The sequence below is a fragment of the Streptomyces sp. NPDC107575 genome (genome assembly GCF_055657265.1).
Map to the genome: position 1 here is coordinate 277689 of NZ_JBVKBG010000003.1, position 54886 is coordinate 332574.

At 72.0% G+C, this 54886-nt stretch carries 54 protein-coding genes (2 of these 54 only partly in view); 18 read left to right on the forward strand and 36 right to left on the reverse strand.

Annotated elements, in window-relative coordinates:
- The 7 genes from ACZ7L4_RS14485 to hsaA all read right to left on the reverse strand — a co-directional run.
- Window positions 1-96: the start of a DEAD/DEAH box helicase gene (locus ACZ7L4_RS14485; protein ID WP_472102438.1), read on the reverse strand. Its footprint begins 1440 nt before the window's first position; the window shows 96 of its 1536 coding nt (coding positions 1-96); the start codon lies at window positions 94-96; its stop codon lies beyond the left edge, outside the window.
- Window positions 97-228: 132 nt separating this feature from the next.
- The gene (locus tag ACZ7L4_RS14490) at window positions 229-432 is read right to left on the reverse strand and encodes a cold-shock protein (RefSeq protein WP_266720703.1); all 204 of its coding nucleotides are present in this window, start codon (window positions 430-432) and stop codon (window positions 229-231) included.
- Between the two features lie 173 nt (window positions 433-605).
- Window positions 606-1217, reverse strand: a complete 612-nt coding sequence (locus tag ACZ7L4_RS14495) for a TetR/AcrR family transcriptional regulator (protein WP_472102440.1) — start codon at window positions 1215-1217, stop codon at window positions 606-608.
- Between the two features lie 19 nt (window positions 1218-1236).
- The gene (locus ACZ7L4_RS14500; RefSeq protein ID WP_472102442.1) at window positions 1237-1785 is read right to left on the reverse strand and encodes a flavin reductase family protein; all 549 of its coding nucleotides are present in this window, start codon (window positions 1783-1785) and stop codon (window positions 1237-1239) included.
- A complete protein-coding gene (locus ACZ7L4_RS14505) occupies window positions 1773-2690 on the reverse strand; it encodes a VOC family protein (protein ID WP_472102444.1) in 918 nt (305 codons plus the stop codon). The genes ACZ7L4_RS14500 and ACZ7L4_RS14505 overlap by 13 nt, the downstream gene beginning before the upstream one ends.
- Window positions 2691-2725: 35 nt before the next feature.
- Window positions 2726-3589 (reverse strand): 4,5:9,10-diseco-3-hydroxy-5,9,17-trioxoandrosta-1(10),2-diene-4-oate hydrolase, encoded by an 864-nt coding sequence (hsaD, locus tag ACZ7L4_RS14510; protein WP_472102446.1) that lies wholly within the window; start codon window positions 3587-3589, stop codon window positions 2726-2728.
- Window positions 3586-4779 carry a 3-hydroxy-9,10-secoandrosta-1,3,5(10)-triene-9,17-dione monooxygenase oxygenase subunit gene (hsaA, locus tag ACZ7L4_RS14515; protein ID WP_472102448.1) on the reverse strand — a complete coding sequence of 398 codons (1194 nt, stop codon included), beginning with the start codon at window positions 4777-4779 and terminating at the stop codon, window positions 3586-3588. Before hsaA ends, hsaD begins: the two co-directional genes overlap by 4 nt.
- A 199-nt stretch (window positions 4780-4978) precedes the next feature.
- Here hsaA and ACZ7L4_RS14520 point away from each other — a divergent pair, with 199 nt between their 5' ends.
- Complete coding sequence (locus ACZ7L4_RS14520) at window positions 4979-5869, forward strand: IclR family transcriptional regulator (protein ID WP_472102449.1); 891 nt, start codon at window positions 4979-4981, stop codon at window positions 5867-5869.
- Window positions 5870-5879: 10 nt separating this feature from the next.
- Here the strand turns inward: ACZ7L4_RS14520 and ACZ7L4_RS14525 are convergent, their stop codons facing one another.
- The 7 genes from ACZ7L4_RS14525 to ACZ7L4_RS14555 form a co-directional block, all read right to left on the reverse strand.
- Window positions 5880-6689 carry an SDR family oxidoreductase gene (locus ACZ7L4_RS14525; RefSeq protein WP_472102451.1) on the reverse strand — a complete coding sequence of 270 codons (810 nt, stop codon included), beginning with the start codon at window positions 6687-6689 and terminating at the stop codon, window positions 5880-5882.
- A gap of 85 nt (window positions 6690-6774) precedes the next feature.
- Window positions 6775-7782, reverse strand: coding sequence for a 2Fe-2S iron-sulfur cluster-binding protein (locus ACZ7L4_RS14530; protein ID WP_472102453.1), 1008 nt, complete (start codon window positions 7780-7782; stop codon window positions 6775-6777).
- On the reverse strand, window positions 7769-7972 hold the full coding sequence (locus tag ACZ7L4_RS14535) for a hypothetical protein (RefSeq protein WP_472102455.1): 204 nt from the start codon (window positions 7970-7972) through the stop codon (window positions 7769-7771). The genes ACZ7L4_RS14530 and ACZ7L4_RS14535 overlap by 14 nt, the downstream gene beginning before the upstream one ends.
- On the reverse strand, window positions 7969-9135 hold the full coding sequence (locus tag ACZ7L4_RS14540) for a Rieske 2Fe-2S domain-containing protein (protein ID WP_472102457.1): 1167 nt from the start codon (window positions 9133-9135) through the stop codon (window positions 7969-7971). Before ACZ7L4_RS14540 ends, ACZ7L4_RS14535 begins: the two co-directional genes overlap by 4 nt.
- Window positions 9136-9142: 7 nt before the next feature.
- Window positions 9143-10180, reverse strand: a complete 1038-nt coding sequence (dmpG, locus tag ACZ7L4_RS14545) for a 4-hydroxy-2-oxovalerate aldolase (RefSeq protein WP_472104009.1) — start codon at window positions 10178-10180, stop codon at window positions 9143-9145.
- A 2-nt stretch (window positions 10181-10182) separates the two neighbouring features.
- Window positions 10183-11091, reverse strand: coding sequence for an acetaldehyde dehydrogenase (acetylating) (locus ACZ7L4_RS14550; protein WP_472102459.1), 909 nt, complete (start codon window positions 11089-11091; stop codon window positions 10183-10185).
- 12 nt (window positions 11092-11103) lie between these two features.
- Window positions 11104-11889: a 2-keto-4-pentenoate hydratase gene (locus ACZ7L4_RS14555; RefSeq protein WP_472102461.1), complete on the reverse strand. Its 786-nt coding sequence runs from the start codon at window positions 11887-11889 to the stop codon at window positions 11104-11106.
- 169 nt (window positions 11890-12058) lie between these two features.
- On the opposite strand from ACZ7L4_RS14555, the gene ACZ7L4_RS14560 reads away from it, so the two are divergent.
- Window positions 12059-13093: an acyl-CoA dehydrogenase family protein gene (locus ACZ7L4_RS14560; protein ID WP_472102463.1), complete on the forward strand. Its 1035-nt coding sequence runs from the start codon at window positions 12059-12061 to the stop codon at window positions 13091-13093.
- Between the two features lie 25 nt (window positions 13094-13118).
- On the forward strand, window positions 13119-14720 hold the full coding sequence (locus ACZ7L4_RS14565) for a flavin-containing monooxygenase (protein WP_472102465.1): 1602 nt from the start codon (window positions 13119-13121) through the stop codon (window positions 14718-14720).
- Here the strand turns inward: ACZ7L4_RS14565 and ACZ7L4_RS14570 are convergent.
- The 8 genes from ACZ7L4_RS14570 to ACZ7L4_RS14605 form a co-directional block, all read right to left on the reverse strand.
- Window positions 14710-15642 (reverse strand): alpha/beta hydrolase, encoded by a 933-nt coding sequence (locus ACZ7L4_RS14570; RefSeq protein WP_472102467.1) that lies wholly within the window; start codon window positions 15640-15642, stop codon window positions 14710-14712. The two genes, ACZ7L4_RS14565 and ACZ7L4_RS14570, sit on opposite strands and share 11 nt — an antisense overlap.
- On the reverse strand, window positions 15639-16424 hold the full coding sequence (locus ACZ7L4_RS14575; protein WP_472102469.1) for an SDR family NAD(P)-dependent oxidoreductase: 786 nt from the start codon (window positions 16422-16424) through the stop codon (window positions 15639-15641). The genes ACZ7L4_RS14570 and ACZ7L4_RS14575 overlap by 4 nt, the downstream gene beginning before the upstream one ends.
- Before the next feature lie 344 nt (window positions 16425-16768).
- Entirely contained in the window at window positions 16769-18340 is a 1572-nt protein-coding gene (locus tag ACZ7L4_RS14580; protein ID WP_472102471.1) for an FAD-dependent oxidoreductase, read from the reverse strand.
- Window positions 18337-18780: a nuclear transport factor 2 family protein gene (locus tag ACZ7L4_RS14585; protein ID WP_472102472.1), complete on the reverse strand. Its 444-nt coding sequence runs from the start codon at window positions 18778-18780 to the stop codon at window positions 18337-18339. Before ACZ7L4_RS14585 ends, ACZ7L4_RS14580 begins: the two co-directional genes overlap by 4 nt.
- Window positions 18781-18858: 78 nt before the next feature.
- A complete protein-coding gene (locus ACZ7L4_RS14590; protein WP_385770550.1) occupies window positions 18859-20016 on the reverse strand; it encodes an acetyl-CoA C-acetyltransferase in 1158 nt (385 codons plus the stop codon).
- A gap of 22 nt (window positions 20017-20038) precedes the next feature.
- Window positions 20039-20632: a TetR/AcrR family transcriptional regulator gene (locus ACZ7L4_RS14595; RefSeq protein WP_472102474.1), complete on the reverse strand. Its 594-nt coding sequence runs from the start codon at window positions 20630-20632 to the stop codon at window positions 20039-20041.
- Window positions 20629-21426 carry an SDR family oxidoreductase gene (locus ACZ7L4_RS14600; RefSeq protein WP_472102476.1) on the reverse strand — a complete coding sequence of 266 codons (798 nt, stop codon included), beginning with the start codon at window positions 21424-21426 and terminating at the stop codon, window positions 20629-20631. Before ACZ7L4_RS14600 ends, ACZ7L4_RS14595 begins: the two co-directional genes overlap by 4 nt.
- On the reverse strand, window positions 21423-22565 hold the full coding sequence (locus tag ACZ7L4_RS14605) for an acyl-CoA dehydrogenase family protein (protein WP_472102478.1): 1143 nt from the start codon (window positions 22563-22565) through the stop codon (window positions 21423-21425). The genes ACZ7L4_RS14600 and ACZ7L4_RS14605 overlap by 4 nt, the downstream gene beginning before the upstream one ends.
- A gap of 47 nt (window positions 22566-22612) precedes the next feature.
- On the opposite strand from ACZ7L4_RS14605, the gene ACZ7L4_RS14610 reads away from it, so the two are divergent.
- From ACZ7L4_RS14610 to ACZ7L4_RS14625, 4 genes are all read left to right on the forward strand, one after another.
- Complete coding sequence (locus tag ACZ7L4_RS14610; RefSeq protein WP_472102480.1) at window positions 22613-23485, forward strand: enoyl-CoA hydratase; 873 nt, start codon at window positions 22613-22615, stop codon at window positions 23483-23485.
- Window positions 23482-24621 (forward strand): acyl-CoA dehydrogenase family protein, encoded by a 1140-nt coding sequence (locus ACZ7L4_RS14615; RefSeq protein ID WP_472102482.1) that lies wholly within the window; start codon window positions 23482-23484, stop codon window positions 24619-24621. Before ACZ7L4_RS14610 ends, ACZ7L4_RS14615 begins: the two co-directional genes overlap by 4 nt.
- Window positions 24621-25559, forward strand: a complete 939-nt coding sequence (locus tag ACZ7L4_RS14620; RefSeq protein WP_472102484.1) for an acyl-CoA dehydrogenase family protein — start codon at window positions 24621-24623, stop codon at window positions 25557-25559. Before ACZ7L4_RS14615 ends, ACZ7L4_RS14620 begins: the two co-directional genes overlap by 1 nt.
- Before the next feature lie 402 nt (window positions 25560-25961).
- Window positions 25962-26864: a chitosanase gene (locus tag ACZ7L4_RS14625; protein ID WP_472102486.1), complete on the forward strand. Its 903-nt coding sequence runs from the start codon at window positions 25962-25964 to the stop codon at window positions 26862-26864.
- A 114-nt stretch (window positions 26865-26978) separates the two neighbouring features.
- On the opposite strand, the gene ACZ7L4_RS14630 is transcribed toward ACZ7L4_RS14625, so the two are convergent.
- The 3 genes from ACZ7L4_RS14630 to ACZ7L4_RS14640 form a co-directional block, all read right to left on the reverse strand.
- Window positions 26979-28442: a glutamate synthase subunit beta gene (locus ACZ7L4_RS14630; protein WP_472102488.1), complete on the reverse strand. Its 1464-nt coding sequence runs from the start codon at window positions 28440-28442 to the stop codon at window positions 26979-26981.
- Window positions 28435-33042: a glutamate synthase large subunit gene (gene gltB, locus ACZ7L4_RS14635; protein ID WP_472102490.1), complete on the reverse strand. Its 4608-nt coding sequence runs from the start codon at window positions 33040-33042 to the stop codon at window positions 28435-28437. The genes ACZ7L4_RS14630 and gltB overlap by 8 nt, the downstream gene beginning before the upstream one ends.
- Before the next feature lie 340 nt (window positions 33043-33382).
- Window positions 33383-34114, reverse strand: coding sequence for a VIT1/CCC1 transporter family protein (locus ACZ7L4_RS14640; protein WP_472102492.1), 732 nt, complete (start codon window positions 34112-34114; stop codon window positions 33383-33385).
- A gap of 256 nt (window positions 34115-34370) precedes the next feature.
- On the opposite strand from ACZ7L4_RS14640, the gene ACZ7L4_RS14645 reads away from it, so the two are divergent.
- The 10 genes from ACZ7L4_RS14645 to ACZ7L4_RS14690 all read left to right on the forward strand — a co-directional run bounded on the left by ACZ7L4_RS14645 (window position 34371) and on the right by ACZ7L4_RS14690 (window position 45738).
- The gene (locus ACZ7L4_RS14645; protein ID WP_472102494.1) at window positions 34371-35402 is read left to right on the forward strand and encodes a LacI family DNA-binding transcriptional regulator; all 1032 of its coding nucleotides are present in this window, start codon (window positions 34371-34373) and stop codon (window positions 35400-35402) included.
- A 16-nt stretch (window positions 35403-35418) separates the two neighbouring features.
- Window positions 35419-36387: a carbohydrate ABC transporter permease gene (locus ACZ7L4_RS14650; RefSeq protein ID WP_472102496.1), complete on the forward strand. Its 969-nt coding sequence runs from the start codon at window positions 35419-35421 to the stop codon at window positions 36385-36387.
- Window positions 36388-36389: 2 nt separating this feature from the next.
- Complete coding sequence (locus ACZ7L4_RS14655; RefSeq protein ID WP_472104011.1) at window positions 36390-37232, forward strand: carbohydrate ABC transporter permease; 843 nt, start codon at window positions 36390-36392, stop codon at window positions 37230-37232.
- Window positions 37232-38551: an ABC transporter substrate-binding protein gene (locus ACZ7L4_RS14660; RefSeq protein ID WP_472102498.1), complete on the forward strand. Its 1320-nt coding sequence runs from the start codon at window positions 37232-37234 to the stop codon at window positions 38549-38551. The genes ACZ7L4_RS14655 and ACZ7L4_RS14660 overlap by 1 nt, the downstream gene beginning before the upstream one ends.
- A gap of 55 nt (window positions 38552-38606) precedes the next feature.
- Window positions 38607-39707, forward strand: a complete 1101-nt coding sequence (locus tag ACZ7L4_RS14665) for an ADP-ribosylglycohydrolase family protein (protein WP_472102500.1) — start codon at window positions 38607-38609, stop codon at window positions 39705-39707.
- Window positions 39708-39811: 104 nt separating this feature from the next.
- Window positions 39812-41029, forward strand: coding sequence for an ADP-ribosylglycohydrolase family protein (locus ACZ7L4_RS14670; RefSeq protein ID WP_472102502.1), 1218 nt, complete (start codon window positions 39812-39814; stop codon window positions 41027-41029).
- Complete coding sequence (locus ACZ7L4_RS14675) at window positions 41026-42171, forward strand: ADP-ribosylglycohydrolase family protein (protein WP_472102504.1); 1146 nt, start codon at window positions 41026-41028, stop codon at window positions 42169-42171. The genes ACZ7L4_RS14670 and ACZ7L4_RS14675 overlap by 4 nt, the downstream gene beginning before the upstream one ends.
- A complete protein-coding gene (locus ACZ7L4_RS14680) occupies window positions 42171-43697 on the forward strand; it encodes an ADP-ribosylglycohydrolase family protein (protein ID WP_472102506.1) in 1527 nt (508 codons plus the stop codon). The genes ACZ7L4_RS14675 and ACZ7L4_RS14680 overlap by 1 nt, the downstream gene beginning before the upstream one ends.
- The gene (locus ACZ7L4_RS14685; protein ID WP_472102507.1) at window positions 43694-44911 is read left to right on the forward strand and encodes a CaiB/BaiF CoA transferase family protein; all 1218 of its coding nucleotides are present in this window, start codon (window positions 43694-43696) and stop codon (window positions 44909-44911) included. The genes ACZ7L4_RS14680 and ACZ7L4_RS14685 overlap by 4 nt, the downstream gene beginning before the upstream one ends.
- Entirely contained in the window at window positions 44908-45738 is an 831-nt protein-coding gene (locus ACZ7L4_RS14690; protein ID WP_472102508.1) for an HpcH/HpaI aldolase/citrate lyase family protein, read from the forward strand. The genes ACZ7L4_RS14685 and ACZ7L4_RS14690 overlap by 4 nt, the downstream gene beginning before the upstream one ends.
- 51 nt (window positions 45739-45789) lie before the next feature.
- Here ACZ7L4_RS14690 and lgt read toward each other — a convergent pair whose 3' ends face one another.
- The 10 genes from lgt to ACZ7L4_RS14740 all read right to left on the reverse strand — a co-directional run bounded on the left by lgt (window position 45790) and on the right by ACZ7L4_RS14740 (window position 54107).
- On the reverse strand, window positions 45790-46668 hold the full coding sequence (gene lgt / locus ACZ7L4_RS14695) for a prolipoprotein diacylglyceryl transferase (protein ID WP_472102509.1): 879 nt from the start codon (window positions 46666-46668) through the stop codon (window positions 45790-45792).
- A 73-nt stretch (window positions 46669-46741) separates the two neighbouring features.
- Window positions 46742-47518, reverse strand: coding sequence for a thioredoxin domain-containing protein (locus tag ACZ7L4_RS14700; RefSeq protein ID WP_450817208.1), 777 nt, complete (start codon window positions 47516-47518; stop codon window positions 46742-46744).
- Window positions 47519-47613: 95 nt separating this feature from the next.
- Window positions 47614-48429, reverse strand: coding sequence for a tryptophan synthase subunit alpha (gene trpA / locus ACZ7L4_RS14705; protein WP_472102511.1), 816 nt, complete (start codon window positions 48427-48429; stop codon window positions 47614-47616).
- Window positions 48426-49712, reverse strand: coding sequence for a tryptophan synthase subunit beta (gene trpB / locus ACZ7L4_RS14710; RefSeq protein WP_472102513.1), 1287 nt, complete (start codon window positions 49710-49712; stop codon window positions 48426-48428). The genes trpA and trpB overlap by 4 nt, the downstream gene beginning before the upstream one ends.
- Before the next feature lie 179 nt (window positions 49713-49891).
- Window positions 49892-50038: a tryptophan biosynthesis modulator TrpM gene (trpM, locus tag ACZ7L4_RS14715; protein WP_422477779.1), complete on the reverse strand. Its 147-nt coding sequence runs from the start codon at window positions 50036-50038 to the stop codon at window positions 49892-49894.
- A 10-nt stretch (window positions 50039-50048) separates the two neighbouring features.
- The gene (gene trpC / locus ACZ7L4_RS14720) at window positions 50049-50855 is read right to left on the reverse strand and encodes an indole-3-glycerol phosphate synthase TrpC (RefSeq protein ID WP_472102515.1); all 807 of its coding nucleotides are present in this window, start codon (window positions 50853-50855) and stop codon (window positions 50049-50051) included.
- Between the two features lie 125 nt (window positions 50856-50980).
- Window positions 50981-51454 (reverse strand): DUF2752 domain-containing protein, encoded by a 474-nt coding sequence (locus ACZ7L4_RS14725; protein ID WP_472102516.1) that lies wholly within the window; start codon window positions 51452-51454, stop codon window positions 50981-50983.
- Window positions 51455-51551: 97 nt separating this feature from the next.
- Window positions 51552-51803: an HGxxPAAW family protein gene (locus ACZ7L4_RS14730; protein WP_472102518.1), complete on the reverse strand. Its 252-nt coding sequence runs from the start codon at window positions 51801-51803 to the stop codon at window positions 51552-51554.
- A 103-nt stretch (window positions 51804-51906) separates the two neighbouring features.
- Window positions 51907-52563 (reverse strand): TIGR02234 family membrane protein, encoded by a 657-nt coding sequence (locus tag ACZ7L4_RS14735; RefSeq protein WP_472102520.1) that lies wholly within the window; start codon window positions 52561-52563, stop codon window positions 51907-51909.
- A gap of 71 nt (window positions 52564-52634) precedes the next feature.
- Window positions 52635-54107 (reverse strand): anthranilate synthase component I, encoded by a 1473-nt coding sequence (locus ACZ7L4_RS14740; RefSeq protein WP_472102521.1) that lies wholly within the window; start codon window positions 54105-54107, stop codon window positions 52635-52637.
- A gap of 78 nt (window positions 54108-54185) precedes the next feature.
- Here ACZ7L4_RS14740 and ACZ7L4_RS14745 point away from each other — a divergent pair, with 78 nt between their 5' ends.
- Entirely contained in the window at window positions 54186-54680 is a 495-nt protein-coding gene (locus tag ACZ7L4_RS14745) for a hypothetical protein (protein WP_472102523.1), read from the forward strand.
- Here the strand turns inward: ACZ7L4_RS14745 and hisI are convergent.
- Window positions 54661-54886, reverse strand: the 3' portion of a protein-coding gene (gene hisI, locus ACZ7L4_RS14750; protein ID WP_472102524.1) for a phosphoribosyl-AMP cyclohydrolase. The gene runs 152 nt beyond the window's last position; the window shows 226 of its 378 coding nt (coding positions 153-378); its start codon lies beyond the right edge, outside the window; its stop codon occupies window positions 54661-54663. The two genes, ACZ7L4_RS14745 and hisI, sit on opposite strands and share 20 nt — an antisense overlap.

The following is a 54886-nucleotide window of genomic DNA, read 5'->3' on the forward strand; positions in this document are numbered from 1 at the left end:
CGGCGGCGCGGACTGCTGCCTGCGGCGCTGCTCGGGTGCGCGGCGCTGCCCGGCTGCGGGACGGGGGCGGCGGGACGGGCGGGCGGAACTGGCCATGCGGCGATGCCTTCCGGGACGGGACAGCAGGAACCGGGGCCCGCACCGTAGCGGTGCGGGCCCCGGCCCGGTGATGCTCGATCCGACACTCGCCGGGTCAGCCCGGCGGCGTCGAGTGATCTACGAGCGAGATCAGGCGGGGAGGATGTTCTCCGCCTGCGGGCCCTTCTGGCCCTGCGTCACGTCGAACGTGACCTTCTGGCCCTCCTGGAGCTCACGGAAGCCCGAGGTGGCGATGTTGGAGTAGTGGGCGAAGACGTCGGCGCCGCCGCCGTCCTGCTCGATGAAGCCGAAGCCCTTTTCCGAGTTGAACCACTTAACGATACCGGTGGCCATGTCGTTCTCCTTAAGAACAGGTAGCAGCCCCCATTCCCAGAACGCCCAGATGAACGCCGGAACCGGGAATAATCCCGGGAAAAACAATAATGCGCCTGAGGAACATTCCCGTCAGGCGCACATAAAGTCTATGGGTACCAAAACTGCAACGTCATGAACCTTAGCATGGGACGTCACCGCACCGCGATCCCGTCCAGGACCATCGACAGATATTGGCGCGCGATCTCCTCGGGGCTGTGCCGCCCTCCCGGGCGGTACCAGGAGGCCGCCACCCAGACCGTGTCGCGCACGAAGCGGTAGGTGAGGCGGATGTCGAGGTCGGCGCGGAACACGTGTTCGTCGACGCCGCGCTCCAGGGTGGTCAGCCAGGTCTTCTCGAACCTGCGCTGCGATTCGGCGAGGAACCCGAAGCGTTCCTGCGCGACGAGCTGCTGGGACTCCCGCTGGTAGATGGCGACGGCGGCGCGGTGCCGGTCGATCTCCCGGAAGGACTCGGTGACCAGCGCCTCCAGGGTCTCCCTGGGTCCGAGCTCGTCGTCGAGCACGGTGTCGTAACCGGACCACAGCTCGTCGAGGAAGGTCCGCAGGATCTCCTCCAGCATCGATTCCTTGGAGTCGAAGTGGTAGTAGAGGCTGCCGGCGAGCATGCCCGCGTGGTCGGCGATCTTGCGGACGGTCGTGGCGTTGTAGCCCTGCTCGGCGAAGACCTCGGCGGCGGTGCGCAGGAGTTCGCCGCGCCGTTCGGGCGCGGCGTTCGTCGACTGGGACTTCTTCTTCGTAGGCACGGGGCCATTGTCCCGGGCGTCACAGCCACTGGGCGAAGAGGTCCACGGTTTCCTGGTCCGTGCCGAAGCGGCCGGTGCCGAAGGCGGAGCGGAAGAAGAGGAGCGGGCGGCCGTCGGCGCGCGGGGTGGTGAGCGCGGCGACGCGGCCGATGACGATCTCGTGGTCGCCGCCGTCGACCGTGCGTTCGAGCTCGCATTCCAGGTGGGCGAGGGCGCCGTCGATCAGGACGCTGCCGCCGTCCCGCCCGGTGTGCCAGTCGAGGCCGGCGAACTTGTCGGGGGCGCGGGAGCCGAGCGTGCGGCACAGGGTGCGCTGGTCCTCGGCGAGCACCGAGATCCCGAAGCGGCCGGTGGGGGCGATCCGGGCCCAGCTCGTCGACGTACGGGCGACGCAGACGAGGACGAGGGGCGGGTCGAGGGAGAGGGAGGTGAAGGACTGGCAGGCGAGGCCCGCCGGGGCGCCGGCCTCGTCGAGGCCGGCGACGACGGTGACGCCGGAGGCGAACCGGGACAGGGTGTCCCGGTACTCCCCCGCGTCCACGGCCTCCAACGTGCTCAGCCGTTCCACTCGTGGCCCCACAGGGAGTCGGCGGTGATCTCCTTGGTCACCCAGGTCCCCGGGTCGACGACGAGGCCGTCCCAGCCGTACTCGACCTGGAAGCCGCCGGGCGCCTGGGCGTAGAAGGACACCATGTGGTCGTTGGAGTGCCGCCCGAGGGACGAGGCGATGGGGTAGCCGGCCTTCTTCATGCGGTCGAGGCCGTAGCCGACGTCGTCCAGTTCCTCCAGCTCGACCATGAAGTGGACGATGCCGGGCGGCAGGGCGCCCGGGTAGAGGCCGAGGCTGTGGTGGCGGCGGTTCGGGGAGAGGAAGTACATCCGGTACATGTCCTGGCCCGGTTTGCCGGTGGGGACGGCGACCGGCGGGAGCTGCATGGAGTCGCGGAGCTGGAAGCCGAGGAGGTTCTCGTAGAAGTCGACGGCCTCCTCGATCTCGACGGCGGGGAGGACGACGTGGCCGAGGCCGAGGTCGCCCGCGCCGGCCTTCTTGTCGGTGCCGGTGACGAAGCGGTTGCCGTAGGGCGTGGCGAGCGGGGTGTGGTCCTGGGCCTGGCCCCAGTAGATCTCCAGGGGGTTGCCCGCCGGGTCGCTGACGTGGATCAGGCCCTGGACGCGGCGGTCGGCGAGGGTGGCGGCGTCGGCCTGCTTCACGGCGTGCCCCGCGGCCTCCAACTCCTGAGCCGCAAGCGCGAGTTCGCGGGCGTTGGCGACCTCGAAGCCGGCCGCCGCAAGCCGGTCCTGGGTGCCGGTGACGAACTGGAAGCGGTGGATGCGGTCGTCGATGCGGACGTTGAGCTGCTCTTCCCTGCTGCCCTGGGCCTCGGTCATGCCGAGGATGTCGAGGACGTAGGTGCGCCAGGCGGCGAGGTCGGCCGTCTCGATGCGCAGATAGCCGAGTGCGCGGATGTCCATCCGTAACTCCCGTATGAGGTCGGCAAGTTGATACGTCAGTGGGTGAAGAAGTCGATCGCGAGACGGTTGAACTCGTCGGCCTTCTCGGTCTGCGCCCAGTGGCCGCACTTCGGGAAGACGTGCAGGCGGGCGTTGGGCATCGTCTTGAGGGCTACGAACGCGCCGTCGATCGGGTTGACGCGGTCCTCGCGGCCCCAGGTCAGGAGCGTCTCGTGGTGGATCCTTCCGGCGTCGCGCCAGATCTGGGTGCGCTCGGCCCACTCCGGGTTGGCGAAGGAGGCGCCCATGCGGGCGGTGCCGAGGCGGACGTCGGGGTCGATGGCACGCTGGTAGCGCTCCTCGACGAAGGCGTCGGTGACGATCGACCTGTCGTACGCGAGCGTGGTCAGGAACGCCCGCATCTGCTCGCGGGTCGGCTCGGCGGCGGCGTTGAACTCGAAGAGCTGCCGGATGCCCTCGGTGGGGTCGGCGTGGAAGAGGTTCAGGAAGATGCCGCCGGGGCCCATGAGGAGGAGCTTGCGGGCGCGGTCGGGGAAGTCGAGGGCGAGGCGGGCCGCGGTGCCGCCGCCGAGCGAGTTGCCCACGAAGTCGGCCCGCTCGATGCCGAGTTCGTCCATGAAGGCGACCGTGAAGCGGGCGGAGGCCGTCCAGTAGTCGGCGTCCAGCTCGGGCTTGTCGCTGGCGCCGAAGCAGACCTGGTCGAGGAGGATCGTGCGGAAGCCCGCCGCGGCGAGGACCGGCAGGTTGGCGCCGAAGTTGGACCAGCCGCTGGCGCCGGGGCCGCCGCCGTGCAGGAAGATCACGGCGGGGCCGTCGGAGGGTCCTGCCTCGTGGTAGGCAAGCTGGATGCCGCCCACCTTCACCGTGCGGCGGGTGTCGTGTTCCGTCGGTGCCGTCACAGCATCACGTCCTGGATCTCCAGGCCGAGGGCGTCCTGGCCGTAGATGAGCAGGGCCCGCTCGGGGTCGTTGGCGGCGTGGCCGCGACCGGTGTGGACGTCGCGCCAGGCGCGCTGGACGCCGGCGGGGCCCGCGCCCGTGCGCATCGCGTTGCCGCCCGCGTTCTCCATCAGCAGGTCGACGGCGGCCGCGGCGCGCTCGGTGGCGAGGACCTGGTCGCGGCGGGCGCGGGCGCGCAGCTCCATCGTCAACGGGGCGCCCGCGCAGGCGAGTTCGTACATCTCGGCGATGTTGCCGCGCAGCTGCCGCCAGGCGGCGTCGATGTCGCTCGCGGCGCGGGCGAGGCGGATCTGCGCGAACGGGTCCTCGGCGACCTTCTGCCCGTACGACACGCGGATGCGCTCGCGGGTCGCGGCGACGAAGCCGTTCCAGGCGCCCTGCGCGATGCCGACGATCGGGGTGGAGATGGTGGTGGTGAAGACGCTGGCGTACGGGAGCCGGTACAGCGGTTCGGGGTTGACCTCGGCGCCGGGCGGGGTGAGGGCGGTGACCGGGCCGAAGGAGAGGGCGCGGTGCTCGGGGACGAAGACGTCCTCGACGACGATGTCGTTGGAGCCGGTGCCGCGCAGGCCGACGGTGTCCCACACGTCCTTGATCTCGTAGTCGGTGCTCGGCAGCAGGAACGAGCGCATGTCGACGAGGTTGCCGTCGGCGTCGGGCACGAGCGCGCCGAGGATGACCCACGTGGCGTGGTCGCAGCCGGACGAGAAGTGCCAGCGGCCCGAGAGCCGGAAGCCGCCGTCGACGGGGGTGACCTTGCCGGTGGGGGCGTACGAGGAGGAGATGCGGGTGTCGGCGCGCTCGCCGTTCTCGCCCCACACCTCGTCCTGCGCGCGCTTCTCGTAGAGGCCCACGTGCCAGGGGTGGACGCCGACGACGGAGGCGACCCAGCCGGTGGAGCCGCAGGCCTGGGCGATCTCCTTGACGGCGTCGTAGAAGACGGTGGGGTCGGCGGCGTACCCGCCGTAGCGCTTGGGCTGGAGGAGGCGGAAGAAGCCGGTCGCCGTGAGTTCCTTGACGGTGGCCTCGGGGACCTTGCGCAGCTCTTCGGCCTCCGCGGCGCGCTCCGCGATGGCGGGCAGGAGGGCGCGGACCGAGGCGAGGACGTTTGTGGTGGTGGGGTCGGTCATGGCGGCGACGTTAAGTGGGGTCGCCCGGGGGTGGACAGGTGAGGTTCCCGGTGAGTGGGAAGGGAGGTTCCTCCTACGTCGCGGGGCGCTGCCCCGGACCCCGCTGCTCAATCGCCGCAGGGGCTGGATTACCCAGCCCCGCCGTGGCAAGGTCCACTCAGCGATGAAGCGGTCCGTGCCCATTTCACGGGGGTGTGCTGTGCTTGAAACGGCCCTGGAGGCAGGTGCTCCGCTGTCTCTTCTGGAGAAGGCGGAGAAGGTCCTCGCGGCCTTCGACGGCGGGCGCGGCCGGCTGTCGCTGACCGAGATCATCCAGCGTTCGGGGCTCTCGCGGTCGTCCGCGCACCGGATCCTCGACCAGTTGGTGAAGCTTCGCTGGCTGGACCGGGAGGGGCGGGACTACCGGCTCGGGCTGCGGATGCTGGAGCACGGTGGGCTCGCCGCGCACCACAACCGGCTGATCCGCGCGGCGATCCCGCATCTGGACGCGCTGCACGAGGCCACGGGAAAGCTCGTGCAGCTGTATGTGCTCGACGGAGTGACCGATGTCGTGTGCCTGGAGCGGGCGGGGTCGTTGCCGCAGTCCGTGGGGGACGCGACGGACCGGGCGTACCCGGTGCGGATCGGGGCGCGGCTGCCCGCGCACGCGACGGCCGCGGGCAAGGCGATCCTGGCGTTCGGCGACAAGGACGACATCGAGCGGGTGGTCGCGGCGGGCCTGCGGCCGCGCACGCATCGCACGGTGACGCGGCCCGACGTGTTCTGCTCGGAGCTGTCGCGGGTGCGCACGGCGCAGATCGCGTACGACCGCGGGGAGACGTTCTCCGGCCTGGTGTGCTCGGCGGTGCCGTTGCGCGGCGCGGGCCGGGCGGTGGCCGCCGTGTCGCTGGGCTCGCTGAGCGGGCTGCGGCCGCTGGAGCTGGCGGCGCCGCTGCTGCAGGGGGCGGCGCGGGCGATCTGGCGGGATCTGAACGGTCCCGGGCGGGCGGCACGGCACGCGCCCGCCCCGGACGTGACGCCGCAGGACGCGGCGGTGAACCGCACCATCCCCAATCTGCTGGGGTGGGTGCGGTCCGACTCCTGGATGTGACGCGGGGGTCCTACGCGCCCGGGTGCCACGCCTTCGGCCAGTCCGTGCCGCGCAGGCGTGCGTCGAGGCCGCCGTCCGCGAAGAAGACGGAGCCGACGCAGTACGAGGACTTCGGGGAGAGCAGGAACTCGACGAGTTCGGCGATCTCCTCGGCCCTGCCCGCCCGGCCCGCCGGGATCGAGGCGAGGAACTGGCGGATGCCCTCGGCGGTCGCCGGGTCCTCCGCGGCGGCGCGGGTCATCGGGGTGTCGATGTAGCCGGGCGCGACCGCGTTCAGGCGAATGCCGTCGGCCTGGAAGTCGGCGGCGCGGGTGCGGGCGTACCAAGCGAGGGCGGCCTTCGTGGCGGGGTAGGCGCCGAGGCCGCCGTCGCCCGCGCCCGCCTCGTCGGCGATGCGGCGGGCCTCGGCCTCGTCGCCCGCGAGACAGGCCTGGGCGACGCGTTCCGGCCAGTCGGGCTGCGTGGTCGTCGAGTTGGAGGAGGCGAGGACGACCGACGACGTGCCGGCGGCGGCGAGCGCCGGGCGCAGGCCCTCCAACAGGCGTATCGCGCCGAAGTAGTTGACGGACACCAGCAGGCTCGACGGGCGGCCCTCGCCGCCCGCGAGCCCGGCGAAGGGCAGCAGTCCTTCGAGTCTGCCGCCGCTGATCCGGGTGATCTCGGCGACGGCGTGCGCGCGGCCCTCGGGCGTGCCGAGGTCGGCGGTGACGTCGGCGTTCTTGAGGTCGACGCCGATGACCGTGTGGCCCTGGGCGCGCAGCCGCCCGGTGAGTGTGGCGCCCATGCCGGAACCGGCTCCGGTGACGGCGATCGTGGACATGTGGCCCTCCAGCTCTTCGTTGAGAAGGATGATCTGTCTGCCTCCAGCATGCGGCCGTTCGGCAGGGCTGCGGCCGGGACCTTCGTCAGTACTCGACCCGCACTCGTCCCGTCGTCGGCAGTGCCTGGCAGGCGAGGGTGTAGCCCTCCGCGAGGTCCTCGGCGTCGAGCACCTCGTTGTGCCGCAGGGTCACCGTGCCCTCCACCACCCGGCACGTACAGGCCGCGCAGGCGCCCTCGCGGCAGGAGTACGGGGCCGGGACGCCCGCCGCGAGAAGGGCGTCGAGGAGCGGGGTCCGCTCGTCGCCGGACGCCTCGTGGGTCCGCCCGTACAGCTCGGCGGTGACCGTCACCGTGGATCCCACGGGGGCGGGCGCCTCGAACACGTCGCCGGACAGGGAGAAGTACCGCTCCCGGTGCACGGCGGTCGCGCCCGCCTCGCGCAGCACGTCCTCGGCCCCGTCCATCAGGGGCTGCGGCCCGCACAGATAGGCGGTGCGGCCGGTCGCGAGCGGGGTGAGGAGCGCGCCGAGCGCGGCCCGGGTGGGCAGACCCTGGAGGGCCTCCAGCCAGTGGACGACCGCGAACCGGCCGGGGTGCTCCTCCGCCAGGCCCCACAGCGCGTCCCGGTAGATCACGGAGTCCTGGTCGCGGTTGGCGTAGACGAGGGTGACCGTGCCGGTGCCCGCGGCGAGCACGGAGCGGGCGATGGACAGGCACGGGGTGATGCCGCTGCCGCCCGCGAGCAGCAGCACGTCCTCGTCGAGGGACGCGGGCGTGAAGGTCCCTGCGGGCGGCAGGCACTCCAGTGCGTCGCCGGGCCGCACCTCGTCGCACACCCACCCGGAGCCCGCCCCGCCGGGCACCTTCTTCACGGTGACGCGGGGCGGCTCCCCGGTGTACGGGGAGGAGGCGAGGGAGTAGCAGCGGGCGCCGCCGCCGGGGATCCGCAGGGTGAGGAACTGGCCGGGCAGGTAGGGGAGTTCGGGGGCGTCGAGGACGAGGGAGACGGCGTCGGCGGTCTCCCGTACGACCTCCGCCACCCGCAGGGTGAGCCTGCCCGTGACCGGTTCGGCCAGGTCAGCGCTGGTCACGCCGGGTCACCTCCAGACGCCCCTCGTCGACGGCCCGGTCGATGGACGCGCGCAGCTGAGGACAGCCCTGCGCGCCGAGGCGCGGGCAGCCGGCCGACGCGGCGCGCGTCCACTGGATCTGCAGGTGGTACGGGCTGTACTTCTCGCAGAGCACCTGGCCGCCGCAGGCGCCGCAGCCGACGGGGGTCATGCCCCGCCTCCGCTGATGTACGAGGTGACGCCGCCGGCCTTGAGGTTCTGCTCGCCCTCGGCGCGCCAGTTGTCGTTGGCGTGCCGGGTGTCGAGCTCGAACTCGAAGCGGTCCGTCATCTCCTCCTTGACGTCGGCGACGTCGACGTAGAACTGCTCGTACCAGCGCCGCAGTTGGTAGACAGGACCGTCCTCCTCGGTGAGGAGCGGGTTGTCGATGCGGGTCTTGTTCCTCCAGATCTCGACGTCCTGCTCGAAGCCGACGGCGAGGCCCTCGCTGGTGACGCGGGCGGCCTCGGTGGCCTCCTCGTCGCTCATGCCGGGCAGCTTCTTGACCATGGCGCCGTACATGAGGACGAACCTGTCGGGGCCGACCGGGTAGTGGCAGTTGATGAGGACGGTCTCCATCTCGGTGCCCGGCGCCACCTCCGCGTACAGCCAGTCGATCATGTACGAGGGACCGAAGTAGGAGGCCTCGGAGCGCAGTCCGCCGGAGGCGGAGAGGGTGCCGAGGTCGACGTCGGGGCGCGGCTCGGACTTCATGTACTGGGTGGCGACGTGGCCCTCGAAGACGTTCTTGAAGAACACCGGGAACGAGTAGTGCACGTAGTAGAAGTGCGCCATGTCGACGACGTTGTCGACGATCTCGCGGCAGTTGGTGTCGATGGTGACGGCGTTCCACTGCCAGTCGGACCAGAGGTCGGTCTCCTCGGACGGGCCGTGGATTCCGGCGAGTTCGGGGATGTCCTGGTCGGCCGGGGGCGGGTTGCCCTCGGGGTCGTGCCAGACGAAGAGCTGCTTGTTGCGCTCCAGGGCGTGCCAGGTGCGGGTCTTGGCGCGCGGCGGGACGCGGCGGGCGTAGGGGATCTCGCGGCAGCGGCCGTTGCCGCCCCAGCGCCAGTCGTGGAAGGGGCAGGCGAGGGTGTCGCCCTTGACGGTGCCGTGGGCGAGGTTGCCGCCCATGTGCGGGCAGAACGCGTTGAGGACGTGCAGTTGGTGGTCCTCGGCGCCTTCGAAGACGACGAGGGTGGTGCCGAACGCCTCGACCTCGTGCGGCTTTCCGTCGCGGAAGTCGGCGGCGAGACCGATGCAGTGCCAGCCGCGGGCGAAGCGGGTGGGGGCGGCGCCGGTGTCGATGACACGTACGTCCTGGGTGGTCGTCATGGCGGCATCAGGCTTTCTGTGAAGGAACCGAGAGAGCGACGGCGATGTCGATGAGCTGGTCCTCCTGGCCGCCGACGAGCCCGCGGCGGCCGGCCTCCAGGAGGATGTCGGTGGCGCTGACCCCGTAGTGGGCGGCCTGGCGTTCGGCGTGCTTGAGGAACGAGGAGTAGAGGCCGGCGTAGCCGATCAGCAGGGAGTTGCGGTCGAGGAGGCACTCGTCGGCCATGATCGGGCGCATCTCGTCCTCGGCGGCGTCGATGATCTGCAGGACGTCGATGCCGGTGCGCCAGCCGGAGCGTTCGGCGACCGCCGCCCAGGCCTCGGTCGGGGTGTTGCCCGCGCCCGCGCCGAACCGGCGGGTGGAGGCGTCGATCTGGCGGGCGCCCGCGCGGACGGCGGCGATGGAGTTGCCGACGCCGAGGCCCAGGTTCTCGTGGCCGTGGAAGCCGACCTGCGCGTCGTCGCCGAGTTCGGCGACGAGCGCGGAGACGCGGTCGGTGACGCCGTCCATGAGGAGCGCGCCCGCGGAGTCGACGACGTACACGCACTGGCAGCCCGCGTCGGCCATGATCCGGGCCTGCTTCGCGAGGGTCTCCGGGGTGGTGGAGTGGGCCATCATCAGGAAGCCGACGGTCTCCAGGCCCATCTCTCGGGCGAGCTGGAAGTGCTGCTCGGAGACGTCGGCCTCGGTGCAGTGGGTGGCGACGCGGCAGACGGAGGCGCCGTTGCCCTGCGCCTCGCGGATGTCGTCCTTGGTGCCGAGGCCCGGCAGCATCAGGAAGGCGATCTTCGCGCGGGTGGCCGTGTCGACGGCCGTCTTGATCAGCTCCTGCTCGGGGGTGTGCGAGAAGCCGTAGTTGAAGGACGAGCCGCCGAGTCCGTCGCCGTGGGTGACCTCGATGACGGGGACTCCGGCCGCGTCGAGGGCGCCGACGACGGTGCGCACCTGGTCGGTGGTGAACTGGTGGCGGTGGGCGTGCGAGCCGTCGCGGCAGAAGGAGTCGGTGACGCGGATGTCGAGGTCGGCCGAGTAGGGGCGTTCGATGGTCACTTGTTGATCCCCTTCAGCTGCTGCTTCGCGAACTCCTCGCCGACCTTGGTCGCGGCGGCGGTCATGATGTCGAGGTTTCCTGCGTACGGCGGCAGGAAGTCGCCCGCGCCCTCGACCTCCAGGAACAGGGCGACGCGGGCCATGCCGCCGTTCTCCGGGCGGGCCACGTCGAACTGCGGCTCCGCGCGCAGCCGGTAGCCGGGCACGTACGCGGCGACCTGCGCGGCGACCTCGTGGACGCTGCGGGTGATCGCGTCGTGGTCGGCGTCCTCGGGGATGGCGCAGAAGACGGTGTCGCGCATGATGACGGGCGGCTCCGCCGGGTTGAGGATGATGATCGCCTTGCCGCGCTCGGCGCCGCCGATGTCCTCGATGCCGCGCGAGGTGGTGCGGGTGAACTCGTCGATGTTCTGCCGGGTGCCGGGCCCGGCGGAGACGGAGGCGACGGACGCCACGATCTCCGCGTACTGCACCGGGACGACCCGGGACACCGCGTACACCATGGGGATGGTGGCCTGGCCGCCGCAGGTGACCATGTTGACGTTGTCGGCGGCGAGGTGGGCCGTGAGATTGGCGGGCGGCACGACACCGGGGCCGACGGCGGCCGGGGTCAGGTCGATCGCCCTGATGCCGGCTTCCTTGTAGCGGGGCGCGTTGGCCGCGTGCACGTACGCGCTGGTCGCCTCGAAGACGAGGTCGGGGAGTTCGTCCCGCGCGAGGAGCCGGTCGACGCCCTCGTGGGTGGCGTCGAGCCCGGCGGCGCGTGCCTTGGCGAGGCCCTCGCTGGCCGGGTCGACGCCGACCATCCAGCGCGGCTCGATGTGCTCGGAGCGCAGGAGTTTGTAGAGGAGGTCGGTTCCGATGTTGCCGGAGCCGACGATGGCGGCGGTCGCCTTCTTCGTCATCAGAGTCCTTAGCTACGAGAAGGTCAGGGACACCGGGCCGAGCCCGGTGAAGTCGGCGGTGTACGTGCGGCCCGGCGCGACGTCGACGGCCCGCGTGCACGAGCCGGGCAGGATCAGGTGTCCGGCCTCCAGGCGCACCCCGAACCGGGCGACCGTGCGGGCGAGCCAGGCGACGGACTCGGCGGGGTCGCCGAGCACGGCGTCGCCGCGCCCGGAGGCGAGCGCCGCGCCGGTGTCGTCGCTGAGGTGCGCCTCCACGTCCTTGAGGTCGAGGTCCCCGATCGGCCGGCCGGCGCCGGTCACGTACCCGGCCGACGAGGCGTTGTCGGCGATGGTGTCGGCGATGGCGATGCGCCAGTCCGCGACCCGGGAGTCGATCAACTCCAGGGCGGGTACGACGCGTTCGGTGGCGGCGCGGACGTCGGCGGCGGTGCACTCCTCGCCGGGCAGCGCGGCGCCCAGTACGAAGCCGATCTCGACCTCGACGCGCGGCGCGCAGTACCGGCCGACCGGCACCGGGATGTCCTCGGCCAGCTCCATCGTGGACAGGAGGTGGCCGTAGTCGGGTTCGTCGACACCCATCATCCGCTGCATCACGGGCGACGACAGGCCGACCTTGTGGCCGCGGACGGTCTCGCCCGCGGCCAGGCGGTCCCTGATGCCGATGAGCTGGATCTCGTAGGCGTCGACGGCGGTGATGCCGTCGAAGGTCTCGGTCAACGGACGGATCGGCGAGCGCGCGGACTCCGCCGCGGCCAGTGCCTCTGCGGCCTTGCGCCGCTCGGCTTCCGTGAGCATCGGGCCCGCTCCTCGCTGCTGGGTTGCTCGGGTGCGGTGACCGTAGGCGGCGCGCGAGGGCCGGGGCGACGGCGTGTTCCCGGTGAGCGGGAAGCCGCGGCTGACCGGGTGGCGGCGGCTCTGCGAGCCTCCCCGGCGTGACCGAGTTCCCACAGGAGGGGCACGCCGGATGACCGGGTACAGCAGGGAGCAGGAGGAGTTGCGGTCGGCGGTGCGTCAGGTGCTCGCCGCCCATGAGGGCGCGGCGGCCTGGGCGCCGCTGGCCGGGCAGGTCGGGGTGGCGGGGCTCGCGATCCCCGAGGAGTACGGGGGCTTCGGCGCGGGGTTCGGCGAACTCGCGGTCGTCGGTGAGGAGTTGGGCCGGGTACTGAGCCCCGTGCCGTTCCTGGACAGCGCGGTGCTCGTGCCGCGGGCGCTGGCGGCGAGCGGGGACGGCGGGGCGTGTGCGCGGCTGCTCCCGGGGCTCGCGGAGGGGGCGCGGACGGCGTCCCTCGCGTGGGCCGAGGACGGCGGCGCGGGCTGGGACCCGGGCCGCACCCGCACGCACGCGACCCTCGACCGGGGCGCCTGGCGCCTGTCCGGGGCGAAGGAGCACCTGCTCGCGTGCGGCGACGACTTCCTGGTGGTGGCGCGGACGGAGCGGCACGGCCCGAGCCTGTTCCACGTGCCGGCGACGGCGGACGACGTACGTGTCCCGGCCGTGCCCGTGATGGACGGGACCCGGCCGCAGTGGCGCCTGGACCTGCTCCGCACCCCGGCCGAGCCGGTGGGTGAACTCGGTGACGCGGAACGCGTGTTGGCCGAGGCCCTGGAAGCCGGCGCCCTCGTGCTCGCGGCCGACGCGGTGGGCGGCGCGGCGGCGGTCTTCGAGCTGACGCTGCGGTACGCGAAGGAGCGGGAGCAGTTCGGCCGGGCCATCGGCTCGTTCCAGGCGGTCAAGCACCGCCTCGCCGATCTGTTCACGGAGCTGGAGTCGGCCCGCTCGCTGCTGCTCGCCGCCGCGCACGGCGACGTACCCGCCGGGGCCGCGAAGGCCGTGTGCTGCGAGACGTACGAGCGCGTCGCGGGCGAGGCGATCCAGCTGCACGGCGGCATCGCCATCACCTGGGAGCACCCCGCCCACCGCTTCTTCAAGCGCGCCCACTCCACGGCCCGGCTGCTCGGCTCCCCCGCCTGGCACCGCGGGCGCCTGGCCCTCGCCTGACCACCCACAACCCCTAAGGACCCCCATGCCCGAGCAGGTGGATGTCGTCATCGTCGGCGCCGGATTCTCCGGCCTCTACGCCGCGTACCGGATGCGTGAACTCGGCCTGAGCGTCGCCGGGTTCGAGCGGGGCGCGGACGTCGGCGGGGTCTGGTACTGGAACCGGTACCCGGGCGCCCGCTGCGACGTGGAGTCCGTCGACTACTCGTACTCCTTCGACAAGGACCTGGAGCAGGAGTGGGACTGGTCGGAGAAGTACGCGACGCAGCCCGAGATCCTGCGCTACGTCGAGCACGTCGCCGAACGCCACGACCTGCGGCGGCACTTCACCTTCCGAACGTCCGTGGTCTCCGCCGAGCTGGACGAGGAGCGGCTGCGCTGGACGGTGCGCACGGACGGCGGCCGGGAGGTCGAGGCACGGTACGTGCTGTTCGGCGTCGGCTGCCTGTCCTCCACCCACCTGCCCGAGATCGAGGGCATCGCCGACTTCGCCGGGGCCTCGTACCACACGGGCGAATGGCCGCACGAGGGCGTGGACTTCACGGGGCTGCGGGTCGGCGTCATCGGCACGGGCTCGTCCGGCATCCAGTCGATCCCGGAGATCGCCCGCCAGGCCGCGCAGTTGACGGTGTTTCAGCGCAGCGCCAACTACTCGATCCCGGCGGGGAACAAGCCGCTGAGCGACGCGGACCGGGCCGCGCAGAAGGCGGACTACGCCGAGCGGCGCCGCCTCGCCCGCCTCTCCGGGGGCGGCTCGCCGCACATGGCGCATCCGCTGAAGACGCTGGAGGCCTCGCCCGACGAGCGCCGCGAGGCCTTCGAGAAGCGCTGGGAGCTGGGCGGCGTCCTGTACTCGAAGACGTTCCCCGACCAGCTCACCGACCGCGCGGCGAACGACGAGGCGCGCCGGTTCTGGGAGGAGAAGGTGCGCGCGGAGATCGCGGACCCGGCGGTCGCCGAGCAGCTCATCCCCGCCGACCACCCCATCGGCACCAAACGGATCGTCACGGACGACGGCTACTTCGCGACGTACAACCGCGACAACGTGCACCTGGTGAACCTGCGGGCGAACCCGATCGAGCGGGTCGAGGCGGCCGGCATCCGCCTCGCGGACGGCACGCTCACCGAACTCGACGTGATCGTGTACGCGACCGGCTTCGACGCGATGACCGGCTCCCTCGACCGGATCTCGGTGACCGGCCGGGGCGGGCGGACGCTGAAGGAGGCGTGGGCGGCGGGTCCGCGCACGTACCTCGGGCTCGGCGTGGACGGCTTCCCGAACCTCTTCAACCTCGCGGGCCCCGGCTCGCCGTCCGTCCTCGCCAACATGATCCTCTGCGGCGAGCAGCACACCGACTGGATCGCCGGGCTGCTCGGGCATCTGCGCGAGGGCGGCTACGCGGGCGTGGAGGCGCGCGCCGAGGCGGTGGACGCGTGGGTGGACGAGTGCAGGGAGCGGGCCGACGGCACGCTGATGACGGCGGCCAACTCCTGGTACCTCGGCGCCAACATCCCGGGAAAGCCACGAGTGTTCATGCCGTTCGTCGGCGGCTTCGGGGTGTACGGCGACATCATCGAGAAGGTCGCGGCGGCCGGGTACCAGGGGTTCGAGCTGCTCAGCGGGTGAGGTCCGCCAGGTCGGCGAAGGCGGCGGCACAGGCCGCCTTCGCCTCGGGCAGCGCGACCCGGCCGCCCATCGTCATGAAGCCGTGGAACGCCTCGTCGTAGCAGTGGTACCGCGTGGGCACCCCCGCCGCGGTCAGGAGTTCCGCGTACCGCCGGCCCTCGTCGCGCAGCGGGTCGAGCCCGGCGGTGACGACGAACGCGGGCGGCAGGCCGTCGAATCGTGCCGCCGCGAGCGGAGTGGCACGGAGGTCGCGGGCGTCCTCGGGGCGGGTCAGGTATTGCTGCCAGTACCAGCGCAGATGGTCGGCGGTGACGAAGTACCCGTGCGCGTTCTCCTCGTACGAGGCCGAGTCCCGGGCCGGGTCCAGCATCGGGTAGTACAGGTGCTGGGCGGCGAGGGCGGGCCCGCCGCGCTCCCGGGCGAGCAGCGCGGTGACCGCGGCGAGCGTGCCGCCCGCGCTGTCGCCCGCGACGACGAGGGGCCGGTCCGGGTGGGTCTTCGCGGCCCACAGGAGCGCGGTGTACGCGTCCTCGGGGGCGGCGGGGAAGGGGTTTTCGGGCGCCAGCCGGTAGTCGACGGAGACGACCAACACCCCGGTGGCAGCGGCGAGTTCACGGCAGAAGCCGTCGTGCGAGTCGAGCGAGCAGAGCACCATGCCGCCGCCGTGGAAGAAGACGACGACGGGCGTGTTCCCGCCCTCGCGCCCGGGCTCGTAGACCCGCACGGGCACGCCGTCGGCGTCCTGGTCGACGACCTGGTGCAGAGAGGGGAGCCGGGGCGGCGGCGGGGCGGGGCGCTCCGCGAAGTACCTGCGTACGTCGCGGATGTCGGTGAACTCGGTACCGAGGGCTGGGAAGTTGGCGGTGCAGGCGTCGATGAGTGCCTGCACGTCGGGGCGGGGGCCGCGGCCGGGAGGGGTCACTTCCCGCCGTCCTCTCCCCGCCCGCGCTGGGCGAACACCGGCATCCGTCCCGCCGACGCGCCGCCGTCCGCGGCGACCTCGGCGCCGGTGAGGTAGGAGGCGTCGTCGGAGGCGAGGAACGCGACGAGCCGGGCGACCTCATCGGGCCTGCCGATGCGGCCGAGCGCGGCGGCCGGGTGCTCGGTGGTGCCGAGGTGGGCGGTCATCGCCGTGTCGATGGCGCCGGGGAAGACGGCGTTGACGCGGATCCCGTCGCCGCCGAGTTCGAGCGCGGCGGTCCGGCTCAGCCCGCGCAGCCCCCACTTCGCGGCGCCGTACGAGCCGTGCCCCCAGATGCCCTGGACCCCGGCCTGGGACGAGATGTTGACGATGGCTCCGCCCCGCTCCCCCGCCCGCATGGCGGGGACGACGGCCTGGAGCCCCAGGAACGGCCCGACGAGGTCGACCTTGAGGATCCGCTCCAGCTGGGCCGGGTCCTCGTTGACGATGGGCGAGGTCGTGTAGATGGCGGCGTTGTTGACGAGGACGTCGAGCCGGCCGTACGTCTCGGTGGCGACGCGGACGGCGTGGGACCAGGAGTCGGCGTCGGTGACGTCGAGGCGCACGAAGCGCGCGGCGCCGTCCCCCAGTTCACCGGCGACCTTCTCCCCTTCGGCCACGAGCACGTCCCCGAGCACGACCCGCGCGCCGCGGCCGACCATTTCCCGGGCTATGGCCTCGCCCATCCCGCGCGCGGCACCGGTCACCAGGGCGACCTTTCCGTCCAGTTGTCCCTCACTCATCCGCGTATCCCTCCAGCTCGACGTTGTCTCCGAAACAGCCCGGTGGGCGGCACGAGCCACCCACCGGAACACTTCTCCTTGCCCGGCGCTCTGCGGGGCCGGGAATTGCCTGTCAGCGGGAGGGCGAGCGACCGCCCTCCGGGTGGTGCTCGCCGTGGTGTCTGCAGGCGCAGAGGCGGGGCCTACGGGGGCCGAAGCCCCCGGAGGGGGCGGGCGGGTGGGAGGCGGGCGGGGGCCGGCGCGGCCTGCGGGGCCCGGTGCCGCGCAGCGCGTGCGGAGGGCGCCGGGTCCCGGTGCGGCGCAACCGGCCGCCCGGCCCCGACCACCCACCCGTACGGCCAAGGTCACCCGCCCCCCGCCATCCGCCGCGCCGCCCGGTACCCGAAGACCATCCCCGTGCCGATGGGCGCGCCGGGGCCCGGGTACACCGCCCCCGTCACGTTCGCCGCCGTGTTGCCCACCGCGTAGAGGCCCTCGATCGCGGAGCCGTCCTCGCGCAGCACCCGGGCGTCGGCGTCCGTGTCGACGCCGCCCTTCGTGCCCAGGTCGCCGAGGACCATCCGCACCGCGTGGAAGGAGCCGGAGGACAGCGGCAGCAGGCACGGGTTGGGCGCGCCCTCCTCGCCCTCGCCCGCGAAGAACCGGTCGTAGGGGTCGTCGCCGCGGCCGAACTCCGGGTCGTGGCCCTTCTCCGCGTACTCGTTGAAGGTCTCGACCGTGGCCGCGAGGCCCTCCACCGGCACCCCGATCGCCTCGGCGAGCGCCTCCACGGAGTCCGCGCTCTTCCACACCCCGGCCGCCTCGAACGACTCCCGGTCGACCGGGACGAGCACGATGCCGGGCGGCTCCTCGCCGTGCCGCGCGTCCCACACCCACCACACGGGGCGGTCCGGCGCGTCCCCGGCCCCCGCCGCGATCATGGCCCGGCCCATCCGGTCGTAGGACAGGCACTCGTTGGCGAACCTGCGCCCCTCGACGTCGACGAAGACGCCGCCGCGGAAGCCGAGCGCGAACGCCGCCCCGCCGTCGGGGAAGAGCACGGACGGGCACCACCAGCTCTCGCCGAGCAGCGACGTCGCCGCGCCGAGCCCTTGGGCGGCCCGCAGCGCGTCGCCCGTGCCGCCGCCCTCGGGGCCCATCGTCCAGTCGGCCCCCGGCCCGTTGCCCCAGGCGCGGCGCAGTTCGGCGTCCCGCTCGTAGCCGCCGGCGGCCAGCAGCACACCGCGCCGGGCGCGGATCGCGACCGTACGACCCTCCGCGTCGCGCACCTCGGCGCCGACGACCCGCCCGTCCTCGTCCTGTACGAGCCCGGTGAACGCGGTGCGCGTCCGCGCCCGCCCACCGGCCGACTCAAGGGCCAGCAGCAGCCGGCCGATGAGCGCGCGCCCGTCCTCCAGCGCTCCCTCGGGCGCCGGCACTCCGAGCCGCTCGCTCCAGGCCGGCGGGCGGACGGCGTCGAGCAGCGGCTGCTCGCCCGCGGGCCGCTCCAGAGGGACCGGGAAGACGCCGCGCCCCGCGTCGAAGCGGCCGGGGCCCGGGTAGTAGTCGGGGAACGGCCGGTACTCGAACCGCAGGAACGCGCTGCGCTCCAGGAACTCGACGGTGGGCCCGGCCCCGTCGAGGTACGCGTCCTGCACCTCGTGCGGCGTCGTGTCGCCGACCAGGGACCGGAAGTACGCGCGGGCCAGCTCGGCGCTGTCCTCGACGCCGGCGCGGGCCTGCGCCTGGTTGCCGGGCAGCCACAGACAGGCCCCGGCGTACGCGGTCGTCCCGCCGAAGTACTCGGTCTTCTCGACGACGAGGGTGTCGAGGCCGCGCGCGGCGGCGCTGTACGCGCCGGTCAGGGCGGCGCCGCCGGAGCCGACGACCAGCACGTCGACCGTCTCGTCCCACTCCACAACAGCGTTGCTGCTCACAGCGTCTCGCTCCTCTCGTACCACTGGGGAAGGACGGCACGGGCGGCGATCCGCCAGCCGTCCGCGGTGCGCCGGTACTCGTCCTCGTACCGGACGAGGCAGCGCACATCGCCCCCGTCGGCACCGAGATGGTGGGCGAGGCTGTACGTGACCGCGCGGGCGCTCTCGGGCCCGGTCAGCTCGGCTACGTGGTTCCCGACCTGGTGGAAGGTGCGCGGGAAGACGGCGAGTTCGTCGAAGAGCTTGTTGCGTTCGGCGGAGCCGGCCCGCTCCCACAGCACCGTGCCGTCGGGCTTGTGGGCGACGAGCCTGCCGTCGTCGGTGAACTGGGCGTCGAGCAGGGCGGGTTCCCGCCCGTCGACGGCCAGCGCGTAGCTCTCGGCGAGGCGCCTCAGCGCGAGCGCGTCGCCGGGCTCGGGAGGAACAGGAGTACGGGTCATGCCCTCAGCCTGTCCGGGCCTCACCCGGCGCTCCACCGCCTGTTCCCGCTCAGCGGGATGCGGCTCCCGCGGGGGTCGTCACAGGCGCTCGATGATCGTGACGTTGGCCTGGCCGCCGCCCTCGCACATGGTCTGGAGGCCGAACCGGCCGCCGGTGCGCTCCAGTTCGTGCAGCAGGGTCGTCATCAGCTTGCTGCCGGTGGCGCCGAGGGGGTGGCCGAGGGCGATCGCGCCCCCGTTCACGTTGACCTTCTCGGGGTCGGTGCCGGTCTCCTTGAGCCAGGCGAGGACGACCGGGGCGAACGCCTCGTTGATCTCGACGAGGTCGATGTCGTCCATGCTCAGGCCGGTCTTCTTCAGCGCGTACGCGGTCGCCGGGATCGGCGCGGACAGCATCCGGATGGGGTCCTCGCCGCGTACGGAGAGGTGGTGGATGCGGGCCCTGGGCGTCAACCCGTGTTCCCGGACGGCCTGTTCGGAGGCGAGGAGCATGGCCGCCGCCCCGTCGGAGACCTGCGAGGAGCAGGCTGCGGTGATGGTGCCGCCCTCGACGACGGGGTTGAGGCCCGCCATCTTCTCCAGGGTTGTGTCCCGGCGCGGGCCCTCGTCGACGGTGACGTCCCCGTAGGCGACGGTCTCCTTCGCGAACCGGCCCTCGTCGATGGCGCGCAGCGCCCGCTGGTGGGACTGGAGCGCCCACTGCTCCTGGTCCTGCCGCGTGATGCCCCACTTCTCGGCGATGAGTTCCGCGCCGTGGAACTGGTTGACCGGCGCGTCGCCGTAGCGGGCGCGCCAGCCCTCGCTGCCCAGGTAGGGGCCCTCGGTGAGGCCGAGCGGCTCGGCGGCCTGCCGGGAGGCGAAGGCGATCGGGATCATCGACATGTTCTGCGTGCCGCCCGCGACGACGAGGTCCTGGGTGCCGGAGAGCACGCCCTGCGCCGCGAAGTGGACGGCCTGCTGGGAGGAGCCGCACTGCCGGTCGACGGTGACGCCCGGCACCTCCTCGGGAAGCCCGGCGGCGAGCCACGCGGTGCGGGCGATGTCGCCGGCCTGCGGGCCGACGGTGTCGAGGCAGCCGAAGACGACGTCCTCGACGGCGGCCGGGTCGACGCCGCTGCGCGCAACGAGCTCCTTCAGGACGTGGGCGCCCAGGTCGGCGGGGTGGACGGCGCTGAGCCCGCCCTTGCGCCGCCCGACGGGGGTACGGACCGCATCGACGATGTAGGCCTCGGCCATGACGCATCAACTCCAGTCGCTTCTAAGGATGGTGGGGCTGGGCTATCCCGTCGAGCACCATCGCCAGGTACTCGCGGGCGATCTCCTCGGGGCTGTGTCTGCCGCCCGGCCGGTACCAGGACGCGGCGACCCACACGGTGTCGCGCACGAACCGGTAGGTGAGCCGGATGTCGAGGTCGGCGCGGAAGGCCCCGGCCGCCACCCCTTCCTGGAGGGTGGTCAGCCAGGTCTGCTCGAACTTGCGCTGCGAGGCGGCGAGGAACGCGAACCGCTCCCGGGCCGCGAGCGCCTTCGACTCCTTCTGGTAGATGGCGACGGCGGGGCCGTGCCGGTCGATCTCCCGGAACGACTCGGTGACCAGGGCCCGCATCGTCTCGCGCGGATCGTGTCCGGCGGCGAGCACGGTGTCGTAGCGGCCCCACAGCTCGTCGAGGAAGCCGCGCAGGATCTCCTCGACGATCGAATCCTTCGAGTCGAAGTGGTAGTAGAGGCTGCCCGCGAGCATCCCCGCGGCGTCGGCGATCCGGCGCACGGTGGTGGCGTCGTAGCCCTGCGCGGCGAACACCTCGGCCGCCGTGGCGAGGAGTTCGCGCCGCCGCTCGGGCGAGGGGCTCATGCGCGCTGGCTGCTGACGGAGACGGTCTCGCCGGTCATGTACGAGGAGTAACCGGAGACGAGGAAGACCATCACGTTGGCCACCTCCCAGGGCTCCGCGTAGCGGCCGAAGGCCTCCTTCTCGGTCAGCTCGGCGAGCAGCTCCTCGGACGTCACCTTCACCAAGTGGGGGTGCATGGCGAGGCTCGGCGCCACCGCGTTGACCCGCACCCCGTACTCCGCCGCCTCTATCGCCGCGGTCCTGGTCAGGGCCATGACTCCGGCCTTGGCGGCGGCGTAGTGCGCCTGTCCGGCCTGGGCGCGCCAGCCGATGACGGACGCGTTGTTGACGATCGCGCCGCCTCGGCCGGAGTCGCGGAAGGCGCGCAGGGCGGCCCGGACACAGCGGAACGTCCCGTTCAACGTGACGTCCAGGACCTTGGTCCACTGCTCGTCGGTCATGTCGACGAGCGCCGAAGTACCGCCGAGACCGGCGTTGTTGACGACGATGTCGAGTCCGCCGTGCCGCTCGGCGGTGTGCGCGAAGAGGGCCTGCACCTGCTCCTCGTCCGTCACGTCGCAGGCGAGTGCGGAGACCCGCTCGGCGCCGAACTCGGCGGCGAGCGCTTCCTCGCTCTCCTTGAGGCGCCGCGCGTGCGCGTCGCTGATCACGACGCGGGCCCCCTCCTCCAGGAAGCGGCGCGCGGTGGCGCCGCCGATCCCGGCGCCCGCGGCCGCGGTGATGACGGCGCTGCGCCCGTCGAGCAGCTGGTGGCCGGGGACGTATCCGGGAGCCGTGGACCTCACCGAACTCATACGCGCACCTCTTTCGGCAGGCCGAGCAGCCGCTCGGCGATGATGTTGCGCTGGATCTCGTCCGACCCCGCGTAGATGGTGTCGGCGCGGGAGAAGAGGAAGAGCCGCTGCCACTGGTCGAGTTCGTAGGGCTCGCCCTCCGCGACGGTGGACGCCGCGCCGCACACGTCCATCGCCAGCTCGCCGAGGCCGCGGTGCCAGGCGGCCCAGTACAGCTTGGCGACGGAGGGGTCGACGCCGCGCCGCGCGTTGGCCGCCATCGCCTGAAGTCCCGTCCACGCGCGGGCGAGGCGGTCGCGCAGGAGGGGGTCGTCCAGCGCGCCGTTCCTCCCCGCGAGCGCGATCAGTTCCTGCAGCTCGCGGCGGAATCCGATCTGCTGGCCGACGGTGGAGATGCCGCGCTCGAACCCGAGCGTGGCCATGGCGACGCGCCAGCCGTCCCCGATGTCGCCGACGACGTACGAGGCCGGGGTGCGGGCGCCGTCGAAGAACACCTCGTTGAACTCGCTGGTCCCGGTGAGCTGCACGATGGGCCGGACCTCGACGCCCGGCCGGTCGAGCGGCACGAGCAGGTACGAGAGTCCTGCGTGCCGCCGCGAACCCGGTTCCGTGCGGGCGAGCACGAAGCACCACTGCGCCTCGTGCGCCAGCGACGTCCAGGTCTTCTGCCCGTCGACGATCCACTCCGCGCCGTCCTCGCTCAGGCGCGCGCGGGTGCGGACGCCCGCGAGGTCGGAGCCCGCGCCGGGCTCGCTGTACCCCTGGCACCACAGCTCCTCGACGCGCCGGATCGGCTCCAGGAAACGCGACTTGTGCTCGTCCGTGCCGAACGCGATGAGCGTCGGCCCGAGGAGCTGCTCCCCTATGTGATTGACGCGGGCGGGCGCGTCCGCCAGCGCGTACTCCTCGTGCAGGGCGATCTGCGCCTCGAGGCTCGCGCCCCGCCCGCCGTGCTCCTCGGGCCAGCCGACGCACGTCCAGCCGTGCGCCGCCATGTGCCGCTCCCAGGCCAGGCGCTCGGCGAACGCCTCGTGCTCGCGGCCCGGGCCGCCGCTGCCCCGCAACTCGGCGTACTCCCCCGAGAGTTCCTGCTCCAGCCAGTCACGGAAACCGGCCCGGAAGTCCTCGACGCTGTCCATGCTCATAAGCTAACCTACCAAACACTTGTTAGGGAAGGACGTTTCCGATGCCAGCAGCGCAGTCCGCAGCGACCGAAGGCCCCGACACCCCCGTCCTGTACGAGGTCAGGGGCCGGGTGGCCCATGTGACGATGAACCGGCCGAAGTACCGCAACGCGCAGAACTCGGCGATGACGTACGCCCTGGACTCCGCCTTCTACCGGGCCGCCGAGGACGAGGACGTGAAAGTGGTCGTGCTCGCGGGCGCGGGCGAGCACTTCTCCGCGGGGCACGACATCGGGACGCCCGAGCGGGACGCGCACCTGCCGTTCGAGCGGCGGGCCGGGCTGTGGTGGGACCACTCCGACAAGCGGGGCGCCGAATCGCGGTTCGCGCGCGAGTCGGAGGTGTATCTGGGCATGTGCCGGCGCTGGCGCGAGCTGCCGAAGCCGGTGGTCGCGTCGGTCCAAGGGGCCTGCGTGGCGGGCGGGTTGATGCTCGCCTGGGTGTGCGACCTGATCGTGGCGAGCGAGGACGCGTTCTTCGCCGACCCGGTCGTCCGGATGGGGATACCGGGCGTCGAGTACTTCGCGCACCCGTGGGCGATGCCGCCGCGGATCGCCAAGGAGTTCCTGTTCACGGGCGAGCGGATGAGCGCGCGCAGGGCGTACGAGGTGGGGATGGTCAACCGCGTGGTGCCCCGGGACGAGCTGTCGGCCGCCACGCACGACCTGGCGGACCGGGTGGGCGAGATGCCACGGCTCGGGCTCGCGCTGACCAAGCGCGCGGTGAACCAGGCGGAGGACCTCCAGGGTCTGCACGCGGGCATGGACTCGGTCTTCGGCCTGCACCACCTGGCGCACGCGCACAACGCGGAGACGGCGGCGGACTCCCTTGGCGGCATGGACGTCCGCGCCATGAAGGAGGCGGGCGCCCGATGAACCTGGAGTTCACCCCGGACCAGGACGCGTTCCGCGAGGAGGCGCGGGCGTGGCTCGCGGCGCACGTCCCTGCCGAGCCGCTCCCCTCCCTGGAGACGGCCGAGGGCTTCGCCGCGCACCGCGCGTGGGAGGCCGAGCTGTCCGCGGACCGCTGGTCGGTCGTCTCGTGGCCGGAGGAGTTCGGCGGCCGGGGCGTGGACATCTTCAAGTGGCTGATCTTCGAGGAGGAGTACTACGCGGCGGGGGCCCCGGGCCGCGTCTCGCAGAACGGCATCAACCTCCTCGCCCCGACCCTCTTCGACCACGCCACGGACGAACAGCGGGCGCGCGTGCTGCCGTCGATGGCGAGCGGCGAGACGATCTGGGCGCAGGCCTGGTCGGAGCCCGAGGCGGGCTCCGACCTCGCGGCGCTGCGCTCGCGCGCGGTGCGCACGGACGGCGGGTGGCTGCTGCGCGGCCAGAAGACGTGGTCCTCGCGGGCCGCGTTCGCCGACCGGGCCTTCGGCATCTTCCGCACGGACCCGGAGGCCGCCAAGCCGCACCACGGGCTCACGTACCTGATGTTCGACCTGCGCGCGCCCGGGGTCACGGTCCGGCCGATCGGCCGGATCGACGGCAAGCCGGCCTTCGCCGAACTGTTCCTCGACGACGTGTTCGTGCCGGACGAGGACGTGATCGGCGAGGTGGGCAACGGGTGGCGGATCGCGATGTCGACGACGGGGAACGAGCGGGGGCTCATGCTCCGCTCCCCCGGCCGCTTCCTCGCCGCCGCCGACCGGCTGCTCGGGCTGTGGCGGAAGCGCGGCGCGGATCCGGCGCTGCGGGACCGGGTGGCGGACGCGGTGGCCGGGGCGCGCGCGTACCGGCTGTTCACGTACGGCAACGCGTCGCGGTTCGCGGCGGGCGAGAGGATCGGGGCCGAGTCGAGCCTGAACAAGGTGTTCTGGTCGGAGTACGACATCGCTCTGCACGAGACGGCGCTCGAACTGCTGGGTGCGGACGGCGAGTTGGCGGACGGCGAATGGTCGGAGGGCTACACGTTCTCGCTCGCGGGGCCCATCTACGCCGGTACGAACGAGATCCAGCGCGACATCATCGCCGAGCGGCTGCTCGGCCTGCCGAAGGGACGCCGCTGATGAGGTTCCTCCTGGACGCGGAGCAGGCCGAGTTCGGCCGCACGCTCGACCGGATGCTGGGCGCGGCGGACACGCCTGCGGCGATACGGGCGTGGGCGGCCGGCGACGCGGGCCCCGGGCGGGCGCTGTGGGGGCGGCTCGCGGAGGCGGGGGTGTTCGCGCTCGCCGTCCCCGAGGCGTACGAGGGGGTGGGCCCGCTGCCGGTGGAGATGGCGGTGTCCTACGTGGAGTTGGGCCGCCATGCCGTGCCGGGGCCGGTCGTGGAGACGGCGGCGGTGGCGACGCTGCTGAGCGGCTCGGAGGCCGCGAAGGAGTGGTTGCCGAGGATCGCGGCGGGGGACGTGATGGCCACCGTGCCCTCCGGGCCCCATGCGTTGGACGCGGACTCGGCGGACGCGGTGTTCGTGGTGGACGGTGACGAGGTGCGGCTCGCCGCGGGGCGCGGGCCGCTGCGGGAGTCGGCGGATCCGGCGCGGCGGTTGTTCGTGCCGGACGGGGGCGGCGAGGTCGTGGCGCGCGGCGCGAGGGTCCGGGAGGCGGTGGACATGGCGTCGTTCCTGACGGCGGCGCAGTCGCTGGGCGTGGGCCTGGAGCTGTTGCGGCGCACGGTCGAGTACGTGAAGCAGCGCGAACAGTTCGGGGTCGCGGTCGGCTCCTTCCAGGCGGTGAAGCATCGGCTCGCGGATGCGCTGGTGGGCCTGGAGTTCGCCCGTCCGCTGCTGTTCGGGGCGGCGCTGTCGATGACGTCGTCGGACATCGCGGCGGCGAAACTGGCGACCGGGGAGGCGGCCTACGCGGCGGCCCGCGCGGCGCTCCAGCTCCACGGCGCGGTGGGCTACACGGAGGAGCTCGACCTGTCCCTCTGGCTCCGCAAGGCCCGCCCATTGCGGGACACGTGGGGCACCCCGTCGGCGTGCCGAACCCTGATCGTGGCGTAGCCCCGACGCCCCGCTTACGCGGCACCGGGGGCCGCCTTGCCCACCCTGCCGCCCAAGGCGGCAGACTGCCCAAGGCGGTTGCGACCCCCGGCGCCCCGCGAGACCGACGCCCCCGGAGGGGGCGGGTGGTGGGAGATGGGCGGCGGACGCAGACAGAGGCTTGGCCGCCACCTGCGGGATGGCGGGCGGCATCAGGCCCCTGCGCCTGGTGGGTCACTCAAGCCCCCGTGACGGGTGGGCAAATCAAGCCCCTGCGGCGATTGAGCAGCGGGGTCCGGGGCGGAGCCCCGATCTTTTGAAGCCCCGCCGGCGCTTGAGGCGCGGGGGCCGGGGCGGAGCCCCGAGGCCGCAACCACGGCACCGGTCGCCGAGTCGCACACACGCTCGCCTAATCTGTGGCGCATGAAACGCGCGGGCTGCCTGCTCCTCTCCTTCGTCGCCGTGGCCCCCGTGGCCACCGCCGCCGTGTACCTCCTGTCACCCGACGACGACCCGGCCCCACGCGCCCGGCCCACCGCCTCCGCCCCGGCCCACCCCGGCAACCAGTCCGAAGCGGAGCGCAAGGCCGACGACAAGGCCATCGCGAACCTGCCGCCCGGCCTCGCCGCCCCGGAGAAGAAGGAGTTGGCCCAGCAGATCGTCGCCAGCGCCGAGAACTCGACGCTCGACTGGCGCGGCCAGTACGGCTACATCGAGGACATCGACGACGGCCAGGGCTACACCGCCGGCATCATCGGCTTCTGCACCGGCACCCACGACCTGCTGACCCTGGTCGAGCGCTACACGAAGTCCCACCCGGACAACGGCCTGGCCCGCTACCTCCCCGCCCTGCGCAAGGTCGACGGCACGGACTCCCACGAGGGCCTCGACCCCGGCTTCACCACGGCGTGGAAGAAGGAGGCCGGCCACAAGGCCTTCCGCGACATCCAGGAGAAGGAGCGCGACCGCGGCTACTTCGACCCGGCGGTCCGCCTCGCCAAGCTCGACGGCCTGGGCACGCTCGGCCAGTTCATCTACTACGACGCGATGGTCCTGCACGGCCCCGGCACGGGCCCGCACGGCTTCTACGGCCTGCGCGAGGCGGCCCTCAAGGAGGCCGACACCCCGTCGCAGGGCGGCCAGGAGAAGGCGTACCTCGACATCTTCCTCGACCAGCGCCGCAAGGCGATGAAGGCGAAGAACCCCGACCGCGACACCACCCGCATCGACACGGCCCAGCGCCAGTTCCTCTACGACGGCAACCTGTCCCTGAAGACCCCGCTGACGTGGAAGGTCTACGGCGAGACGTTCCGCATCCCGGGCTGAACGCACCGCGACGCCCGCCCAGGCGTCCGGTCGGGGACTGTAGGGCGAGCGTCGCGCTCTGTTCCGTACGCCGTTGTACGGGACGTATCTTGACGGCCTGTCAGGCCGTGCGGATCACACGGCCAGCGCGCGGTCCGTCGGGCGGATCGGAGCGGGCAGCTCCGACGCCCCGGTCAGGAACCGGTCGACACCACGCGCGGCCGAGCGGCCCTCCGCGATGGCCCACACGATCAACGACTGGCCGCGGCCGGCGTCGCCCGCCACGAACACACCCGGCACGTTGGTCTGGAACTCGTCGTCGCGGGCGACGTTGCCGCGCGCGTCGAGGTCCAGGCCGAACTGCGAGACCAGACCGTTCTCCTGGTCCGTGCCCGTGAAGCCCATCGCGAGGGTGACCAGCTGCGCCGGGATCTTGCGCTCCGTGCCGGGCTTGTTGACGAGCTTGCCGTCGACGAACTCGACCTCGGAGAGGTGCAGCCACTGGACGTTGCCGTCCTCGTCGCCCTCGAAGTGGGTGGTGCCCGCCGAGTAGATGCGCTCGCCGCCCTCCTCGTGCGCGGAGGTGACCTTGTAGAGCATCGGGAACGTCGGCCACGGCTGCGTGGTCGTGTTCCGCTCCTCGTTCGGCTGCGGCATGATCTCCAGCTGCGTCACCGAGGCGGCGCCCTGACGGTGGGCGGTGCCCACGCAGTCGGCGCCGGTGTCACCGCCGCCGATCACGACGACGTGCTTGCCCTCGGCGGTGATGGGCGGCTGGACGTAGTCGCCCTCCTGCACCTTGTTGGAAAGGGGCAGGTACTCCATCGCGTAGTGGATGCCGTTGAGCTCACGGCCCGGGACCGGCAGGTCACGGGAGACCGTGGCGCCCGCCGCGACGACGACCGCGTCGTAGCGCTTGCGCAGGCCCGCCGCGTCGATGTCGCGGCCGACCTCCACACCGGTGCGGAACTTGGTGCCCTCCGCGCGCATCTGCTCGATGCGGCGGTTGATGTGGCGCTTCTCCATCTTGAACTCGGGGATGCCGTAGCGGAGCAGGCCGCCGATGCGGTCGGCGCGCTCGTAGACGGCGACCGTGTGACCGGCCCGCGTCAGCTGCTGGGCGGCGGCGAGTCCCGCCGGCCCCGAGCCGATGACGGCGACGGTCTTGCCCGACAGGCGCTCCGGGATCTGCGGGGCGACGTCGCCCCGGTCCCACGCCTGGTCGATGATCGAGACCTCGACGTTCTTGATGGTCACGGCCGGCTGGTTGATGCCGAGCACGCACGCCGACTCACAGGGGGCCGGGCAGAGACGACCGGTGAACTCCGGGAAGTTGTTGGTCGCGTGCAGGCGCTCCTGCGCGGCCGACCAGTCCTCGCGGTACGCGTAGTCGTTCCACTCGGGGATCAGGTTCCCCAGCGGGCAGCCGTTGTGACAGAACGGGATGCCGCAGTCCATGCAGCGGGACGCCTGCTTGCTGATGATGGGCAGCAGGGACCCGGGAACGTAGACCTCGTTCCAGTCCTTGACGCGCTCCTCGACCGGGCGGGTCTGCGCGACCTCGCGGCCATGGTTGAGAAAGCCCTTGGGATCAGCCATTGGTCGCCGCCTCCATCATCTTCTCGGTGATCTCGGTCTCGGAGAGACCGTCTCGCTCGGCGGCGTCCTTGGCGGCGAGCACTGCCTTGTACGTGCTGGGGATGATCTTGGTGAACCGGGCCACCGAGGCGTCCCAGTCGACGAGCAGCTTCTCGGCGACCGTCGAACCGGTCTCCTCGGCGTGCCGGCGCACCACGTCGTGCAGCCACTGCTTGTCGGTGTCGTCGAGGGGCTCGACGGCCGACTTGTTCCCGGCGTTGAGGTTGTCCGGGTCCATGTCGATGACGTACGCGATGCCGCCCGACATACCGGCCGCGAAGTTGCGGCCCGTCTCGCCGAGGATCACCGCGTGGCCGCCGGTCATGTACTCGCAGCCGTGGTCGCCCACGCCCTCCGAGACGACCGTGGCACCGGAGTTGCGGACGCAGAAGCGCTCGCCGGTGCGGCCGCGCAGGAACAGCTCGCCGCCCGTCGCGCCGTACGCGATGGTGTTGCCGGCGATCGTCGAGTACTCGGCGAGGTGGTCGGCGCCGCGGTCCGGGCGGACCACGATGCGGCCGCCCGAGAGGCCCTTGCCGACGTAGTCGTTGGCGTCGCCTTCGAGCCGGAGCGTCACACCGCGCGGGACGAACGCGCCGAAGGACTGGCCCGCGGAGCCCGTGAAGGTGATGTCGATGGTGTCGTCGGGCAGGCCCGCGCCACCGAACTTCTTCGTCACCTCGTGGCCGAGCATGGTGCCGACCGTGCGGTTGATGTTGCGGATGGCGACCTGGGCGCGGACCGGCTGGGCGTCCGTCTGGTCGTTGGCGGCGAGGGCGTCGGCGGCGAGCTTGATCAGCTCGTTGTCGAGCGCCTTCTCCAGACCGTGGTCCTGCTCGATGATCCGGTGCCGGACGGCGCCCGCGGGCAGCTCGGGCACGTGGAACAGCGGCTCCAGGTCGAGGCCCTGCGCCTTCCAGTGGTTCACGGCCCGCTCGGTGTCGAGGAGTTCGGCGTGACCGACGGCCTCCTCGATGGAGCGGAAGCCCATCTCGGCGAGCAGCTCGCGGACCTCTTCGGCGATGAACTTGAAGAAGTTGACGATGTACTCGGCCTTGCCGGAGAAGCGCTCGCGCAGCGTCGGGTTCTGCGTGGCGATGCCGACCGGGCAGGTGTCCAGGTGGCAGACGCGCATCATGACGCAGCCGGAGACGACGAGCGGCGCGGTCGCGAAACCGAACTCCTCGGCGCCGAGCAGCGCGGCGATCAGCACGTCACGGCCGGTCTTCAGCTGGCCGTCGGTCTGGACGACGATGCGGTCGCGCAGGCCGTTGAGCAGCAGCGTCTGCTGGGTCTCGGCGAGGCCGAGCTCCCAGGGACCACCGGCGTGCTTGAGCGAGGTGAGCGGGGATGCGCCCGTGCCGCCGTCGTGGCCGGAGATCAGGACGACGTCCGCGTGCGCCTTGGACACACCGGCCGCGACCGTACCCACGCCGACCTCGGAGACCAGCTTCACGTGGATGCGGGCCTGCGGGTTGGCGTTCTTGAGGTCGTGGATCAGCTGAGCCAGGTCCTCGATGGAGTAGATGTCGTGGTGCGGCGGCGGGGAGATGAGGCCCACGCCCGGCGTTGAGTGACGCGTCTTGGCGACCCACGGGTAGACCTTGTGGCCGGGCAGCTGGCCGCCCTCGCCGGGCTTGGCGCCCTGGGCCATCTTGATCTGGATGTCGTCGGAGTTGACCAGGTATTCGCTGGTCACGCCGAAGCGGCCGGAGGCGACCTGCTTGATCGACGAGCGGCGCGCCGGGTCGTACAGGCGCTCCGGGTCCTCGCCGCCCTCACCGGTGTTGGACTTGCCGCCCAGCTGGTTCATGGCGATGGCGAGGGTCTCGTGGGCCTCGCGCGAGATGGAGCCGTACGACATGGCGCCGGTCGAGAAGCGCTTGACGATCTCGGAGGCCGGCTCGACCTCGTCGATGGAGATCGGGGTGCGGCCCTCGGACTTGAAGTTGAACAGGCCGCGCAGCGTCATCAGCCGCTCGGACTGCTCGTTCACGCGGTCCGTGTACTTCTTGAAGATGTCGTAGCTGCCCGAGCGCGTGGCGTGCTGCAGGCGGAAGACGGTCTCCGGGTCGAACAGGTGCGGCTCGCCCTCGCGGCGCCACTGGTACTCGCCGCCGATGTCGAGCGCGCGGTGCGCGGGCGCGATGCCGGAGGCGGGGTACGCCTTGGCGTGCCGGGCGGCGACCTCCTCGGCGATGACGCCGAGGTCGGCGCCGCCGATCTTGGTGGTGGTGCCGTTGAAGTACTTCTCGACGAAGGCCTCGTCGAGGCCGACGGCCTCGAAGACCTGGGCGCCGCGGTAGGAGGCGACGGTCGAGATGCCCATCTTGGACATGACCTTGAGGACGCCCTTGCCGAGCGCGTAGATCAGGTTCCGGATCGCGTCCTCGGCCGAGCCCACCTCGTCGGCCTTGAGGAAGGTGCCGGCGCGGACCAGGTCCTCGACCGACTCCATGGCGAGGTACGGGTTGACCGCCGCGGCACCGAATCCGATGAGCAGGGCGACGTGGTGGACCTCGCGCACGTCACCGGCCTCGACGAGGAGGCCCACCTGGGTGCGCTTCTTCGTACGGATGAGGTGGTGGTGGACGGCCGCGGTGAGCAGCAGCGAGGGGATCGGCGCGTGCTCGGCGTCGGAGTGCCGGTCGGAGAGCACGATCAGGCGGGCGCCGGCCTCGAGGGCGGCGTCGGCCTCGGCGCAGATCTCGTCGATCCGGGCGGCCAGCGAGTCGCCACCGCCGGAGACCCGGTACAGGCCGGACAGGGTCACGGCCTTCATGCCGGGCATGTCGCCGTCGGCGTTGATGTGGATGAGCTTGGCGAGCTCGTCGTTGTCGATCACCGGGAAGGGCAGGGTGACCGCGCGGCACGTGGCGGCCGTGGGCTCGAGCAGGTTGCTGCCGGGGCCCAGCGGGGAGCGCAGCGAGGTGACGAGCTCCTCGCGGATGGCGTCCAGCGGCGGGTTGGTGACCTGCGCGAACAGCTGCGTGAAGTAGTCGAAGAGCAGCCGCGGGCGGGCGGACAGGGCCGCGATCGGGGTGTCCGTGCCCATCGAGCCGATCGGCTCGGCGCCGGCCTTGGCCATCGGCGCGACGAGGATGCGGAGCTCCTCCTCGGTGTAGCCGAAGGTCTGCTGGCGGCGCGTGACGGAGGCGTGCGTGTGCACGATGTGCTCGCGCTCGGGGAGGTCGGAGAGCTCGATCTCGCCGGCCTCGAGCCACTCCTCGTAGGGGTGCTCGGCGGCGAGGGCGGACTTGATCTCGTCGTCCTCGATGATGCGGTGCTCGGCGGTGTCCACGAGGAACATCCGGCCGGGCTGCAGACGGCCCTTCTTGACGACCTTCGCCGGGTCGATGTCGAGGACGCCGACCTCGGAGCCGAGGACGACGAGGCCGTCGTCGGTCACCCAGTAACGCCCTGGCCGCAGACCGTTGCGGTCGAGAACGGCGCCGACCTGGGTACCGTCGGTGAAGGTGACACAGGCCGGGCCGTCCCAGGGCTCCATGAGGTTGGAGTGGTACTGGTAGAAGGCGCGCCGGGCCGGGTCCATGGAGGCGTGGTTCTCCCAGGCCTCCGGAATCATCATCAGGACGCTGTGCGGCAGCGAACGGCCGCCGAGGTGCAGCAGCTCCAGGACCTCGTCGAAGGAGGCGGAGTCGGAGGCGTCCGGCGTACAGACCGGGAAGATCCGCTCCAGGTTCTCCGAACCCCCGAAGAGGTCGGAGCCGAGCTGGGACTCGCGGGCGCGCATCCAGTTGCGGTTGCCCTTGACGGTGTTGATCTCACCGTTGTGGGCGACGAAGCGGTAGGGGTGCGCGAGCGGCCACGACGGGAAGGTGTTCGTGGAGAACCGGGAGTGCACGAGCGCGATCGCGGACGCGAAGCGGCGGTCGGACAGGTCCGGGAAGAAGGGCTCCAGCTGGCCGGTGGTCAGCATGCCCTTGTAGACGATCGTGCGCGCGGAGAGCGACGGGAAGTACACGTCGGCCTCGCGCTCGGCGCGCTTGCGCAGCACGAACGCCTTGCGGTCGAGCGCGATGTCCTTCGAGGTGCCGTCCGCGACGAACACCTGGCGGAAAATCGGCATCGTCGAGCGGGCCATCGAGCCGAGCAGCTGCGGGGCGACCGGGACCTCGCGCCAGCCGAGGACGTTCAGGCCCTCTTCGGCGGCGATCGTCTCGATCTTCGAGACGAACTCCTCGGTGCCCTCTTCGGGCAGGAAGGCGATACCGACGGCGTACGCACCGGCCTCGGGGAGGTCGAAGTCGACCACCTCGCGCAGGAAGGCGTCCGGAACCTGGGACAGGATGCCCGCGCCGTCGCCCGAGTCGGGCTCGGAGCCGGTGGCACCGCGGTGCTCCAGGTTTCGCAGGACGGTCAGCGCCTGCTCGACCAGCGTGTGGCTCGCCTCGCCGGTGAGGGTGGCCACGAACCCGACGCCACAGGCGTCGTGCTCGTTACGCGGGTCGTACATGCCCTGGGCAGCAGGGCGAGCATCCATGTGCGACCAGGTCTGGCCGCTGTGGGAATGCTGGGACGGCTGGCGCGAGGTACGCATCGGCTCTCCCGTCGTCGTCGTGGCAAGGTACGTGCCGAGGGACGACGTTGGCCCTCTGCGGAGAAGTGCAGCTCAAAAAATTTCGTGCAGATTACATGATGGGTCGGTTCTCGGGAACCGGATACTGCGTTCCAACATGCGGACACCGCGGGTGGCGGCGGGAGAGGCCTCAGCGGGCGGATCGATGACCGATGGCCGGGGTGGTGCTGGCGTGCGCCGCGGGCCTCATTGCCCCCAGCGCTTACGGCTCATGCCCCGTGGTCAAGTAATCGAAACCGCGCGGTAACGACTACTTATGCAAGGCGCTGTATAGGCATCTTCAGGCCACGGCCGCGACCCGTCAACCAGCAAAAGTCCCGAAGATGCTCCCCAGGAGATACGTCACACCCGCCGCGGCGCCACCGAGAGCCAACTGCCGCAGCCCGCTGAACCACCAGGAACGCGCCGTCACCTTGGCCACGACCGCCCCACAGGCGAAGAGCCCGACGAGCGCGAGGAGGACGGCGGGCCACAGCGCGCTCGCCCCGAGCAGATAGGGCAGCACCGGGATCAGGGCGCCGAGCGCGAACGATCCGAAGGACGAGACGGCGGCGACCATCGGCGAGGGCAGATCGCCGGGGTCGATGCCCAGCTCCTCGCGCGCGTGTATCTCCAGGGCCTGCTCGGGGTCGCGCGAGAGCTGCTTGGCGACCTCGTGCGCGAGCTCGGGCTCGACGCCGCGGGAGACGTACAGCTCCGCGAGCTCCTTCTCCTCGTCGGCCGGGTGCTTCCTCAACTCACGGCGCTCGACGTCGAGTTCGGCCTCGACCAGCTCGCGCTGGGAGGCGACGGAGGTGTACTCGCCGGCGGCCATGGAGAAGGCTCCGGCGGCGAGGCCCGACAGGCCGGTGATGATGATCGTCTGCTGCGAGACGGCGCCGCCCGCGACGCCCGCCATGAGCGCGAAGTTGGAGACGAGCCCGTCCATCGCGCCGAAGACCGCGGGGCGCAGCCAGCCACCGTTGACATCACGGTGCGTGTGGTTGTCCCGGTGGGCGTCGTGCAGATCTGCCCCGGTCTCGATGATGGCCATGCTCGTGAACCCCGCTCCCCTGTGACTGGTGTTGCTACGAGTCCGAAAGTACGCGCGAAAAATCGGCCCTGCCAGCAAGGAAGGCCGTACTTACCTGCGGTTTTGCGCCCTGCGCAACGCGCTGACCTCCACCTTCCCGAAGCGCCCAGTGACCTGGATCACAGGAAACGCGCGTTGACGGGCCGGAAACGAGGGAGCAACATCCGTAAACGTTTCCAGCGACGGAAAACGTTTACAGAAGAGGGGGCGGAACGCGGTGCCACAGCCGACGATCATCTCCATCGCCGAGCGCGCCGGGGTCTCCATCGCGTCCGTCTCCCGCGTGCTCAACGGGATCGGGGCCCGCGCAGAGACCGTCGAGAAGGTCGAGCGCGCCGCCACCGAACTCGGCTATGTGCCCAACGCGGTGGCCCGCTCCCTCAAGGACGGCCGCACCCGCCAGCTCACCTTCGCGATGCCCGACATCGGCAACCCGGTCTACGTGGCGATGGTCCGCGCCATCCAGTCCGTCGCGAAGGCCGCCGGGTACCGCCTCCTGCTGCACTCCACGGATGCCGTCGCCGAGGACGAACTCGCCGTCCTGCGCAGCCTCGGCGACCGCACCAGCGACGGCCTCATCCTGTGCCCCATCCGCATCACGGACGCCCATGTGGACGCGCTGCGCTCGGCCTCGGGCCCGGTCGTCGTCATCGGCTCGCTGCCCGGCGGTGTCCCGGTCGACAGCGTGCGCGCCGACTCCGTCGAGGGCGTCGCGCTCGCCGTGCGCCATCTGTACGGGACGGGACGCCGCCGCATCGCCTTCGTCAACGGCCCCGCCGACACGGTCCCCGGACGCAAGCGCGGCGAGGGCTTTCGCAAGGCCCTCGCGGACTGCGGCCTCCCGTACGACCCGGACCTCGTCGTGCACACGGACTTCGGCATCGAGTCCGGGGCCGCGGCCGCCGAATCACTCCTCGACCGGAAACCGGACGCGGTCTTCGGCGCGAACGACCAGCTGGCGCTCGGCGCGGCCCGCGCCCTGCACGCCCGCGGCCTGCGGATCCCCGAGGACGTCGCGGTCGCGGGGATGGACGACAGCGAGCTCGCGCAGGCCGGCTGGCCGCCACTGACCAGCGTCGACCTGGGCTCCACCGAGCGCGGGCGGCGCGCCGCCGAACTGCTGCTGCACCGTCTGAACGCCCCGGAAGCTCCCGGAAGCACGATCGAGAACTGCACTCCCCGCTCCACCACCGCCCCTCCCCGCCTCGTCGTCCGCGCCTCCACGGGCCCGGCGGCGTCCGACAGTTGAGACATCGAGGATTCCCATGAGTCTCACCGCGCCACGGGACAACGCCGTCCCCGGCAGCCGCGGCACACCACCACCCCGTACGCCGGGTCAGCGCAAGCGGGCGCTGGGCCTGGACCGGGGCGCGTGGTTCCTGCTGATGCCCGCGCTGATCCCGATCCTGATCCTCAGCGTGGTCCCGCTCCTGTACGGCCTCTCGCTCGCGTTCACCGACTCGCAGGCGGGGCGGACCTCCCCCACGCGGTTCATCGGCCTCGACAACTTCCTTGACCTGCGCCACGACTCGCTGTTCTGGGAGTCGTTCAGGATCGGCCTGGTGTGGGCGGTGAGCGTGACGGCACTGCAGTTCGTGCTCGCGCTCGGCCTCGCGCTGTTGCTCAACCAGAATCTGCGTTTCCGCTGGCTGGCGCGGACCCTTGCGCTCGTCCCGTGGGCGATGCCCGAGGTCGTCGTCGGCATCATGTGGCGGCTCGTCTACCACTCGGACGCGGGCATCCTGAACAAGACGCTGACCCAACTGGGAATCATCCACGAGAACGTCGACTGGCTCGCGGACCTGACGTACGCGCTGCCCGCCGTGATAGTGGTCGGTGTGTGGGCGGGCATGCCGCAGACGACGGTGGTCCTCCTCGCCGGGCTGCAGAACGTGCCGATCGAACTGCGGGAGGCCGCGCAGCTGGACGGCGCGGGCCTGTGGCGCCGCTTCACGGCAGTGACCTGGCCGGCCCTGAAGCCCGTGGTCATCGCCATCACGGCGCTCAACTTCATCTGGAACCTCAACTCGTTCGGCCTGGTCTACGTGCTGACGCAGGGCGGGCCCGGCGGACAGACACGGCTGCCGATGCTGTTCGCGTACGAAGAGGCCTTCAAGTACGGGCAGTTCGGCTACGCCGCCGCGATGGGCCTGGCGATGGTCGCGGTGATCGCGGTGCTGCTGACGCTGTTCCTCCGCAGGAAGCTCAAGGAAGACGTGGAGGCCGCGGCATGAGCATGAATCGCACGCTCCCGAGGGTGGCGGGCCGCACCGGCCAGTACGCGGCGCTGCTCTGCTACATGGTCTTCCTGGCCTTCCCGTTCCTGTGGCTGGTCTCGACGTCCTTCAAGTCCCCGCAGGAGCTGGGCGCGATCGACCCGAGCTGGCTGCCGCAGCATCCGAGCCTGGACAACTACCGCGCCGCGTTCGACGCGCAGCCGCTGCTCCGCTCGGCGCTCAACAGCCTGGTCGTCGCGGTCAGCGCCTCCGTGATCTCGGTGGCGATCGCGGTCCCGGCCTCGTACGTCATGGTCCGCTACCGGAGCCGCGTCAGTCAGGCGGGCACGGGCTGGATCCTGGTCAGCCAGATGTTCCCGTTCGTGCTGGTCATCATCCCGCTGTTCCTGGTCCTGAAGAACCTGCGGATGATCGACAGCATCTTCGGCCTGATCATCGTCTACGTCGTCTGGAACCTGCCCTTCTCGCTCTGGATGCTCCAGGGCTACGTGAAGTCGGTGCCGCGCTCCCTGGAGGAGGCCGCGGCGGTGGACGGCGCGGGCCGTCTGCGCACGCTGACCAGCGTGGTCCTCCCGCTCCTCGCGCCCGGCCTGGTGGCGACGCTGATGTTCAGCTTCGTGACCGCCTGGAACGAGTTCTTCTTCGCCCTCGTCCTCCTCAAGTCCCCGGAGAACCAGACGATGTCGGTCATCCTCACCCGCTTCCTCGGTGCCGAGGGCGTCGCCGACCTCGGGCCGCTCGCCGCGGCCTCGGTCCTCGCGACGATCCCCAGCCTCGTCTTCTTCGCCCTGCTCCAGCGGCGGCTCGTCGGCGGCATGCTCAGCGGGGCGGTGAAGGGCTGATGCGCGTACGGAAGCCCACCGCGGCGGCCGCGGCCGCCCTCTGCCTCGCCCTGGTCGCCGGCTGCTCCGGGTCAGGATCGGACTCCGAGTCGGCGGACGGCACGGTCACCCTCGAATTCCTCAGCCTCGCCTGGCAGAAGGAGTCCATCGAGGCCAACAAAGCCCTGGTCAAGCAGTGGAACGACACCCACGACAAGATCAAGGTCAAGTACGTCCAGGGCGTCTGGGACAGCATCCACGACCAGATGCTGACCTCGTTCGAGGGCGGCAAGGCTCCGGACATCTTCCACGACGACGCCTCCGACCTCACCGACTTCGGGCACGGCGGCTACCTCGCCGACCTGAGCCCCTATCTGCCACGGGAGCTGCGCGCGGACATCCCGAAGGCGTCCTGGGCCACGACGATGTACGGGAAGAAGATCTACGGCATCCCGTTCCTCCAGGAGCCACGCGTACTGGTCGTGAACAAGAAGCTCCTCGAGCAGTCGGGCGTGCGCACACCGACCGTCCAACACCCTTGGTCCTGGGCCGAGTTCGAGCGGGCGAGCAAGAAGCTCACGCGTGACGAGAACCGCGACGGCAAGCCCGAGCAGTACGGGGTCGCCTGGTCGATGAAGGAGCCCGTCACCCAGTCCGTGAACCTGGCGCGGTCCACCGACGGCAAGATCTTCTACAAGGACGGCGACGGCAAGAACGAGATCCGCTACGACGCCGCCGACTCGGCCGTCGCACGGCTGATCAACCGGCAGGTCAACAAGGCGCACACCGCACCCAAGTCGGCGCTCGGCATGGCCGGCTCGGACACGCTGCCCGGCTTCTTCGCGGGCAAGTACGCCATGCTCCCGCTGAACTTCTCGTTCCGGCAGCAGGTCCAGCAGCAGGCCCCCAAGGGCTTCGACTGGACCGTCCTGCCGATGCCCGCGGGCTCGGGCGGCCTGGCCCAGGGCGTCGCCCCGCAGACCCTGTCCGTCTCCCAGGACAGCGCGCACAAGGAGGCGGCGGCCCGGTTCATCGCCTACCTCACGCGGGCCGACCACCAGGTCCAACTGGCGCGCGGCGACTGGCTGCTGCCCACCAGCCGCAAGGCGCTCGAGGACCCGTCCCTCACCACCGAGAAGTACGGCTGGCGGACCGGCTCCGAGATGGCCGCGTCCCTGCGCCCCTCCCCGGTGCTCGGGGTGCGGGGCTACGCCGAATGGAAGGACAAGATCGCCACTCCGGCCTTCCAGGAGTACTACAACGGCGCGTTCGGCGTAACAGAGCTGCGCAAACGCCTGGCGGACGACGGCAATCTGATCCTGAACCGCTACCAACGCTGAACACCCGAGGTACCACCAGCACCAGCACAACCCCAGAGATGAGCACGAACACACCATGAGCGTCAGCGTCGAACCGGACCCTCCTTCGGGAGGACCGGCACAGCCACGCAGACTCCGTACCGTTCCGCACCCTCCCCCCGCGGCCGCGATCTCCCTGCGGGACCGCGCCCGCGGGGCGCTCCTCGGCCTCGCCGTCGGTGACGCGCTCGGCGCGCCCGCGGAGAACATGAAGCCGTCCCAGATCCGGGAACGCTGGGGCCGCATCGAGGGCTTCGTCTCCGCCGACCCGGCGGGCACGGACGACACCGAGTACGCGATCTTCTCCGGCCTCCTGCTCGCCGAGCACGGCGCGGGCCTCACCATCGAGCACGTCGAGCGGGCCTGGCACACGTGGATCGCGGACCGCGACGAGGGCCCCTTCAAGGGCGCCGGTTTCAGCGAACGCGGCACGCTCGAGAACCTCCGCCGGGGCCTCGCCGCCCCCATCTCCGCCCAGCACCGGCACGCCTGGAGCGACGGCCTCGCGATGCGCGCGGCACCCTTCGGGGTGTACGCGGCGGGCCGCCCCGCGGAGGCGGCCCGCCTGGTGTCGATCGACGGCACGGTGTCGCACGACGGGGAGGGCATCCACGGCGGCCGCGCGGTCGCCGCGGGGGTCGCGGCGGCCATGGTCAGCCACAACCCGGACGCGGTGGTGCAGGCGGCGCTCTCGGTCGTCCCCGAGGACTCGTGGACGGCGCGCTCCCTGCACCGGGCGGTCTCGACGGCGCGGCGGGCCCGCCGGGACCCGGACGGCACGCAGCTCTCCATGGAGCGGGCCGTCCGCAAGGCCGTCGTCATCGGCGGCTACCCGTGGACGGACCTCGCGCCCGAGGCGGTCGGCCTCGCGTTCGGCGCGTTCGCGGTGGCCCGCGGCGACTTCCGCGAATCGGTCCTCACGGCGGTCAACATGGGCCGCGACGCGGACACGACGGCTGCGGTCGCGGGGGCGTTGGCGGGCGCCCTGTGCGGCGAGTCATCAATCCCCTCGCCCTGGGCGTCGGCGATCGGCCCCGTCCGCGGCAGCTGCCTCCCGTCGATGGCGGGCCGCCACGTCCTCGACGTCGCGGACCACCTGACGCCTCCGCCGCCGGACCGGTCGGGGGCGGTGGCATGAATCCCGATCACGCCTCGGGGCTCCGCCCCGGACCCCGCGCCTCAAACGCCGGCGGGGCTGAATATGCCCACTCCAGCGCAGGCCCGGAAAATCAAGCCCCGCTCTTGGACGAGAGCCAGCGGGGTCCGGGGCGGAGCCCCGAGGCCGCAACCGCATCCGCCGCCACGAACATCAGCCGCATCGAGGGCCTGCTCCTGGGGATCGCCGCAGGGGACGCCGCCGGCTGGCCGTCGGGACGACACCGCGCGGCCCGGCTCCCCGACTGGACCCGCCGCCTCACCCGCGAACTGGACACCTTCGCGGAGCAGAACGCCACCACCACCCTCCCCGTCCCCATCGCCCTGAACCAACCCCCGGAACCCCTCCGCCTGGGCCCCTCGGACGACGCGGAATGGGCCGCCCACACCGCCCACGCCATCCTCGCCGCGCACGCACACGGCCTCGCCGACCTCGACCCCGACCACCGCGTCCGCTCCTCCCTCTCCCTCGCCTGGAACACCCTCGCCGACGAGATCGCCGCGGCGGCGGCCCGCGCCGACGAGATCGAATCCGCCGACATCCCCCTGCGCGCCCGCATCTCCGTCCGCGCCGGCCTCGGCAACCTGGCCGCGGGCCTGCGCCCACCCGCCACAGGACACGACAACCCGCACTACTTCGACGACGCCGCCTGCGTCCGCGCCGCGGTCCTCGCCGCCGTCCACCCCGACAACCCCGAACTCGCCGCGGAACTCGCCGAGTTCGACGCCCGCTACACCCAGGACGGCGACGGCGTGCACGGCGCCCGCGCGATGGCGGCGGCCGTCGCGACCGCGCTCGGCGGCGCGGACGTCGACACCTGCGTGGACGCCGCACTCGCCCAGCTCCCACCCGGCACCGAGATCCACCGCAACGCCCACCGGGCCGTAGAGCTCGGCCGCGCCACGGCCGCGGCCCGCCCCGGACAGCCCGGCAACGCGTTCGCACTGGTCCCCGTCCTGGAACACGAGATCGTCGACCACGTCTACAGCTACGGCATCGCGGCCGCCGAGACCGTCCCCGTGGCGCTCGCCGTCGCGACGGCCGCCGCCGGCTCGGTCGCCGAGGCCGTACCGACCGCGGCCTGCCTGTCCCGCGTCGCGGACTCGGCGCCCGCCCTGACCGGCGCCCTCACCGGCGCGATCGGCGGGGTGGAGGCGCTGCCGCTCACCTGGCGCGACGCCTGCGACATCCTCGCGGGCTGCGCACTGCCGCAACTCGCGGGAACCCGGCTGTCGACCCTCGCGGGACGCCTCGCCCGCGCCACCTCGAACTCCCCCGCAGCGGAAGGAACTTCACCATCATGAGCGTCTCACTGGAGGACCGCACCACCGGCGCCCTCGTCGGCGCAGCCGTGGGCGACGCGCTCGGCGGACCGGTCGAGGGCTGGACGCCGGAGGCCATCGCGGAGCGGCACGGCGGCCGGGTGCGCGGCATCGTGGAGCCGTTCCACAAGGACGACTGGAGGACGGCACGCCCCATCGCCCCGTACCACAAGGGCGACGGCCACGTGACGGACGACACCCTCATGACGCACGCGCTGATCCGCGTCTACGAGAAGGTCCGCGACCACCTCGACGCGTACGCGGTCGCCGACCACCTGGTCCCCGACCTGATCACGACGCCCCGCTGGATCCCGGAACTCGAGGCGGAGGCCCTCCCCCTCCAGCGCATCTTCCTCGCCGAGAAGTGGATCGTCGCGCGCATCCACTACGGGCACATGGACCCGCGCGAGGCGGGCGTCGGCAACATCGTGAACTGCGGCGCGGCGATGTACATGGCGCCGGTCGGCGCGGTCAACGCGGGCAACCCGCTCAAGGCCTACGAGGAGGCCCTCGACGTCGCCGGCGCGCACCAGTCCTCGTACGGCAGGGAGGCGGCGGGCGTCTTCGCGGCGGCGGTGGCGGCGGCGTACAAACCGAACGCCACCCCCGAGTCGGTGGTCGAGGACGCCCTGGCTCTCGCCAAGGACGGCACCCGCTCCGCGATCGAGGCGGTCTGCGAAGTGGCGGCCCGTTACGACGACTTCGAGGACGCGCTGAAGCCGCTGCGCGACGCCGTCACCCCCTTCGACACGGTCGGCCCCGACTACCGCAAGCCGTCGCTCGGCGCCCGCCGCCCCTCCCGCCTGCACGCCATCGAGGAACTCCCCATCGCCCTCGGCATGCTCCTCGTCGGCCGCGGCGACTTCCGGCACACCGTCCTCGGCTCGGTCAACTACGGCCGCGACTGCGACTCGATCGCCACGATGAGCGGGGCGATCGTCGGGGCGCTGTACGGGGAGGGGGCGGTGCCCAAGGAGTGGAGCGCGGAGGTCGCACAGGCCAGCAAACTGGACCTGCACGGCCCGGCGACGGCCCTCGCCCGGGTCACGCGCGAGGTCTACGCGAAGGACCTGGACCGCCGCCGCTCCCACGAAGCCGCGTTCGCGGCGATCGCGGGGGCCTGATGCTCCGCCTCACCTGGGCCCAGCCCGAGGACCTCATCGGCCACGAATTGCGCCAGGCGGAACAGGACGGCCGCGACACCTCCGCTGTGGCAGGCCGGTGGCTCGCGGCGGGCGGCCACCTCGCACCGGCCCGCGCGGGCGCGTCCGCCACCCCGGCGTCACCGGAACTGCGGGCGCTGGCCGAGCAGTTGCTCGACGAACTCGCGACGATGGTGTCACCTCTCGCGGAACCGACGGCCCTGTCGGCGATCGAGTCCGAGACGAGGAACTCTCCCCCACCCCACCCCTTCCCGAAAGTCCTGCCGGACGGGCCTCCTCAAACGCCGGAGGGGCTGATTTCCCAGCCCCTCCGGCGATTGAGGAGCGGGGTCCGGGGCGGAGCCCCGTGGCCGGAGGGGTCGGCGACCCAGTCCCGCTCCGGGGGTCCGGGGGCGGAGCCACCGGTTTCGGGAAGGGGCGGGGTGGGGGAAGAGGACTCCCCGGTCGACCGGCTGCACGCCGCATGGCTCGGCCGCGCCGCCGGGTGCCTGCTCGGCAAGCCCGTCGAGAAGCTCCCCCTCGAAGGGATCCGGGCCATCGCCCGCTCCACCGGGAACTGGCCGCTGAACGGCTGGTTCACCGCGCACAACCTGGACCCCGCCATCGCGGCGACGTACCCCTGGAACCGCCGCAGCGCCCCCACCTCCCTCGCCGAGAACATCGACGGCATGCCGGAGGACGACGACCTCAACTACCCCCTCCTCGCGCTCCTCCTGATCCAGCGTCACGGCACCGACTTCACCACGGACGATGTCGCCAAGCTCTGGCTCGACGAACTCCCCGCCGGCCGCACCTTCACCGCCGAACGCATCGCCTACCGCAACCTCCTCACCGGCCTCGAACCCCCGCACACGGCGACGTACAGAAACCCCTTCCGCGAGTGGATCGGCGCCCAGATCCGCGCCGACGTCTTCGGCTGGATCACCCCCGGCGACCCACGGCACGCCGCCCGTCTCGCCCACCGGGACGCCGTTCTCACCCACACCGCGAACGGCGTCTACGGCGCGATGTTCACGGCCGCCGCCATCGCCACCGCGGCCGACGGCACGTCGGACGTGCACACGGCACTCGCATCCGGCCTGTCCGTCGTCCCCCCGCGATCCCGCTACGCCGCCGCCGTCCGCCTCGGCATCGAACTCGCCCACACCCACGAGGACTTCGACACGGTCGTCGACGAGCTGCACGCCGCCTACGCCGACCACCACTGGGTCCACGTCCTCCCCAACGCCGCCCTCCTCTCCGCCGCCCTCACCCACGCCGACGGCGACTTCGAGGGCTCCATCTGCCGCGCGGTGTCCGGCGGCTGGGACACCGATTCCAACGGCGCGACCGCCGGCTCGCTCGCCGGTCTGCTCGCCGGGCACCCCGACGCACTCGGCGAGCGCTGGACCGCCCCGCTGAAGAACCGGCTCGCCACCACGGTCGCCGGCTTCGACGGCATCGGCTTCGACGAACTGGCCCGGCTCACCCTGGAGGCCCGCGCATGACCACCCCCACCCCCGGCCCCGAAGCACCGCGAGGCCCCCTCGCAGGCCTGCGCGTCCTCGATCTCGCCACCCTCTTCGCCGGACCGATCTGCGCCACGATGCTCGGCGACTTCGGCGCCGAGGTCATCAAGGTGGAACACCCCCGCAGGCCCGACCCGTCCCGCGGCCACGGCCCGTCGAAGGACGGCGTCGGCCTCTGGTGGAAGACGCTCGGCCGCAACAAGAAGAACCTGACCCTCGACCTCTCCTCCCCCGGCGGCCGCGAGGTCCTGCTCAAGCTGGTCGCCGAGTCGGACGTCGTCGTCGAGAACTTCCGCCCCGGCACCCTGGAGAAGTGGCACCTCGGCTGGGACGAGCTGAGCGCCGCCAACCCGCGCCTGGTCCTCGCCCGCGTCACCGGCTTCGGCCAGTTCGGCCCGTACGCCCGCCGCCCCGGCTTCGGCACGCTCGCGGAGGCCATGTCCGGCTTCGCCGCGATCACCGGGCAGCCCGACGGGCCGCCGACCCTGCCGCCGTTCGGCCTCGCCGACTCCATCGCCGCGCTCGCCACCTCGTACGCGATCATGGCGGCCCTGCGTGGCCGCGACACGACGGGCCGCGGCCAGGTCGTCGACATGGCGATCATCGAGCCGATGCTGTCGATCCTCGGCCCCCAGGCCACCTGGTACGACCAGCTCGGCTACGTCCAGCCGCGCACCGGAAACCGTTCCACCAACAACGCCCCGCGCAACACCTACCGCACCAGCGACGACAAGTGGGTCGCGGTCTCCACGTCAGCCCAGTCGATCGCCGAGCGCGTGATGCACCTGGTCGGGCGCCCGGAGTTCATCGACGAGGAGTGGTTCGCGACGGGCTCGGGCCGCGCCGCACACGCCGACGAGCTCGACGCGGCGGTCGGCGGCTGGATCGCCCGGCACACCCGCGACGAGGTGGTCGCGGCCTTCGAGAAGGCGGAGGCCGCCATCGCCCCCATCTACGACGTCCGGGACGTGCTGGCCGACGAGCAGTACCAGGCGCTCGACTCGATCACCGAGCTGCCCGACCCGGACCTCGGCACGGTCAAGATGCAGAACGTCCTCTTCCGCCTCTCCGAGACCCCCGGCGCCATCCGCTGGACGGGCCGCCCGCACGGCGCGGACACGGACGAGATCCTCGACGGTCTCGGCCTGTCGGAGGCGGCCGTCGCGTCCCTGCGGGAGGCTGGTGCGGTATGAGCGCATCGCTGGAGAAGACGTACCTGACCTGGCTGTACGTGCCCGGGGACCGCCCCGACGTCGTCGCCAAGGCGCTCGGCTCCGGCGCCGACGTGGTCCTGGTCGACCTGGAGGACGCGGTCGCCCCCGACCGCAAGGCGTACGCGCTCGACGCCACCGTCGAGCTCCTCGCCGACAAGCACAAGGCGCCGGTGCACGTCCGCGTCAACGCGCTGGACGGTCCGCTCGCCGAGCGGGAGGTGCGCCGCCTCACCCCGCTCCCCGGCCTCGACGCGCTGCGCCTGCCGAAGGTGGCGGGCCCGGCCGACCTGACCCGCGTACAGGAGTGGGCGGTGGAAGTGCCGCCGCTGTACGCCCTGTTGGAGTCGGCGGCGGGTGTCGAGCACGCCTACGACATCGCCGCGCACCACGGTGTGCACGGCATCGCGCTCGGCGAGGCGGACCTGCGCGCCGACCTCGGTGTCACGGACGCGGCGGGCCTCGCGTGGGTGCGCGGCCGGGCGGTCGTGGCGGCGCGCGCGGCCCACCTTCCGCCACCGCCGCAGTCCGTCTATCCGGACGTCCGCGACACGGAGGGTCTGGCCCGCTCCTGCGCCGAGGGCCGCGCCCTGGGCTTTCTCGGCCGCACGGCGATCCACCCCCGCCAGCTCCCGGTGATCGAGGAGGCCTTCCGCCCCACGGAGGCGGAGGTGGCGGCGGCCCGGGAGATCGTGTGCGCGGCGGCCACGGAGGCGGGCGCCCTGGCCCTCCCGGACGGCCGCTTCGTCGACGCGGCGGTGGTGGCGGCCGCGCGCAGAACGCTGCGGCTGGCCGCGTCCGGCACGTAACGGCGAAGGGCGCCGAACCATTCGGTCCGGCGCCCTCGGGACGGATGTCCGTCAGCTCTTCTTGAGCTCCACCTCGTCCTTGGCCTCGTCGTCCGCCTCGGCGGCGTCGTCCCCCGCGCCCGGTTCGACGACCTCTTCGCGGCCCGGCCGCTTCCGCGCCGACAGCACCATGTAGATCACGGCGAGCACGAAGACGCCCAGCGCCGTCCAGCAGTTGAGGCGCAGGCCCAGAATGTGGTGCGCGTCGTCCACGCGCATGTACTCGATCCAGAACCGGCCCACGCAGTACGACGCGACGTACAGCGCGAACGCCCGCCCGTGCCCGAGCCGCCACTTCTTGTCCGCCCAGATGACGAGCAGCGCGACGCCGATGCACCACAGGGACTCGTACAGGAACGTCGGGTGGTACGTGCCCGGCACCCGCCCGTCCGTGTCCGAGGTGATCTTGAGGGCCCACGGCACGTCGGTGGCCCGGCCGTAGAGCTCCTGGTTGAACCAGTTGCCCCAGCGGCCGATGGCCTGGGCGAGGGCGATGCCGGGCGCGATGGCGTCGGCGTAGGCCGGCAGCGGGACGCCGCGGCGGCGGGCCCCGATCCAGGCGCCGACCGCGCCGAGCGCGATGGCGCCCCAGATGCCGAGGCCGCCCTCCCAGACCTTGAAGGCGTCCACCCAGTCACGGCCCTCGCTGAAGTACAGCTCGTAGTCCGTGATGACGTGGTAGAGGCGACCGCCGACCAGGCCGAAGGGCACCGCCCAGACGGCGATGTCGGCGACCGTGCCGGCCCGCCCGCCGCGGGCGACCCAGCGCCGGTTGCCGAGCCAGACGGCCACGAAGACGCCGATGATGATGCAGAACGCGTAGCCGCGCAGCGGAATGGGTCCGAGATAGACCACTCCGCGCTCGGGGCTGGGGATGAAGGCAAGTTCCATGGCAGGTCCGACGCTACCGTGCCGGGCCGCGGGCACGACGGGCAGCCCGGCAACGGCTGCGTAACAGCTCCGACTACTTGTTCGCGTCCTCGACCATCTTCTTGAACTTGGCCGGGGTCAGGGTCTGGTCGCTCAGGATGTCCTTGCCGTTGAGCCGGACCGTCGGCGTCCCGTTGAACTTCGCGTCCTGGAACGCCTTGTACGACTTGTTCACCCAGCTGTCGTGCGTCCCCTTGTTCACACAGGACTTGAACGTGCCCGTGTCGAGGCCGCCGACCTTTCCGGCGAGCTCGATCAGCTTGTCGTTCTTCGCGAAGGCGTCGTCGGTCTCCTCGGGCTGGTTCTCGAACAGCACGTCGTGGTAGTCGCGGAACTTCCCGGCGTCCTGCGCGCAGCCCGCGGCGTTGGCCGCGCGGAGCGAGCCGGTGCCCTGCATGTTCGAGTCGATCAGCGTGACGAGGTGGTAGTTGACCTTGAGCTCACCCGCGTCGGCGAGTTCGTGGATCGTCGAGCGGTAGGTGTCCTCGAAGGTCTTGCAGGCGGGGCAGCGGAAGTCCTCCCAGATCTCCAGCGTCGACTTCGCGCCGGCCTTGCCGACGGGGATCGCCAGCTCGTCCTTGCCGGTGGCGCCCTTCGGCGCGACCACCGGCCCCGAGGCCGCGTCCCCCGAACTGTCGTCGCCCGAATTCGCGGCGACCACCCCGATCACCGCGGCCAGGCCCAGCACACACACCACGGCCGCGCCCACGATCAACGTCCTGCGCCGCTTCTCAGCGGTCTTCTGCTTCTGGCGCTCGGCGGCAAGGCGTTCGCGGGCCGCGCGCTTTCCCTCTCGGTTCTTCTCGCTCACACATGCGCCAACGAACCGGGAAGGCACGAGCGTGCCTCCCCGGTCCGGTTTCCATCCGTATGGGTGACGTAACTCCCTGTTACTACGGGTGGGTTCTAGCCCTTGGGCCGTACGCCCGCGGCGAGTTCAGCGGCGAGGGCGCGCACCGCGTCGAGACCGGCCTTCTCGTCCGGGGCGTCCAGCATCCGCTTCACGAACGCCGAGCCGACGATGACCCCGTCCGCGAAGCCCGCGACCTCCTGGGCCTGCGTCGCGTTGGAGACGCCGAGGCCCACGCAGACCGGAAGGTCGGTGGTGGCCTTGGTGCGCTCGACGAGTTCCTTGGCCTGGTTGCCGACGGACTCGCGGGTGCCGGTGACGCCCATCAGCGACGCGGCGTACACAAAGCCCGAACCGGCCGCCGTGATGGTGGCGAGGCGCTCGTCCTTGCTGCTGGGCGCGACGACGAAGACGGTCGCGAGACCGTGCTTGTCGGCGTGTTCGCGCCACACCGCGGACTCCTGCACCGGCAGGTCCGGCAGGATGCAGCCGGCGCCGCCCGCCTCGGCCAGCTCGGCGGTGAACCGCTCGATGCCGTAGCGGTCGATGGGGTTCCAGTACGTCATGACGAGGACCGGCTTGCCGGTGGCCTCGTGCGCCTCGCGGACGGTGCGCATGACGTCCTTGATCTTCAGGCCGCCGCGCAGCGCGATGTCGTCGGCGGTCTGGATGACCGGGCCGTCGAGCACCGGGTCGGAGTGCGGCAGGCCCACCTCGACCACGTCGGCGCCGCCGTCGAAGGCGGCCTTGACCGCCTCGATGCCGCCGTCGACGGTCGGGAAACCGGCGGGCAGGTAGGCGATGAGGGCGGAGCGGCCCTCGGCCTTCGCACCGGCGAGGGTGTCGTTCAGCAGCTGGATGTTCCCACTCACTTGGCGTCTCCCTCGATCTCGGCCACCTCGGCGTCGGCGTTCGCGGCCACGGCGCCGTCCGTGCCGTACAGGCCGAAGTAGCGTGCGGCCGTGTCCATGTCCTTGTCGCCGCGCCCGGACAGGTTGACGATGATCAGCCCGTCCTTGCCCAGCTCCTTGCCGACGTCGAGGGCGCCCGCGAGGGCGTGCGCCGACTCGATGGCCGGGATGATGCCCTCGGTCTGCGAGAGCAGGCGCAGCGCCTGCATCGCGGCGTCGTCCGTGACCGCGCGGTACTCGCCGCGGCCCGAGTCCTTGAGGTAGGCGTGCTCGGGGCCGATGCCCGGGTAGTCGAGGCCCGCCGAGATCGAGTACGGCTCGGTGATCTGGCCCTCCTCGTCCTGGAGGACGTAGGAGCGGGAGCCGTGCAGGATGCCGGGCTCGCCCGCGCTGAGCGTCGCCGCGTGCTCGCCGGTCTCGATGCCGTGGCCGGCCGGCTCGCAGCCGATCAGGCGGACGTCGGCGTCCGGGATGAAGGCGTGGAACAGGCCGATGGCGTTGGAGCCGCCGCCGACGCAGGCGACGGCGGCGTCGGGCAGCCGGCCGGCGCGCTCCAGGATCTGGCGGCGCGCCTCGACGCCGATGACCCGGTGGAAGTCGCGGACCATGGCGGGGAACGGGTGCGGGCCCGCGACCGTGCCGAACAGGTAGTGCGTGTTGTCGACGTTGGCGACCCAGTCGCGGAACGCCTCGTTGATGGCGTCCTTGAGGGTGCGGGAGCCGGACTTCACGGCCTCGACCTCGGCGCCCAGCATGCGCATCCGGGCCACGTTGAGGGCCTGGCGCTCGGTGTCGATCTCGCCCATGTAGATCTTGCACTCGAGGCCGAGCAGCGCGCAGGCGGTGGCCGTCGCGACGCCGTGCTGGCCCGCGCCGGTCTCGGCGATGACGCGGGTCTTGCCCATGCGCCTGGTGAGCAGGGCCTGGCCGAGCACGTTGTTGATCTTGTGCGAGCCGGTGTGGTTCAGGTCCTCACGCTTGAGGAAGACGCGGGCGCCCCCGGCGTGCTCGGCGAACCGGGGCACCTCGGTGAGGGCCGACGGGCGGCCGGTGTAGTTGACGAGCAGGTCGTCGAGCTCCGCGGCGAAGGCCGGGTCGTTCTTGGCCTTGTCGTACTCGACGGCGACCTCGTCCACGGCGGCGACGAGGGCCTCCGGGATGAACTTGCCGCCGAACGCGCCGAAGTAGCCCTCGGCGCTGGGGATCTGACCCTCGGGGTCGGGAATGAAGTACTCGCTGGGCATGCGTAACCCTCACGGTGAGTTGGGTGGTGACTGGTCGCCGTGGGGGGCGTGGGTGACCGCGCAGCACGTTCCCGCGCCCCTTGCTGGGGCCAAGGTACGTACTGGATCGCGGACGGCGGCGCTTGCTCGCTCGCGCCCGCGCGGCGGTGGCCGCCGGATGTCAGGTAGGACCCGCGCCCCTAAAGGGCGCCTCGCCATCGCATGCCTTGGATCTGGCCGGGCTCCGCGCCGATGTGGTACCTGACCCGCCTGCCGCGCACACGGCGCGCCGGGGCCCGGCAGCCGCGGGGGCGGCAACCGGGAGCGAGGCGGGAGGCGATGGGCATGGGAGTGAGTTTACCGTCCGTGCCGCAGGGCCGGGTGGGTGCCTGCGGCGACGAGGTCGGCGACGGCGGCCTTCGGGTCGCGGCCGGTCACCAGGGACTCGCCGACGAGGACGGCGTCCGCGCCCGCGTTGGCGTACGCGATCAGGTCGTGCGGGCCGCGCACGCCGGACTCGGCCACCTTGACGATGTGGTCCGGGATGTCCGGGGCGACGCGCTCGAAGGTGCCGCGGTCGACCGAAAGGTCCTTGAGATTGCGGGTGTTGATGCCGATGACCTTGGCCCCGGCGTCGACCGCGCGCTCCACCTCGTCCTCGTCGTGCGCCTCGACGAGCGGCGTGAGGCCGATCGACACGGCGCGCTCGATGAGGGACTCCAGGGCGGGCTGCTCCAGGGCCGCGACGATCAGCAGCGCGAGGTCGGCGCCGTACGCGCGGGCCTCCCACAGCTGGTACGAGGTGACGATGAAGTCCTTGCGCAGGACCGGGATGTCGACCTTGGCGCGGACGGCCTCCAGGTCGGCGAGCGAACCGCCGAAGCGGCGCTGCTCGGTGAGGACGGAGATGACGGACGCGCCGCCCGCCTCGTAGTCGGCGGCGAGGGCGGCCGGGTCGGCGATCGCGGCGAGCGCGCCCTTGGAGGGGCTGGACCGCTTGACCTCGCAGATCACCTTGACGCCGTCGCCCTTGAGCGCGGCCACGCCGTCCTTCGCCGGGCGAGCCTTCGCCGCGCGCTCCTTGAGCTCGTCGAGGCTGACGCGCGCCTGCCGCTCCGCAAGGTCGGCACGGACTCCGTCGATGATCTCGTCGAGCACACTCACGCGAGCGGACTCCTTTCCGGGCATCCCCTGGGTGTTCATCTGGTCCTTGTGAATGGTATCCGTCGAAGGGCGAAGGTCCCGCATCCGGTTGACGTCGGTCCCACTACCTGGACAGATGCAGTTGATCAAGGGCTTAGGAAGCCACCGAGCGGCAGGTTCCGGACAACCGTGAAGGCGAGCACGACGCCACCGAGGACCCACAGCTGTACGCGGCCGAGCGCGAAGCTCACGCTCCTGCCGCGGGCCGCCCGCACCGCCCACACCGTCCACAGGACGGCGAAGAGGGCGTAGCCGACGACGGCGAGGGCATTGGCGCCGAGCGCGCCCGTGAGGTCCCCGTGCGCGACCGCGTGGGCGCTGCGCAGGCCGCCGCAGCCGGGGCAGTAGGCGCCGGTGAGCTGGAGGAAGGGGCAGGCCGGGTAGTGGCCGGGTTCGTTCGGGTCGACGGCGCCCACATAGGCGAACGCGAGGGCGACCCCGCCCAGCACGCCGAGCGGGACCCCGAGCCGGCGCAGGGCGCCGAAGCGGGCGGGGGCGGTGTCGACGCCGGGGTCGGCGTCGGATTCGGTCGTCTCCACGGTCACCCGTGAATTCTGCATCCGCGGGCCCCGGACCGCTCCCCGGGAAACACGAAAGGGGCGCGGCAGCCGGTCGGTCGGCCGCCCCGCCCCTCTCGCGGGTCTACTGTACGAGGACTCAGGCCTCGGAGCCCGCGGGCTGCGCCGCCGCGGTGGACTTGAGCTGCAGCTCGGCACGCTTCGGCTTGCCCATGCCCATGGCGCTCATCAGTCCGCCGGCGATCGCGGCGATCGCCAGCAGGGCCATGCCGGCCCAGAACCCGGCGACGTTGCCCATCACCATGAAGGCGCCCGCGACACAGAAACCGATGAAGGCGATGATGACACCGGTCCAGGCGGCCGGGGTGTGTCCGTGGCTGCTGTCCGCCATGGCTTGCTCCTCGTTGCTTATGGCCTATGCGTACGCATGGCGTACGACGTTCCTGTCTATTGTCCCGTACCCGCGAGCGAGCCCGGAACGCGGGGTACGGCGGCTATGCGCCGGTCGGGTCCTCGCCGCGGTCGAGGGCCTTCCACAGCTCCTCGGGGCGGTCCGGGTCCACGGCCTTGGCACGGCGGGTCCGGGGGGCGCCGGAACGCTCGTAGCGGCCGCCCATCGACGGCCAGGCCGCGCCGTACACCACGGCGAGGATCCCGGCGATCAGGATGAGCGCGCCGCCTGCCGCGGAGACGTAGGGCCACGCGGTGCTGCTGAGCGCGTGGATCGTCGCGGAGGCGTCTCCGGCGGCCTGCGCCGCCTTCTCGTCGAGCGCGGCGCTGTCGCCCGCGCCGAGCACGGCGGCGGCGACGGCGCCCGCCCCGCTGAGCGCGAGCAGGAGGGCGACCAGGACGCGGCCGACCTTGCGGACCGCGAACACGGCGACGAGCGCGGCGAGGCCCACTATGGCGAGGGCCGCGGGGACGCCCGTGACGTCGCTGCCCTTCGCGGTCAGCGGCAGCTTGCCGCCGGCGACCGCGGCGACACCGGAGCACCACTCCTGCCGGGAGGCGAGCAGGGCGATCGCGGCTCCCGCGGCGCCGCAGAGCAGGGCGACGGCGAGGCTGCGCCTGCCGTTCGGCGAGGAAGCGGCCGGCTCGGCCGACTCGGCGGCATCGGTACGGGGGTGCGGTACAGCAGTCACGTACTCCACTATCGCCCCTGTGCGCGGGTTTGCGTGAGCCGGGGCCCGGAGTCGTGCGTCACGTCACAGGGCGTTCCGCGTCACATCCGGTTCGCGGTGTGCACGGCGCGCAGGACGGCCGCCGCCTTGTTGCGGCACTCGGTGTCCTCGGCGACCGGGTCGGAGTCGGCGACGACCCCCGCGCCCGCCTGTACGTACGCCGTGCCCTCGCGCAGCAGCGCGGTGCGGATCGCGATGGCGGTGTCGGAGTCGCCCGCGAAGTCGAGGTAGCCGACGCAGCCGCCGTAGACGCCCCGGCGCGACGGCTCCAGCTCGTCGATGATCTGCAGGGCGCGCGGCTTCGGGGCGCCGGACAGGGTGCCCGCGGGGAAGCATGAGGTCAGCACGTCGAAGGCGGTGCGGCCCTCGGCGACCTGCCCGGTCACCGTCGACACGATGTGCATGACGTGCGAGTACTTCTCGATGGACATGAAGTCGACGACCTCGACGGAGCCGGGCTCGCAGACCCGCCCCAGGTCGTTGCGCCCGAGGTCGACGAGCATCAGGTGCTCGGCCCGCTCCTTGGGGTCGCCGAGCAGTTCCTCGGCGAGGTCGTGGTCCTCCTGCGGCGTCGCGCCGCGCGGCCGGGTCCCGGCGATGGGGTGCACCATGGCGCGCCCGTCCTCGACCTTGACGAGCGCCTCGGGCGAGGAGCCGACGACGTCGAATCCGTCGAAGCGGAACAGGTACATGTACGGGGACGGGTTCGTGGCCCGCAGCACCCGGTAGACGTCCAACGCGCTTGCCGTACAGGGGGTTTCGAAGCGCTGGGAGGGGACGACCTGGAATGCCTCGCCCGCCCGGATGCGCTCCTTGATGTCCTCGACGGCGTCCTGGTACTGCTTGCCGCCCCACAGCGCCGTGAACTCCGGCAGCTCCGACGCCGGGAGGGCGGTCGGGGCCGTCTCGGCCGGCTTGGCGAGGTCGGCCTCCATGGCGTCGAGGCGGGCGACGGCGTCGGCGTGGGCCTCGTCGACGCCGGTCTCCAGGTCGTTGTGGTTGATCGCGTTGGCGATGAGGAGGACGGAGCCGTCCCAGTGGTCGAGCACGGCGAGGTCGCTGGTGAGCAGCATCGTCAGCTCGGGCAGCTTCAGGTCGTCGCGCTCGCCGGGGCCGACCTTCTCCAGACGGCGCACGATGTCGTAGCCGAGGTAGCCGACCATGCCGCCGGTGAACGGGGGCAGGCCCTCGTAGCGCGGCGTGTGCAGCGTCTGCACGGTGGCGCGCAGGGCGGCGAGCGGGTCGCCGTCGACGGGGACACCGACGGGCGGCGTGCCGAGCCAGTGGGCCTGGCCGTCGCGCTCGGTCAGGGTGCCGGCGGAGCGGACGCCGACGAACGAATAGCGGGACCAGGAGCGGCCGTTCTCCGCGGACTCCAGGAGGAACGTGCCGGGCCGCTCGGCGGCGAGCTTGCGGTACAGACCGACGGGGGTGTCGCCGTCCGCGAGGAGCTTGCGGCTGACGGGGATCACTCGGCGGTCGGTCGCGAGCTTGCGGAAGGTCTCGAGGTCCATGGCAGGAGCCTACTTCCGTCCGGGGGACGTCCCGCGCGCCTGGTCGAGGGGTGGACGGCGCCCCGCTAGAAGGGAGCGGTGACGAAGACCAAGAGCCACCGAAACCCCCGCATGAAGAGCGTCCTGTCAGGGATCGCCCTCGCCGCCGTCGCCGTGACCGCGTTGACCGGTGCGGCGCCCGCCCCGGACGGCTGGGCCGCGCCCGCTCCCGGCGATGTCGAGGCGCGGGTGCGGGCCGCCGGCCTGGAGATGCTCGACTCCGAGAAGCTGACCATGCACATCCACCCCCACCTCACGGTGTACGCCGGCGGCCGCCAGGTGACCGTGCCCGCGGACATCGGCATCGACCGCTCGGGCAAGAAGCCGCGCTTCAGCCCGCTGCACACGCACGACACCAGCGGCACCCTGCACGTGGAGTCGGCGCAGTGGCAGGACTTCACGCTCGGCCAGTTCCTCACCGAGTGGGGTGTGCGCCCCCTGTGTCTGGCCGAGGTCGACGGCAACCAGGTGGCCGGGGACCCGGCCTCGATCGTCCTCCGGGACCGTCAGGAGATCACGCTGCGCTGTCGCTGACCGGCAGCTCGTCGCGGTCGAAGCAGGTCCGGGCGCCGGTGTGGCAGGCGGCGCCCACCTGGTCGACCTTCACGAGCACCGTGTCGGCGTCGCAGTCGAGGGCGACCGACTTCACGTGCTGGAAGTGGCCCGAGGTGTCGCCCTTGACCCAGTACTCCTGGCGGCTGCGCGACCAGTACGTGCAGCGTCCTGTGGTCAGGGTGCGG

What these genes read in the sequence shown, in the direction of transcription:
- ACZ7L4_RS14575 (WP_472102469.1), bottom strand. Translation starts at nt 16,424, where the DNA reads ATGAGTGAGGGACAACTGGACGGAAAGGTCGCCCTGGTGACCGGTGCC.
- ACZ7L4_RS14730 (WP_472102518.1), bottom strand. Translation starts at nt 51,803, where the DNA reads ATGGCGGACAGCAGCCACGGACACACCCCGGCCGCCTGGACCGGTGTC.
- ACZ7L4_RS14615 (WP_472102482.1), top strand. Translation starts at nt 23,482, where the DNA reads ATGAACCTGGAGTTCACCCCGGACCAGGACGCGTTCCGCGAGGAGGCG.
- ACZ7L4_RS14675 (WP_472102504.1), top strand. Translation starts at nt 41,026, where the DNA reads ATGAGCGTCTCACTGGAGGACCGCACCACCGGCGCCCTCGTCGGCGCA.
- ACZ7L4_RS14665 (WP_472102500.1), top strand. Translation starts at nt 38,607, where the DNA reads ATGAGCGTCAGCGTCGAACCGGACCCTCCTTCGGGAGGACCGGCACAG.
- ACZ7L4_RS14660 (WP_472102498.1), top strand. Translation starts at nt 37,232, where the DNA reads ATGCGCGTACGGAAGCCCACCGCGGCGGCCGCGGCCGCCCTCTGCCTC.
- trpB (WP_472102513.1), bottom strand. Translation starts at nt 49,712, where the DNA reads ATGCCCAGCGAGTACTTCATTCCCGACCCCGAGGGTCAGATCCCCAGC.
- ACZ7L4_RS14680 (WP_472102506.1), top strand. Translation starts at nt 42,171, where the DNA reads ATGCTCCGCCTCACCTGGGCCCAGCCCGAGGACCTCATCGGCCACGAA.
- ACZ7L4_RS14590 (WP_385770550.1), bottom strand. Translation starts at nt 20,016, where the DNA reads ATGGCCGAGGCCTACATCGTCGATGCGGTCCGTACCCCCGTCGGGCGG.
- ACZ7L4_RS14585 (WP_472102472.1), bottom strand. Translation starts at nt 18,780, where the DNA reads ATGACCCGTACTCCTGTTCCTCCCGAGCCCGGCGACGCGCTCGCGCTG.
- ACZ7L4_RS14690 (WP_472102508.1), top strand. Translation starts at nt 44,908, where the DNA reads ATGAGCGCATCGCTGGAGAAGACGTACCTGACCTGGCTGTACGTGCCC.
- lgt (WP_472102509.1), bottom strand. Translation starts at nt 46,668, where the DNA reads ATGGAACTTGCCTTCATCCCCAGCCCCGAGCGCGGAGTGGTCTATCTC.
- ACZ7L4_RS14535 (WP_472102455.1), bottom strand. Translation starts at nt 7,972, where the DNA reads ATGACCCCCGTCGGCTGCGGCGCCTGCGGCGGCCAGGTGCTCTGCGAG.
- ACZ7L4_RS14610 (WP_472102480.1), top strand. Translation starts at nt 22,613, where the DNA reads ATGCCAGCAGCGCAGTCCGCAGCGACCGAAGGCCCCGACACCCCCGTC.
- ACZ7L4_RS14565 (WP_472102465.1), top strand. Translation starts at nt 13,119, where the DNA reads ATGCCCGAGCAGGTGGATGTCGTCATCGTCGGCGCCGGATTCTCCGGC.
- ACZ7L4_RS14525 (WP_472102451.1), bottom strand. Translation starts at nt 6,689, where the DNA reads ATGTCCACGATCGCCGTCACCGGAGCCGGTTCCGGCATGGGCGCCACA.
- hsaA (WP_472102448.1), bottom strand. Translation starts at nt 4,779, where the DNA reads ATGACCGACCCCACCACCACAAACGTCCTCGCCTCGGTCCGCGCCCTC.
- ACZ7L4_RS14550 (WP_472102459.1), bottom strand. Translation starts at nt 11,091, where the DNA reads ATGACGAAGAAGGCGACCGCCGCCATCGTCGGCTCCGGCAACATCGGA.
- ACZ7L4_RS14540 (WP_472102457.1), bottom strand. Translation starts at nt 9,135, where the DNA reads ATGACGACCACCCAGGACGTACGTGTCATCGACACCGGCGCCGCCCCC.
- gltB (WP_472102490.1), bottom strand. Translation starts at nt 33,042, where the DNA reads ATGCGTACCTCGCGCCAGCCGTCCCAGCATTCCCACAGCGGCCAGACC.
- ACZ7L4_RS14555 (WP_472102461.1), bottom strand. Translation starts at nt 11,889, where the DNA reads ATGCTCACGGAAGCCGAGCGGCGCAAGGCCGCAGAGGCACTGGCCGCG.
- ACZ7L4_RS14625 (WP_472102486.1), top strand. Translation starts at nt 25,962, where the DNA reads ATGAAACGCGCGGGCTGCCTGCTCCTCTCCTTCGTCGCCGTGGCCCCC.
- ACZ7L4_RS14560 (WP_472102463.1), top strand. Translation starts at nt 12,059, where the DNA reads ATGACCGGGTACAGCAGGGAGCAGGAGGAGTTGCGGTCGGCGGTGCGT.
- ACZ7L4_RS14600 (WP_472102476.1), bottom strand. Translation starts at nt 21,426, where the DNA reads ATGAGTTCGGTGAGGTCCACGGCTCCCGGATACGTCCCCGGCCACCAG.
- ACZ7L4_RS14490 (WP_266720703.1), bottom strand. Translation starts at nt 432, where the DNA reads ATGGCCACCGGTATCGTTAAGTGGTTCAACTCGGAAAAGGGCTTCGGC.
- ACZ7L4_RS14620 (WP_472102484.1), top strand. Translation starts at nt 24,621, where the DNA reads ATGAGGTTCCTCCTGGACGCGGAGCAGGCCGAGTTCGGCCGCACGCTC.
- ACZ7L4_RS14650 (WP_472102496.1), top strand. Translation starts at nt 35,419, where the DNA reads ATGAGTCTCACCGCGCCACGGGACAACGCCGTCCCCGGCAGCCGCGGC.
- ACZ7L4_RS14725 (WP_472102516.1), bottom strand. Translation starts at nt 51,454, where the DNA reads ATGCAGAATTCACGGGTGACCGTGGAGACGACCGAATCCGACGCCGAC.
- ACZ7L4_RS14655 (WP_472104011.1), top strand. Translation starts at nt 36,390, where the DNA reads ATGAATCGCACGCTCCCGAGGGTGGCGGGCCGCACCGGCCAGTACGCG.
- ACZ7L4_RS14595 (WP_472102474.1), bottom strand. Translation starts at nt 20,632, where the DNA reads ATGAGCCCCTCGCCCGAGCGGCGGCGCGAACTCCTCGCCACGGCGGCC.
- ACZ7L4_RS14640 (WP_472102492.1), bottom strand. Translation starts at nt 34,114, where the DNA reads ATGGCCATCATCGAGACCGGGGCAGATCTGCACGACGCCCACCGGGAC.
- trpM (WP_422477779.1), bottom strand. Translation starts at nt 50,038, where the DNA reads ATGCCCATCGCCTCCCGCCTCGCTCCCGGTTGCCGCCCCCGCGGCTGC.
- ACZ7L4_RS14685 (WP_472102507.1), top strand. Translation starts at nt 43,694, where the DNA reads ATGACCACCCCCACCCCCGGCCCCGAAGCACCGCGAGGCCCCCTCGCA.
- ACZ7L4_RS14740 (WP_472102521.1), bottom strand. Translation starts at nt 54,107, where the DNA reads ATGGACCTCGAGACCTTCCGCAAGCTCGCGACCGACCGCCGAGTGATC.
- ACZ7L4_RS14605 (WP_472102478.1), bottom strand. Translation starts at nt 22,565, where the DNA reads ATGGACAGCGTCGAGGACTTCCGGGCCGGTTTCCGTGACTGGCTGGAG.
- ACZ7L4_RS14505 (WP_472102444.1), bottom strand. Translation starts at nt 2,690, where the DNA reads ATGGACATCCGCGCACTCGGCTATCTGCGCATCGAGACGGCCGACCTC.
- ACZ7L4_RS14630 (WP_472102488.1), bottom strand. Translation starts at nt 28,442, where the DNA reads ATGGCTGATCCCAAGGGCTTTCTCAACCATGGCCGCGAGGTCGCGCAG.